At 54.9% G+C, this 57671-nt stretch carries 55 protein-coding genes and 2 tRNA genes (1 of these 57 cut by a window edge); 23 read left to right on the plus strand and 34 right to left on the minus strand.

All coding sequences use genetic code 11. The features are described 5' to 3' along the window. The first annotated feature begins 18 nt into the window (after positions 1-18). From ubiU to WFL93_RS15145, 3 genes are all read left to right on the plus strand, one after another. Positions 19-1014, plus strand: coding sequence for a ubiquinone anaerobic biosynthesis protein UbiU (ubiU, locus tag WFL93_RS15135; protein WP_180822975.1), 996 nt, complete (start codon positions 19-21; stop codon positions 1012-1014). 9 nt (positions 1015-1023) lie between these two features. Continuing rightward, the gene (locus WFL93_RS15140) at positions 1024-1908 is read left to right on the plus strand and encodes a U32 family peptidase (RefSeq protein ID WP_336778493.1); all 885 of its coding nucleotides are present in this window, start codon (positions 1024-1026) and stop codon (positions 1906-1908) included. A gap of 117 nt (positions 1909-2025) precedes the next feature. Continuing rightward, positions 2026-3036 carry a luciferase-like monooxygenase gene (locus WFL93_RS15145; RefSeq protein ID WP_336778494.1) on the plus strand — a complete coding sequence of 337 codons (1011 nt, stop codon included), beginning with the start codon at positions 2026-2028 and terminating at the stop codon, positions 3034-3036. 3 nt (positions 3037-3039) lie between these two features. Here the strand turns inward: WFL93_RS15145 and WFL93_RS15150 are convergent, their stop codons facing one another. Continuing rightward, entirely contained in the window at positions 3040-3957 is a 918-nt protein-coding gene (locus WFL93_RS15150) for an AraC family transcriptional regulator (protein WP_007886700.1), read from the minus strand. Positions 3958-4140: 183 nt separating this feature from the next. Here WFL93_RS15150 and WFL93_RS15155 point away from each other — a divergent pair, with 183 nt between their 5' ends. Continuing rightward, positions 4141-4887 (plus strand): SDR family NAD(P)-dependent oxidoreductase, encoded by a 747-nt coding sequence (locus WFL93_RS15155; RefSeq protein WP_336778495.1) that lies wholly within the window; start codon positions 4141-4143, stop codon positions 4885-4887. Positions 4888-4956: 69 nt separating this feature from the next. On the opposite strand, the gene WFL93_RS15160 is transcribed toward WFL93_RS15155, so the two are convergent. The 17 genes from WFL93_RS15160 to rlmE form a co-directional block, all read right to left on the minus strand. Further along, entirely contained in the window at positions 4957-6846 is a 1890-nt protein-coding gene (locus tag WFL93_RS15160; protein ID WP_007886698.1) for a DEAD/DEAH family ATP-dependent RNA helicase, read from the minus strand. Between the two features lie 16 nt (positions 6847-6862). Next, complete coding sequence (yrbN, locus tag WFL93_RS24315) at positions 6863-6919, minus strand: protein YrbN (RefSeq protein WP_098053093.1); 57 nt, start codon at positions 6917-6919, stop codon at positions 6863-6865. A 104-nt stretch (positions 6920-7023) separates the two neighbouring features. Further along, positions 7024-7908: a lipoprotein NlpI gene (nlpI, locus tag WFL93_RS15165; RefSeq protein WP_007886697.1), complete on the minus strand. Its 885-nt coding sequence runs from the start codon at positions 7906-7908 to the stop codon at positions 7024-7026. Between the two features lie 129 nt (positions 7909-8037). Beyond that, on the minus strand, positions 8038-10176 hold the full coding sequence (gene pnp / locus WFL93_RS15170) for a polyribonucleotide nucleotidyltransferase (protein WP_007886696.1): 2139 nt from the start codon (positions 10174-10176) through the stop codon (positions 8038-8040). Between the two features lie 310 nt (positions 10177-10486). Further along, positions 10487-10756, minus strand: coding sequence for a 30S ribosomal protein S15 (gene rpsO, locus WFL93_RS15175; RefSeq protein WP_036620269.1), 270 nt, complete (start codon positions 10754-10756; stop codon positions 10487-10489). 133 nt (positions 10757-10889) lie between these two features. Further along, positions 10890-11834 carry a tRNA pseudouridine(55) synthase TruB gene (gene truB, locus WFL93_RS15180; RefSeq protein WP_336778496.1) on the minus strand — a complete coding sequence of 315 codons (945 nt, stop codon included), beginning with the start codon at positions 11832-11834 and terminating at the stop codon, positions 10890-10892. Then, positions 11834-12241 carry a 30S ribosome-binding factor RbfA gene (gene rbfA, locus WFL93_RS15185; RefSeq protein WP_007886693.1) on the minus strand — a complete coding sequence of 136 codons (408 nt, stop codon included), beginning with the start codon at positions 12239-12241 and terminating at the stop codon, positions 11834-11836. The genes truB and rbfA overlap by 1 nt, the downstream gene beginning before the upstream one ends. Before the next feature lie 65 nt (positions 12242-12306). Further along, a complete protein-coding gene (gene infB / locus WFL93_RS15190) occupies positions 12307-14997 on the minus strand; it encodes a translation initiation factor IF-2 (protein ID WP_007886692.1) in 2691 nt (896 codons plus the stop codon). A gap of 17 nt (positions 14998-15014) precedes the next feature. Continuing rightward, positions 15015-16502, minus strand: coding sequence for a transcription termination factor NusA (nusA, locus tag WFL93_RS15195; protein WP_007886691.1), 1488 nt, complete (start codon positions 16500-16502; stop codon positions 15015-15017). Positions 16503-16526: 24 nt separating this feature from the next. Continuing rightward, on the minus strand, positions 16527-16979 hold the full coding sequence (rimP, locus tag WFL93_RS15200) for a ribosome maturation factor RimP (protein ID WP_036620302.1): 453 nt from the start codon (positions 16977-16979) through the stop codon (positions 16527-16529). Positions 16980-17191: 212 nt separating this feature from the next. Beyond that, positions 17192-17268: transfer RNA gene (locus tag WFL93_RS15205), tRNA-Met, on the minus strand. A 59-nt stretch (positions 17269-17327) separates the two neighbouring features. After that, positions 17328-17414, minus strand: a tRNA-Leu gene (locus WFL93_RS15210). 49 nt (positions 17415-17463) lie between these two features. Next, positions 17464-17799 (minus strand): preprotein translocase subunit SecG, encoded by a 336-nt coding sequence (gene secG / locus WFL93_RS15215; RefSeq protein ID WP_007886689.1) that lies wholly within the window; start codon positions 17797-17799, stop codon positions 17464-17466. A gap of 217 nt (positions 17800-18016) precedes the next feature. Beyond that, on the minus strand, positions 18017-19351 hold the full coding sequence (gene glmM, locus WFL93_RS15220; RefSeq protein ID WP_336778497.1) for a phosphoglucosamine mutase: 1335 nt from the start codon (positions 19349-19351) through the stop codon (positions 18017-18019). Between the two features lie 4 nt (positions 19352-19355). Continuing rightward, positions 19356-20189 (minus strand): dihydropteroate synthase, encoded by an 834-nt coding sequence (gene folP / locus WFL93_RS15225; protein ID WP_007886686.1) that lies wholly within the window; start codon positions 20187-20189, stop codon positions 19356-19358. Positions 20190-20319: 130 nt separating this feature from the next. Beyond that, positions 20320-22227: an ATP-dependent zinc metalloprotease FtsH gene (gene ftsH / locus WFL93_RS15230; RefSeq protein WP_036620266.1), complete on the minus strand. Its 1908-nt coding sequence runs from the start codon at positions 22225-22227 to the stop codon at positions 20320-20322. 175 nt (positions 22228-22402) lie between these two features. Further along, positions 22403-23032, minus strand: a complete 630-nt coding sequence (gene rlmE / locus WFL93_RS15235; RefSeq protein ID WP_007886684.1) for a 23S rRNA (uridine(2552)-2'-O)-methyltransferase RlmE — start codon at positions 23030-23032, stop codon at positions 22403-22405. Positions 23033-23157: 125 nt separating this feature from the next. Between rlmE and yhbY the strand changes: the two genes are divergently transcribed. After that, positions 23158-23451, plus strand: coding sequence for a ribosome assembly RNA-binding protein YhbY (yhbY, locus tag WFL93_RS15240; protein WP_007886683.1), 294 nt, complete (start codon positions 23158-23160; stop codon positions 23449-23451). 125 nt (positions 23452-23576) lie between these two features. On the opposite strand, the gene greA is transcribed toward yhbY, so the two are convergent. After that, positions 23577-24053 (minus strand): transcription elongation factor GreA, encoded by a 477-nt coding sequence (gene greA / locus WFL93_RS15245; protein WP_007886682.1) that lies wholly within the window; start codon positions 24051-24053, stop codon positions 23577-23579. A gap of 246 nt (positions 24054-24299) precedes the next feature. Between greA and dacB the strand changes: the two genes are divergently transcribed. From dacB to pmrB, 3 genes are read left to right on the plus strand one after another with little or no spacing between them, the layout of a single operon-like run. Continuing rightward, positions 24300-25733, plus strand: a complete 1434-nt coding sequence (gene dacB, locus WFL93_RS15250) for a serine-type D-Ala-D-Ala carboxypeptidase (RefSeq protein ID WP_049851549.1) — start codon at positions 24300-24302, stop codon at positions 25731-25733. Then, a complete protein-coding gene (gene pmrA / locus WFL93_RS15255; RefSeq protein WP_336778498.1) occupies positions 25733-26395 on the plus strand; it encodes a two-component system response regulator PmrA in 663 nt (220 codons plus the stop codon). The genes dacB and pmrA overlap by 1 nt, the downstream gene beginning before the upstream one ends. Then, entirely contained in the window at positions 26392-27453 is a 1062-nt protein-coding gene (gene pmrB, locus WFL93_RS15260) for a two-component system sensor histidine kinase PmrB (RefSeq protein ID WP_007886677.1), read from the plus strand. Before pmrA ends, pmrB begins: the two co-directional genes overlap by 4 nt. A 6-nt stretch (positions 27454-27459) precedes the next feature. Here pmrB and WFL93_RS15265 read toward each other — a convergent pair whose 3' ends face one another. Continuing rightward, positions 27460-29730, minus strand: coding sequence for a TonB-dependent siderophore receptor (locus tag WFL93_RS15265; protein ID WP_336778499.1), 2271 nt, complete (start codon positions 29728-29730; stop codon positions 27460-27462). Positions 29731-29987: 257 nt separating this feature from the next. Here WFL93_RS15265 and fes point away from each other — a divergent pair, with 257 nt between their 5' ends. Beyond that, on the plus strand, positions 29988-31217 hold the full coding sequence (gene fes, locus WFL93_RS15270) for an enterochelin esterase (RefSeq protein ID WP_336778500.1): 1230 nt from the start codon (positions 29988-29990) through the stop codon (positions 31215-31217). Then, the gene (locus WFL93_RS15275; RefSeq protein ID WP_336778501.1) at positions 31202-35113 is read left to right on the plus strand and encodes an enterobactin synthase subunit F; all 3912 of its coding nucleotides are present in this window, start codon (positions 31202-31204) and stop codon (positions 35111-35113) included. The genes fes and WFL93_RS15275 overlap by 16 nt, the downstream gene beginning before the upstream one ends. A 284-nt stretch (positions 35114-35397) precedes the next feature. Here the strand turns inward: WFL93_RS15275 and WFL93_RS15280 are convergent, their stop codons facing one another. From WFL93_RS15280 to fepD, 3 genes are read right to left on the minus strand one after another with little or no spacing between them, the layout of a single operon-like run. Then, positions 35398-36195 carry an ATP-binding cassette domain-containing protein gene (locus WFL93_RS15280; RefSeq protein WP_049851360.1) on the minus strand — a complete coding sequence of 266 codons (798 nt, stop codon included), beginning with the start codon at positions 36193-36195 and terminating at the stop codon, positions 35398-35400. Next, a complete protein-coding gene (fepG, locus tag WFL93_RS15285; protein ID WP_336778502.1) occupies positions 36192-37175 on the minus strand; it encodes an iron-enterobactin ABC transporter permease in 984 nt (327 codons plus the stop codon). The genes WFL93_RS15280 and fepG overlap by 4 nt, the downstream gene beginning before the upstream one ends. Further along, a complete protein-coding gene (gene fepD, locus WFL93_RS15290) occupies positions 37172-38161 on the minus strand; it encodes a Fe(3+)-siderophore ABC transporter permease (RefSeq protein WP_336778503.1) in 990 nt (329 codons plus the stop codon). The genes fepG and fepD overlap by 4 nt, the downstream gene beginning before the upstream one ends. Before the next feature lie 141 nt (positions 38162-38302). Here fepD and entS point away from each other — a divergent pair, with 141 nt between their 5' ends. Further along, the gene (entS, locus tag WFL93_RS15295) at positions 38303-39553 is read left to right on the plus strand and encodes an enterobactin transporter EntS (RefSeq protein WP_336778504.1); all 1251 of its coding nucleotides are present in this window, start codon (positions 38303-38305) and stop codon (positions 39551-39553) included. Here entS and fepB read toward each other — a convergent pair. Then, the gene (gene fepB, locus WFL93_RS15300) at positions 39548-40513 is read right to left on the minus strand and encodes a Fe2+-enterobactin ABC transporter substrate-binding protein (RefSeq protein ID WP_336778505.1); all 966 of its coding nucleotides are present in this window, start codon (positions 40511-40513) and stop codon (positions 39548-39550) included. The genes entS and fepB overlap by 6 nt on opposite strands. Before the next feature lie 176 nt (positions 40514-40689). On the opposite strand from fepB, the gene WFL93_RS15305 reads away from it, so the two are divergent. From WFL93_RS15305 to WFL93_RS15325, 5 genes are read left to right on the plus strand one after another with little or no spacing between them, the layout of a single operon-like run. Then, a complete protein-coding gene (locus WFL93_RS15305; RefSeq protein ID WP_180822960.1) occupies positions 40690-41871 on the plus strand; it encodes an isochorismate synthase in 1182 nt (393 codons plus the stop codon). A 10-nt stretch (positions 41872-41881) separates the two neighbouring features. After that, the gene (locus tag WFL93_RS15310) at positions 41882-43498 is read left to right on the plus strand and encodes a (2,3-dihydroxybenzoyl)adenylate synthase (protein WP_336778506.1); all 1617 of its coding nucleotides are present in this window, start codon (positions 41882-41884) and stop codon (positions 43496-43498) included. Positions 43499-43516: 18 nt separating this feature from the next. Continuing rightward, on the plus strand, positions 43517-44371 hold the full coding sequence (locus WFL93_RS15315) for an isochorismatase family protein (protein WP_336778507.1): 855 nt from the start codon (positions 43517-43519) through the stop codon (positions 44369-44371). After that, the gene (gene dhbA / locus WFL93_RS15320; protein ID WP_049851355.1) at positions 44368-45123 is read left to right on the plus strand and encodes a 2,3-dihydro-2,3-dihydroxybenzoate dehydrogenase; all 756 of its coding nucleotides are present in this window, start codon (positions 44368-44370) and stop codon (positions 45121-45123) included. The genes WFL93_RS15315 and dhbA overlap by 4 nt, the downstream gene beginning before the upstream one ends. 3 nt (positions 45124-45126) lie before the next feature. Then, a complete protein-coding gene (locus WFL93_RS15325) occupies positions 45127-45543 on the plus strand; it encodes a hotdog fold thioesterase (RefSeq protein WP_336778508.1) in 417 nt (138 codons plus the stop codon). Positions 45544-45585: 42 nt separating this feature from the next. On the opposite strand, the gene cgtA is transcribed toward WFL93_RS15325, so the two are convergent. The 3 genes from cgtA to rplU form a co-directional block, all read right to left on the minus strand. After that, entirely contained in the window at positions 45586-46761 is a 1176-nt protein-coding gene (cgtA, locus tag WFL93_RS15330; RefSeq protein ID WP_180822957.1) for an Obg family GTPase CgtA, read from the minus strand. Positions 46762-47008: 247 nt separating this feature from the next. Further along, positions 47009-47266, minus strand: coding sequence for a 50S ribosomal protein L27 (gene rpmA, locus WFL93_RS15335; protein ID WP_007886647.1), 258 nt, complete (start codon positions 47264-47266; stop codon positions 47009-47011). 15 nt (positions 47267-47281) lie between these two features. Continuing rightward, the gene (rplU, locus tag WFL93_RS15340; protein WP_007886644.1) at positions 47282-47593 is read right to left on the minus strand and encodes a 50S ribosomal protein L21; all 312 of its coding nucleotides are present in this window, start codon (positions 47591-47593) and stop codon (positions 47282-47284) included. Positions 47594-47845: 252 nt separating this feature from the next. Here rplU and ispB point away from each other — a divergent pair, with 252 nt between their 5' ends. Beyond that, the gene (gene ispB, locus WFL93_RS15345) at positions 47846-48817 is read left to right on the plus strand and encodes an octaprenyl diphosphate synthase (protein ID WP_007886642.1); all 972 of its coding nucleotides are present in this window, start codon (positions 47846-47848) and stop codon (positions 48815-48817) included. Between the two features lie 237 nt (positions 48818-49054). Beyond that, positions 49055-49336 carry a helix-turn-helix domain-containing protein gene (locus WFL93_RS15350; RefSeq protein WP_007886641.1) on the plus strand — a complete coding sequence of 94 codons (282 nt, stop codon included), beginning with the start codon at positions 49055-49057 and terminating at the stop codon, positions 49334-49336. A gap of 69 nt (positions 49337-49405) precedes the next feature. Here WFL93_RS15350 and murA read toward each other — a convergent pair whose 3' ends face one another. From murA to mlaF, 7 genes are all read right to left on the minus strand, one after another. Continuing rightward, on the minus strand, positions 49406-50665 hold the full coding sequence (murA, locus tag WFL93_RS15355) for a UDP-N-acetylglucosamine 1-carboxyvinyltransferase (RefSeq protein ID WP_007886638.1): 1260 nt from the start codon (positions 50663-50665) through the stop codon (positions 49406-49408). A 46-nt stretch (positions 50666-50711) separates the two neighbouring features. Then, positions 50712-50969 (minus strand): BolA family iron metabolism protein IbaG, encoded by a 258-nt coding sequence (gene ibaG, locus WFL93_RS15360; protein ID WP_007886637.1) that lies wholly within the window; start codon positions 50967-50969, stop codon positions 50712-50714. A gap of 114 nt (positions 50970-51083) precedes the next feature. Then, entirely contained in the window at positions 51084-51389 is a 306-nt protein-coding gene (gene mlaB / locus WFL93_RS15365) for a lipid asymmetry maintenance protein MlaB (protein ID WP_007886636.1), read from the minus strand. After that, a complete protein-coding gene (gene mlaC / locus WFL93_RS15370) occupies positions 51389-52021 on the minus strand; it encodes a phospholipid-binding protein MlaC (RefSeq protein ID WP_036620259.1) in 633 nt (210 codons plus the stop codon). Before mlaC ends, mlaB begins: the two co-directional genes overlap by 1 nt. An 18-nt stretch (positions 52022-52039) precedes the next feature. Continuing rightward, positions 52040-52576 (minus strand): outer membrane lipid asymmetry maintenance protein MlaD, encoded by a 537-nt coding sequence (gene mlaD / locus WFL93_RS15375; protein WP_007886634.1) that lies wholly within the window; start codon positions 52574-52576, stop codon positions 52040-52042. A 4-nt stretch (positions 52577-52580) separates the two neighbouring features. Continuing rightward, the gene (mlaE, locus tag WFL93_RS15380) at positions 52581-53363 is read right to left on the minus strand and encodes a lipid asymmetry maintenance ABC transporter permease subunit MlaE (protein WP_336778509.1); all 783 of its coding nucleotides are present in this window, start codon (positions 53361-53363) and stop codon (positions 52581-52583) included. A gap of 4 nt (positions 53364-53367) precedes the next feature. Further along, positions 53368-54183 (minus strand): phospholipid ABC transporter ATP-binding protein MlaF, encoded by an 816-nt coding sequence (gene mlaF / locus WFL93_RS15385; RefSeq protein ID WP_007886632.1) that lies wholly within the window; start codon positions 54181-54183, stop codon positions 53368-53370. Between the two features lie 228 nt (positions 54184-54411). On the opposite strand from mlaF, the gene WFL93_RS15390 reads away from it, so the two are divergent. The 5 genes in view from WFL93_RS15390 to lptA are tightly spaced (at most 13 nt apart) and all read left to right on the plus strand, a layout consistent with a single transcriptional unit that may run on beyond the window. Further along, the gene (locus WFL93_RS15390) at positions 54412-55395 is read left to right on the plus strand and encodes a calcium/sodium antiporter (protein ID WP_007886631.1); all 984 of its coding nucleotides are present in this window, start codon (positions 54412-54414) and stop codon (positions 55393-55395) included. A 12-nt stretch (positions 55396-55407) separates the two neighbouring features. Beyond that, entirely contained in the window at positions 55408-56388 is a 981-nt protein-coding gene (gene kdsD / locus WFL93_RS15395; protein ID WP_007886630.1) for an arabinose-5-phosphate isomerase KdsD, read from the plus strand. A gap of 13 nt (positions 56389-56401) precedes the next feature. Then, a complete protein-coding gene (gene kdsC / locus WFL93_RS15400) occupies positions 56402-56968 on the plus strand; it encodes a 3-deoxy-manno-octulosonate-8-phosphatase KdsC (protein WP_007886627.1) in 567 nt (188 codons plus the stop codon). Next, complete coding sequence (gene lptC, locus WFL93_RS15405; protein WP_049851351.1) at positions 56965-57543, plus strand: LPS export ABC transporter periplasmic protein LptC; 579 nt, start codon at positions 56965-56967, stop codon at positions 57541-57543. The genes kdsC and lptC overlap by 4 nt, the downstream gene beginning before the upstream one ends. Further along, positions 57512-57671: the 5' portion of a lipopolysaccharide ABC transporter substrate-binding protein LptA gene (gene lptA / locus WFL93_RS15410; protein ID WP_007886625.1), read on the plus strand. It continues 395 nt past the right edge of the window; only the first 160 of its 555 coding nucleotides appear in the window; its start codon is at positions 57512-57514; the stop codon falls past the right edge of the window. The genes lptC and lptA overlap by 32 nt, the downstream gene beginning before the upstream one ends.

A 57671-nucleotide genomic window follows, 5' to 3' on the forward strand; every position in this document is an offset into this window, starting at 1 on the left:
ATCCGGGGAGGAAAACGTATGGAACTGCTGTGTCCAGCGGGGAATTTACCTGCGCTGAAATCGGCGGTGGAGCATGGTGCTGACGCGGTGTATGTCGGCCTGAAAGATGATACCAATGCCCGCCACTTTGCTGGCCTCAATTTTACCGACAAGAAACTGGCCGAGGCCGCGCGCTATCTGCACCAGCATCGCCGTAAGCTGCATGTGGCAATCAACACCTTTGCCCATCCTGACGGTATGAATCGCTGGCAGACGGCGATTGACGTTGCCGCGCAGAACGGTGCCGATGCGCTGATTCTGGCTGACATCGCCACGCTGGCGTACGCGGCCAAACACTATCCACAGGTTGAGCGACATCTTTCGGTGCAGGCCTCTGCCACTAATTTGCAGGCCATCCATTTTTATCATCGGCATTTTCAACTTAGCCGCGTGGTACTGCCGCGCGTGCTGTCAATGCATCAGGTAAAACAGCTGGCGCGAGAGACGCCGGTACCGCTTGAAGTGTTCGCCTTTGGCAGCCTGTGCATTATGGCCGAAGGCCGCTGCTACCTCTCTTCCTGGCTGACCGGCGAATCGCCGAATAGCGCTGGAGCCTGCTCCCCGGCCAAATTTGTCCGCTGGCAGCAAACGCCAAAAGGGATGGAGTCGCGCCTGAACGAAGTGCTGATTGATCGATACGCACCCAACGAAAGCGCTGGCTATCCCACGCTGTGCAAAGGCCGATACGAAGTGGATAACCAGCTTTATCACGTGCTGGAAGAGCCCACCAGTCTGAATACGCTGTCGCTACTGCCCGAGTTGCTGCGCGCCAATATCGCCTCGGTGAAAATCGAAGGGCGTCAGCGCAGTCCGGCCTATGTGGCCCAGGTGGCAAAAGTGTGGCGTCAGGCAATTGACCGCTGTATGGCCGCGCCGGAGCACTATGCGGTGCAGGAACCGTGGATGCAGGCGCTGGGTGAACTGTCTGAAGGCAGCCAAACCACGCTTGGTGCTTATCACCGCGACTGGCAATAAGGAGATCGCATGAAATACGCCCTTGGGCCGGTGCTGTGGTACTGGCCAACTGAAACGCTGGAAAACTTTTATCAACATGCTGCCGCAAGCAGCGCCGAGATCGTCTATCTCGGCGAAGCGGTGTGCAGTAAACGTCGCGCCACCTCATTAAATCAATGGATGGAAATCGCCCGCCTGCTGGCGCAGCACGGCAAGCAAGTGGTGCTCAGTACGCTGGCATTGCTGCAGTCGCCGTCGGAAGTGAAAGAGCTGCGTCGTTATGTCGAAAACGGCGAATTCCTGCTGGAAGCCAACGATATGGGTACGGTAAATATGGCGGCGGAGCGCCGATTGCCGTTTGTCGCGGGCCCGACGCTCAATGTGTATAACGCACAGACGCTGCAACTATTATTAAAAGAGGGCATGACGCGCTGGTGCATTCCGGTGGAGATGTCGCGCGACTGGCTGATTCAACTGCTGCAACAGTGCGATGCAGCAGGCGTCCGCGATAAGTTTGAGGTGGAGGTGCTCGGTTATGGGCATCTGCCGCTGGCGCTGTCGGCGCGCTGCTTTACTGCCCGCGCTGAGAATCGTGCCAAAGATGACTGCCAAACCTGCTGTATTAACTACCCAACCGGGCGTCGTGTGTTGTCGCAGGAGGGCCAGCAGGTGTTTGTGCTAAACGGCATTCAAACCATGAGCGGCTATTGCTACAACCTCGGCAACGATCTGAGCGGCATGCATAATTGGGTCGACATTGTGCGCCTGTCACCCCAAGGCGAAAGCACGTTGGCAGAAGTCGATAGATTTCGTGCCAATGAAGCCGGCCAGGCACCGCTGATGATGGCGCGTGGCAGTGATAGTAACGGTTATTGGCGTCGCCTGGCCGGAATGGCACTGGAAGGCGGCGGATAAAGGCACATTCCGGCTATATTCCAGCTGTTATTAGCAGTTTTAATATAGGTAACGATGAGTAATACTCACAGACGCAGGTCCGATTAAACACCTGCGCCATCCTTATTTGGAGTGCCAATGTCTGAGAAAAAAACTGTTCGCCTGTCCGTGTTGGATCTGGCCCCTATTCCACAAGGTTCATCTGCGCGCGACGCGTTCCATAACTCGCTGGCGCTGGCGCGTCAGTCTGAAGCGCTTGGTTTCCACCGCTATTGGCTGGCCGAACACCACAATATGACCGGCATTGCCAGCGCTGCCACGTCGGTACTGATTGGCTATTTAGCGGCAAACACCGAAACCCTGCGTCTTGGTTCGGGTGGCATCATGTTGCCAAACCATGCGCCGCTGGTGATCGCCGAACAGTTTGGTACCCTCGAATCGCTTTATCCTGGCCGTATCGATCTGGGATTAGGCCGCGCGCCAGGTTCGGACCAACGCACCATGCTGGCGTTGCGTCGTCATCTTTCCAGCGGCCAGGCAGATAGTTTCCCGGAAGATGTCTCTGAGCTGATTCGCTGGTTTGACGCCGAAGAAGGCGAACATCCACCCGTTCAGCCGGTGCCAGGTTTAGGCCTGAAGATTCCGGTGTGGCTACTGGGATCCAGCCTGTACAGCGCACAACTAGCCGCTCAGCTTGGTTTGCCGTTTGCGTTTGCCTCGCACTTTGCGCCAGACCTGCTGTTCCAGGCACTGCATCTCTATCGTGAGAAATTCAAACCTTCCGCGCGTCTGGCGAAACCGTATGCGATGGTGTGCGTTAACGTCGTCGCGGCCGATAGCGAACGTGATGCGCGCTTCCTGTTTACCTCAATGCAGCAGCAGTTTATCAATCTGCGTCGTGGCAAGCCGGGTCCGCTACCCGCGCCGGTGGAGAACATGGATAATCTGTGGTCACCGTCTGAACAATATGGCGTGCAGCAAGCGCTGAGCATGTCGATTGTCGGCGACAGCGAAAAAGTACGTAACGGACTGGCAGCGCTGGTACGTGAAACTCAGGCGGATGAGATCATGGTTAACGGCCAGATTTACGACTCAGAGGCTCGTCTACGCTCCTTCGCACTGGCAATGGAAGCCGCGCGCTCGCTGTAACGGTTATTGCGGTGGGTTTAACCACTCCTGACCCACCGCAATGGTTCGCACATCACGCGCCGGAGACTGGCCGTGAAAACGGCTGTATTCGCGACTGAACTGCGATGCACTTTGATACCCCACCCGATAGCCCGCCGTTCCGGCATCCAGCTTCTCAATTAACATCAGGCGCCGCGCTTCATTCAGCCGCAGCTGCTTTTGATACTGCATCGGCGTCATCGCCGTCACCGCTTTGAAGTGGTGATGCAACGACGAAATGCTCATTCCTACGCTGCTCGCCAGGTGATCCATTTTTAGTGGCTGATGAAAGTTTTCACGTAGCCAACGTGCTGCGCGCGCCACTTTGTTGCCTGGTCGTTCCGTCAGCGCCATGTTGAGAATGCGCGGTCCTTCTGGTCCGGTCAGCAAACGATAGAAAATTTCCTGCTCAATTAACGGCGCCAGTGCGGCTATATCCTGTGGCTGATCCACTAATTCAACCAGACGCATCACCGCATCGACCAACGGTGGCGCAACTTTATGCACGGCAATGCCGCGTTCGCTGATGGCACTGCTACCAACATGATGATGTGGAAAATGCTCAAGGTAACGCATCAGACGCGTTTCGTTGATGGTGATGCCCACGCCGAGATTCGGTTTTTCTGGCGTCGCCATTACTACGCAGGATTGCACCGGCATATCGAGCGTCACCAGCAGCAAATCGCCCGGTCCGTAATGCATCACATCATCGCCCATGCGCAGGGCTTTCTGTCCTTGCGCTACCAGCGCGAAACTGGCCCAGGTCGCTACGTGCGTTAAGCTGGTGGGCTTGGAACTGCGGCCAAATGAGAGAAAATCGATCGGGCTATTATGGCGACCATCTTCCGGCGCATGACGGGCGATAATCGCCACTAACTGCTGCCATTGCTGCTGATGAATCATGCGATATGCGCTCCGCGATAAGAAATCACTAAGCTGATATTCTCGCTTGTCGCAGGAATTACGCCTAGTCCTTGCACAGCAGATTTGCAGGATTGTGCAAAAAGCTTGCAGGATTGCGCTACCACAAAATTGTACGGGCAGCGCATGCTTTATCTTCCCCGAAATCTCAGGTGGAGAGACACGATGAAAACACTTGAAGGCAAAATTGCGCTGGTGACGGGCGCTTCGAAAGGCATTGGTGCTGCCATCGCCATGACTTTCGCGGCGGCCGGTGCTCGTGTGGTGGTCAACTATCTTCAGGATGAAGTGGGCGCCGCGGATGTGGTCACTGACATTCAGGCGCTGGGTAGTGACGCCATCGCTGTACAGGCAGATATCTCGCGCGAGGCCGATGTGCAGCGCCTGTTCGCTAGCAGCATTGAGCAGTTTGGCGCACCCGACATTGTGGTGAACAATGCCGGTATTTTTCACCACGGCGACTTCAGCGATCTCAGCATCAGCGAGATGCAACAGCAGCTGAATGTGAATCTGCTTGGCACTTTGCTGGTTTGTCAGTTGGCGGCAAAATATTTCCCGGCTCGTGGCGGTTCAATCATTAACCTCAGCGCCCTTAACAGCCAACGCAGCACGCCCGGTTCAGTGCTTTGGGCGGCAACTAAAGGCGCAATTGATACGCTGACCCAGGGTCTCGCACGGGAATTGGGGCCGCGTAATATTCGCGTCAATGCGTTAGCGCCTGGCATCATTTTGACCGAAGGCTTGCTGGCAGCGAAGAAGATGCATCCGGAATTAAAAGCACAGCTGATTGCGGCAACGCCATTAGGACGCTTTGGCCTGCCAGAAGATGTGGCGCAGGTGGCGCTGTTCCTGGCTTCAGAAGAGTCAGCTTACGTTAGCGGCGAGCGCGTGCTGATTGCCGGTGGCGTGTAAAATTTAGTTTCCACCAGCATAAAAAAAGGGACGCATCAGCGTCCCTTTTTACTCTTTAGCGTTTATCGCTTATGCGTCACGACGACGTGGTGCAGCAGCTGCACCCTCTTCACGACGTGGGCCACGACCACCTTCACGGCTGAAGCGTCCGCCTTCGCGGCCACCTTCACGACGTTCGGAGAAGCGACGTGGAGCGCCTTCGCCACGTGGTGCGCCATCACGCGGAGCACCGCTACCACGGCGTTCGCTACGCTCATGCACTGGTGCATCACCCATCAACTGCATATTCATCGGTTTATTCAGAATACGCGTGCGAGTGAAATGCTGCAGAACTTCGCCCGGCATGCCTTTCGGCAGCTCGATAGTTGAGTGCGTGCCAAACAGCTTGATGTTACCGATATAGCGGCTGCTGATATCGCCTTCGTTAGCGATCGCGCCAACGATGTGACGAACTTCAACACCATCATCACGGCCAACTTCAATGCGGTACAGCTGCATTTCACCAACATCACGACGTTCACGACGTGGGCGATCGCCATCACGGCTGTCACGGCTTTCGCGTGGGCCGCGAGAATCACGTGAATCACGACGTTCACTACGCTCAGGACGATCGCTGAATTCACGACGCGCTGGACGCGGTGCTTCTGGTGGCAGAATCAGTGGACGTTCGCCCTGAGCCATTTTCAGCAGTGCTGCGGCCAGAGTTTCGATATCCAGATCTTCGCCCGGCTGCATTTTGCTCAGCAGTGCGCGATATTGGTCCAGATCGCTGCTTTCCAGCTGCTGCTGTACTTTAGCCGCGAACTTGGCCAGACGACGCTCACCCAGCAGTTCTGCATTAGGCAGCTCAACTTCTGGAATGGTCAGCTTCATAGTACGTTCAATGTTGCGCAGCAGACGACGCTCGCGGTTCTCAACGAACAGCAATGCACGACCTGCACGACCTGCACGGCCAGTACGACCGATACGGTGAACGTAAGACTCTGCATCCATTGGGATATCAAAGTTTACAACCAGGCTGATACGCTCAACGTCCAGGCCACGTGCGGCAACGTCGGTAGCGATCAGGATGTCGAGACGACCATCTTTCAAGCGCTCCAGCGTCTGCTCACGCAGTGCCTGGTTCATGTCACCGTTCAATGCTGCACTGTTATAACCGCTACGCTCCAGCGCTTCGGCCACTTCCAGCGTGGCATTTTTGGTACGCACGAAGATAATAGCTGCATCGAAATCTTCAGCTTCCAGGAAGCGAACCAGCGCATCAGTTTTACGGCCGTAAGCGGTCCAGTAAGACTGAGAAATGTCTGGGCGCGTAGTCAGGCTTGACTGGATGCGCACTTCCTGCGGATCTTTCATGAAGCGTTTAGTAATACGACGAATCGCTTCTGGCATGGTGGCTGAGAACAGCGCGGTCTGATGACCGTCTGGAATCTGCGCCATGATGGTTTCAACGTCTTCGATGAAGCCCATACGCAGCATTTCATCAGCTTCGTCCAGTACCAGACCGCGCAGGTTAGAAAGATCTAACGTGCCGCGTTTCAGGTGATCCAGCAGACGACCAGGCGTACCCACAACGACTTGTGGTCCCTGACGCAGTGCGCGCAGCTGCACGTCATAACGTTGGCCGCCGTACAGGGCTACAACGTTAATGCCACGCATGTGTTTAGAGAATTCTGTGACGGCTTCTGCAACCTGCACCGCTAATTCACGGGTAGGTGCCAGCACCAAAATTTGCGGTGCTTTAACAGTAGGATCAATGTTGTTTAGCAGCGGCAACGAGAATGCCGCGGTTTTACCACTACCGGTCTGCGCCATACCCAACACATCACGGCCAGCCAGCAGGTGAGGAATACACTCAGCCTGGATTGGAGAAGGCTTAACGTAGCCCATACCGTTCAGTGATTCGAGGATGTCGGCGTTCAGGCCAAGGTCAGCAAAAGTGGTTTGAATATCAGTCATGTAGTACACGTGCCTCTTAGATTGCGGCGGCCAGTCTACATAACTCGTCGTGAAAACTTTCAGTCATTTTCATCAAAAAGTGTGAACCGGCTCAAATTAGAAGTTTTGACGAACAGAAAAGCCCTCATCTCTGAAGATGATGACTTTACAGGTATTCAGGCAATAAAAGTTCGTCAGCTATTGCTGGTCAGATTCTGATAAATCGTCTTGTGTCTGGCCGAGTTGCGCCAGTTCCAACAATGCGTATCGGTGTTCAACAAAGTTGTTTACGTTGTTGGCCACCGCCAGTTTGAACAACGCTTTCGCGTCGTCCTTCTCCCCCAGACTTAGGTAGTACTTACCTAAATAGAAGTTGGTTTCACTGAGATGTTCAGCGAGCGAGGTGTTATCCGTTGCGTCCGCCTTGAGACGTTCCATCAATGTTTTTTCACTGATGTCGCCAAGGTAGAACTCGACAATATTCCATCCCCATTGGTCCCGGACCGCTTTGTCATGACGCTGTCTCAGCGTAACTTTTGCCTTGTCGGCGTCCATTTCGCTTTCAACGAGATAGAGCCAAAGGCTGCGGAAAGGATCGTTAGGATCGTCTTGATAAAACGCCAGCAGATCATCTTGCGCTAACTTGTATCGACCGCCGTAATAGAGGGCGATACCACGGTTTAAATGCGCATAGTTGTAAGTTGGATCAAGCTCAAGTACAGAATCAAACGCTTCATAGGCAGCATCAAAGTTGCCTGCCTGCGTTAAGTATATACCGAGATAATTAAATACCTCAGGCATATCTGGTCTTATAGACAGCGCTTGCGAAAAATCGTTCCGCGCTAATGCCCTCAGACCCAAACTATCATACAACACTCCGCGCTCATATAATAGCTGTGCGCGTTCATCATCGGTCAGGGCACGACTGGCAAGAATTTGTTCCATGCGTGCCAGGATTACCTCTTGCTGCAGTGTGGGCTGCAAAGGTACTGCCAGAACTTCGTTCTTACGCCAATTGGAGTTGCTGCATCCTGCCAGCGTGATAGCTGTCGCAACAAAACACCAGCGCAAAAAAGGCTTCATTTCCCACTCCCGAATACAAACATTGGGACAACCATCCTGTCATCCTCCTGCTGTGCACAAGGATTCCCGCCCTCGCGATGATCTAAATACCTCTCCCCACAGAGCAGGGAGAGGCCAATCGGTAAACGCTTACTCGGCGTCAGATGCATCAGTTGCAGCGGTAGCAACTTCTTCCGCTGGTTTCTGCTCTGTCGCTTCTTTGATGCTCAGGCGTACACGGCCCTGACGGTCCACTTCCATCACTTTAACTGGAACTTCCTGGCCCATCTGCAGATAGTCGGTCACTTTCTCTACGCGCTTGTCAGCGATCTGAGAGATGTGAACCAAACCTTCTTTACCGCCGCCGATTGCCACGAAGGCACCAAAATCAACGATACGTGTCACTTTGCCTGAGTAAACGCGGCCCACTTCGATCTCAGCAGTAATCTCTTCAATGCGACGAATGGCTTCTTTAGCTTTCAGGCTATCAGTTGCAGCGATCTTCACGGTGCCATCATCTTCGATTTCGATGGTGGTGCCGGTTTCTTCGGTCAGCGCACGGATTACCGAGCCGCCTTTACCGATGACATCTTTGATCTTGTCTGAACTGATTTTGATGGTGTAAATACGCGGCGCGAATTCAGAAATTTCCTGACGCGGCGTGCTGATTGCCTGTTCCATCACGCTCAGGATATGCAGACGTGCACCCTTAGCTTGATTCAGGGCAACCTGCATGATTTCACGGGTGATACCTTCGATTTTGATATCCATCTGCAGTGCAGTGATACCGTCGCGGCTACCTGCAACTTTGAAGTCCATGTCGCCGAGGTGATCTTCGTCACCCAGAATGTCTGACAGAACAACAAAATTGTCCGCTTCTTTAACCAGACCCATCGCAATACCGGCAACGGCTGCTTTGATCGGTACGCCTGCATCCATCAGTGCCAGAGAAGCACCACACACGGAAGCCATTGAAGAAGAACCGTTAGATTCGGTGATTTCTGACACCACACGTACGGTGTATGGGAAATCAGCTTGCTTAGGCATCACTGCCAGCACGCCACGCTTAGCCAAACGACCGTGACCAATCTCACGACGCTTTGGAGAGCCAACCATGCCGGTTTCGCCCACGCAGTATGGAGGGAAGTTGTAGTGGAACAGGAAGCTATCGGTACGCTCGCCCATCAACTCATCCAGGTTTTGCGCGTCACGTGCGGTACCTAAGGTCGCGGTAACCAGCGCCTGCGTTTCACCACGGGTGAACAGTGAAGAACCGTGCGTGCGTGGCAGTACGCCAGTGCGCACGTCGAGGCCACGAATCATATCTTTTTCACGACCATCGATACGCGGTTCGCCACGGATAATACGGCTACGAACAACGCTCTTCTCGAGGTCATGCACGATGTCAGCGATATCGCCAGCATCCAAAGTTTCATCTTCAGCCTGCAGAGCGGCGATAGTGGCATCTTTAACGGCGCCAACCTGCGTGTAACGCTCTTGCTTATCAGTGATGCGATACGCATCGCTGATGCCCGCTTCCGCCAAGGCAGTAACGCGTGCAATCAGTGCATCGTTAGTTGGCAGTGGCTGCCAATCCCAGCGTGGTTTACCCGCTTCGGCAACCAGCGCATTGATGTTTTCGATAACGATCTGCTGCTGCTCGTGGCCAAATACTACGGCGCCCAGCATCTGCTCTTCGGTCAGAATGTCAGCTTCAGATTCAACCATCAGCACCGCGTTCTGAGTACCAGCAACCACCAGGTTCAGACGAGATTCGTTAATTTCATCTGCAGTTGGGTTCAGTACGTATTGGTCATTGATATAACCTACGCGCGCTGCGCCAATTGGACCATTGAACGGCAGGCCAGACAAAGCCAGCGCTGCAGATGCACCGATCATTGCAACGATGTCCGGGTTAACTTGTGGGTTAACAGACACAACGGTCGCAATTACCTGAACTTCGTTAATGAAGCCTTCCGGGAACAGCGGACGTACTGGACGGTCAATCAGACGTGAGATCAGGGTTTCGCCTTCGCTTGGACGGCCTTCACGACGGAAGAAGCTACCCGGGATACGACCAGCAGCGTAAGTACGCTCCTGATAGTTAACCGTCAGCGGGAAGAAGTCCTGACCTGGTTTAGTTTTTTTCTGGCCAACAACAGTCACGAATACAGCAGTGTCATCCATGCTCACCATAACTGCCGCGGTGGCCTGGCGCGCCATCATACCGGTTTCCAGCGTGACGGTATGCTGACCATATTGGAATTTGCGTACGATCGGGTTCAGCAAAATTTAAGTCCTTAAATTCGAGGGGCGCAGCCCATTCTGGCGCGCCGGGGATTACCGATCTTCAGTTGCATCCTCGCGACTAATGACAATCTTAACCACCCATGCGGTCAAGCCTCTCATTAGCCGCGCGAACCTCTGCAATCAAAGATCACTCTCTGCAACAATACATGAGTTTGGTCCGGATTGCTGCGGATTGCTCGAAAAAAGGGGCCATAAAGGCCCCCTTTTCGCGAAACTCGCACAAATCTGATCGTCAGATGCGTTTTTTTGCATAGTGCATGCGCTACACCCTTGATCAGATTCTTCAGACTTAGCGACGCAGACCCAGGCTTTCGATCAGACCGGTGTAACGTGCAACATCTTTACGCTTCAGGTAGTCCAGCAGCTTACGACGCTGAGATACCATGCGCAGCAGACCGCGACGGCTGTGGTGATCTTTCTTGTGCTCAGAGAAGTGACCCTGCAGGTGGTTAATCTGAGCAGTCAGCAGAGCAACCTGAACTTCAGTTGAACCGCTGTCGTTGGTACCACGACCGTATTTAGCAACGATCTCTGCTTTAGCTTCTACGCTTAGAGACATAATAAACTCCAGTAATAAATGAATGTATGGGTGCCGATCTCTAATTCAGCAGCCCGCTTTTAAAGCCGCGCCATTCTACTCTTCGCCTGATAGCAACGCAAATGCGCCGTTACGTCAGATGTGAGTCGCTTGATTATGCAGGAAATTCTACCACCAGACGACGCGGCGCCACGCGCCCGTCATCAGCGATTTCGGCCATACCAATGAATTTGTGCTCATCACCTTCGGTCACACGCACCAATCCCTGTTCCGGCGCATCGGCCACCTGAACCGGCATACCTTGTTTGAAATAAGCCGCCACGGCAGGCAGTAAATTCACGATAGGGAACTCTTCTGCCGGGCTATCCATCGGTAACAATAACGCATCAAGCGCGCTGTAATCCGGTGTTTCCGCCATATTGACGGTGGCCGCCACTTCCTGAAGCTGCTCCAGCGTCACCATTTTTTCGATTGGATAACGTGCCACCTGCAGACGACGCAGCATGATAACGTGCGCGCCACAGCCCAGCCGCTCACCGAGATCGTCGATGATAGTGCGAATGTAAGTGCCTTTGGAGACGTGAATCTCTAGCTCCAGCTCATCCCCTTCCCAGCGAATAAACTGCAGTTCGAACACTTTAATCGGACGCGCTTCTCGCGGCACGGTAATGCCTTCACGCGCGTACTCATACAGCTTACGCCCCTGATACTTCAGCGCGGAGAACATGGTCGGCACCTGCATGGTGTCACCACGAAAGTACTCCAGCGCCGCATCCAGCTCAGCCTGATTGAAAGTAATCTCACGCGTTTCAACAATATTGCCATCGGCATCTGACGTATCGGTGCGTTCACCAAGACGAGCTATCACGCGATAACGTTTGTCAGAATCCAGCAGATATTGCGAAAACTTAGTGGCTTCGCCGAGGCACACCGGCAGCATGCCGGTTGCTAGCGGATCGAGTGCGCCGGTGTGGCCCGCTTTATTCGCATTGAACAGACGTTTTACTTTCTGCAGCACATCATTGGAGGATGCGCCTTGATGCTTATCCAGCAGAAACACACCGTGGACGTCGCGACCGCTACGACGAGGACGACTCATTAGTCCTCCTTGTCATCTTCCGCCGGGCTATCGCCACGACGCTCAACATCGCTCTTGATAACGTTGCTGACCAGATTCGACATACGCATACCTTCGATCAGCGAATTGTCGTAGAAGAAGGTCAGTTCCGGCACGATACGTAAGCGCATCGCTTTACCTACCAGCGTGCGGATATAGCCAGAGGCTTCTTTCAGCGCCTTCAGGCCGTTTTGCACCGCTTCTTCATCTTTGTCATTCAGAAAGGTCACAAACACCTTGGCATAAGCCAGATCGCGGGACACTTCTACGCCCGAAACCGTCACCATCATACCGAGACGCGGATCTTTAATTTCGCGCTGCAGGATGATTGCAATCTCTTTCTGCAACTCCTGGGAAACGCGCTGTGGGCGGCCAAATTCTTTTGCCATTATTCTTTCTCCCAAATAATTCGGGAGGCCAGAGGCCTCCCAAATTGCAACACATCAAATGATGATCAATCGATGGTGCGTTTAATTTCAATCACTTCGAAGACTTCGATCATATCGCCAACGCGAACGTCGTTGTAGTTCTTCACGCCGATACCACATTCCATGCCGTTACGAACTTCGTTAACGTCATCTTTGAAGCGACGCAGAGATTCCAGCTCGCCTTCATAGATAACCACGTTGTCACGCAGTACACGGATTGGGTTGTGACGTTTGATGTTACCTTCGGTAACCATACAGCCCGCGATAGCACCAAACTTCGGTGATTTGAACACGTCACGCACCGCAGCCAGACCGATAATCTGCTGTTTGAACTCAGGCGCCAGCATACCGCTCATTGCTGCTTTCACTTCGTCGATCAGATTATAGATGACAGAGTAGTAACGCAGGTCAACGTTTTCAGAATCAATGACGCGGCGAGCTGATGCATCAGCACGTACGTTGAAGCCGAGGATGATCGCGTTGGAAGCTGCAGCCAGCGTTGCGTCGGTTTCGGTAATTCCACCTACACCCGAACCGATAATCCGCACTTTCACTTCGTCGGTAGAGAGTTTCAGCAGGGAATCGGAGATCGCTTCCACAGAACCCTGTACGTCGGATTTCAGCACGATGTTCAGCTCAGACACTTCACCTTCGGTCATGTTGGCGAACATATTCTCCAACTTAGACTTCTGCTGACGCGCCAGCTTAACTTCACGGAATTTGCCCTGACGATACAGTGCAACTTCACGTGCTTTCTTCTCGTCACGTACCACGGTCGCTTCATCACCCGCTGCCGGCACACCGGACAGACCGAGGATTTCCACTGGAATGGATGGACCCGCTTCAAACACTTCGCGACCCAATTCATCACGCATCGCACGAACACGGCCATATTCGAAGCCGCACAGCACGATATCGCCTTTATTGAGCGTACCTTCACGTACCAGCACGGTAGCAACCGGACCACGACCTTTGTCGAGGAACGATTCAATCACCACGCCGCTCGCCATACCTTCACGGATTGCAGACAGTTCCAGGACTTCAGCTTGCAGTAGAATCGCATTCAGCAGGTCGTCGATACCGGTACCGGCTTTCGCAGAGACGTTAACGAACATGTTCTCACCGCCCCACTCTTCCGGCAGGATGCCGTATTGGGTCAGTTCATTCTTAACGCGATCTGGATCTGCATCAGGCTTATCAACTTTGTTGACTGCAACAACCACTGGCACACCGGCTGCTTTCGCATGCTGGATAGCTTCGACGGTCTGAGGCATCACGCCGTCATCAGCCGCAACCACAAGGATAACGATATCCGTTGCCTGCGCACCACGTGCACGCATTGCGGTAAACGCGGCGTGGCCCGGGGTGTCGAGGAAGGTGATCATACCGTTGTCAGTTTCAACGTGGTATGCACCGATATGCTGTGTAATACCGCCTGCTTCGCCTGAAGCCACTTTCGTAGAACGAATGTAGTCAAGCAGAGAGGTTTTACCGTGGTCAACGTGGCCCATGATGGTCACGACTGGCGCGCGGCTTTCCTGCGCAGCATCGGTATCACGATCGTCCATTACCGCTTCTTCCAGCTCATTCTCGCGGCGCAGGATCACTTTGTGGCCCATCTCTTCCGCGACCATCTGAGCGGTTTCTTGGTCGATAACCTGGTTGATGGTCGCCATTGCGCCCATCTTCATCATCGCCTTAACGACCAGAGAACCTTTGATTGCCATTTTATTGGCCAGTTCAGCAACGGTGATGGTTTCACCGATGACAACATCACGGTTCACAGCCTGAGCTGGCTTGTTGAAGCCTTGCTGCAGGGTGCTTGGCTTACGATGCTTACCGCCTTTGCCGCCACGTACCTGAGCACGAGCTTCTTCACGATCGGTTTTGGCTTCAGAGTGCTTGTTGCCTTTCTTCACCGGGCGAGCAGCTTTGGTGGTGCGAGCACGTGCACGGCCAGCTTCAACCTGGCGATCGTTCTCGTCTTCTGCCTGACGGGCATGAGTAGAGGTAGTGACGTGATAGTCGCCTTTATCCTCTTCTTCAGGTTTTGCCCATTCAGCGCCTTTTTCTTCAGCCAGGCGGCGGGCTTCTTCGGCCACGCGGCGCGCATCTTCTTCCAGCTTACGGCGAGCTTCTTCTTCTGCTTTACGTTTCAGTTCGGCAGCTTCTGCTTCACGACGGGCTTTATCAGACTGCGCAGCCTTGGCTACTACGTCGGTAGGTTGATTAGTCAATTTCTCTTTTTCCGCTGCTTCACGTTTGGCCTTGTCAGCGGCTTCGCGCTTGGCTTTATCTTCGGCTTCACGTTGCGCTTTCTGTTCAGCTTCGCGACGGGCTTGTTCTTCCGCCTCGCGACGCGCCTGCTCTTCCGCTTCACGCTGCGCCTCGGCTTCCGCTTCTGCCTGAGCTTGCTCAGACTCTGCGTCGCCTTTCACGTATGTGCGCTTTTTGCGGACTTCGATTTGTACCGACTTACTTTTACCCCCGGTGACGGGAATATTCAAGGTGCTGCGCGTCTTGCGCTGCAAAGTCAGCTTGCTTGAACCGGTCTGACCGTGCTCACGATTCAGGTGAGACAGTAAGGTTTCTTTCTCTTGCTGGGACACCGCATCATTTTCAGACTTACGGATCCCTGCATCAGCAAATTGCTGTACCAGGCGATCGACCGGGGTCTGAATTTCGGCGGCCAGCGATTTTACGGTTACATCTGTCATGCTGTTCCTTCCTGTTATTACGCGTCATCGCCGAACCAGCAGATATTACGTGCAGCCATAATCAGCGCACCGGCCTTCTCATCATCCAGCCCTTCAATATCTGTCAGATCGTCAACACCTTGCTCAGCGAGATCTTCCAGCGTGCAAACGCCTTTCGACGCCAGGCGATACGCCAGCGCACGATCCAAGCCCTCAAGATTCAGAAGATCCTCAGCGGGCTCCTGATTACCAAGGCTCTCTTCTTTCGCTAATGCCAGGGTAGTTAACGCATTTTTTGCTCGTTCACGCAGGGCTTCAATGGTCTCTTCATCGAGGCCGTCGATTTCCAGCAGCTCGTTGATTGGCACATAAGCCAATTCTTCCAGCGAAGAGAAGCCCTCTTCCACCAGAATGGTGGCGAACTCTTCGTCGATGTCGAGATGTTTGGTGAACATATCGATTGCTGCATGGGCTTCAGCTTGGTGCTTAGCCTGCAGATCATCGACGGTCATCACGTTCAGTTCCCAACCGCTCAGTTGGGAAGCCAGACGCACGTTTTGGCCGTTACGACCGATCGCCTGAGCCAGATTGCCGGCTTCAACAGCGATATCCATGGTGTGATTGTCTTCGTCCACCACAATTGACGCCACATCAGCAGGCGCCATAGCGTTGATAACGAACTGCGCCGGGTTGTCGTCCCACAGCACAATATCGATACGCTCGCCACCCAGCTCGCTTGAAACCGCCTGCACACGCGCACCGCGCATACCGACGCAAGCGCCTACTGGATCAATACGTTTATCGTTGGTTTTCACTGCGATTTTGGCGCGTGAACCCGGATCGCGCGCTGCCGCTTTGATCTCGATAACTTCTTCGCCAATTTCTGGCACCTCAATGCGGAACAACTCAATCAGCATTTCCGGCTTAGAACGCGTGACGAACAGCTGTGCGCCACGTGCTTCAGGGCGAACGGCGTACAGCACGCCGCGGATGCGGTCGCCTGGACGGAAGTTTTCACGCGGCAGCATGTCTTCACGTCCAATCACCGCTTCAGCATTGCTACCGAGGTCCAGTGAAATGTTGTCGCGGTTCACTTTCTTCACCACGCCAGTGATGATTTCGCCTTCGTGTTGACGGAACTGATCAACCACCATTGCGCGCTCAGCTTCACGTACTTTTTGTACGATAACCTGCTTAGCAGTTTGGGTGGTGATACGGTCGAAGGTGACAGATTCAATCTGATCTTCGACAAATTCGCCCAGATTGAACGCTTCGTCTTCATAACGGGCTGCATCCAGCGTGATCTCGCGAGTCGGCTGCGTGACTTCTTCAACAATCTGCCAGCGACGGAAGGTGTCGAAATCGCCGCTGCGACGGTCAATGCTGACTCGCACTTCGATCTCTTGCTCATACTTCTTTTTGGTCGCAGTGGCCAAAGCGCTCTCCAGCGCTTCGAAGATTTTCTCACGCGGCAGGGCTTTTTCGTTAGAAACGGCTTCTACTACAGCTAAGATCTCTTTGTTCATCCTGGTTAGCCTCAATCCGGACTTTTAAAAGTGGGGGACCAGGTTCGCTTTCTGAATGTTGCTCAGCGCGAACACTTCATCGTTACCCTCAACGGTCACCGTGATCATCTCACCTTCTACAGACTTGATGATACCCTGCCATTTACGGCGGTTTTGTACGGCCATGCGTAGTACCAGGCTCACCTCGTCACCGGCAAAACGTGCATAGTGTTCAGCAGTGAAAAGAGGACGTTCGAGACCCGGCGAGGAAACTTCAAGGTTGTAAGCCACGGTAATTGGATCTTCCACATCCATTACTGCGCTGACCTGGTGGCTAACATCGGCGCAATCATCAACATTGATACCCTCTTCACTATCAATATAGATGCGCAATGTTGATGTGCGACCACGAATAAACTCGATACCGACTAATTCGTAGCCAAGCGCTTCTACTGGAGCAGAGATCAACTCTGTCAATTTTTGCTCTAATGTGGACAAGCCCACCCCCAAGACATAAAAAAAGGGCCTATAGCCCAGTGTGTCGATTTCCTGATAACAAAAAACCCCGAATATTCGGGGCTTTTTGTGACTGGACCCTGTACGCCGCATAGCGGCTTCGGAGCACAATCCAAAAGAATTTTTTTCAAAATCACTGATGAGTGCGTCCGTCGATGCATACAGTATATTTGAAAAAGAACTCTAAGGGAAAGTGGTTGCGGGGGCCGGATTTGAACCGACGACCTTCGGGTTATGAGCCCGACGAGCTACCAGGCTGCTCCACCCCGCGTCCGAAAACGTGGCGAATAATACGCCGGCCTTGCAAAAAATGCAAGTTTTACTGAGATTTGGTACCGAGGACGGGACTTGAACCCGTAAGCCCTTTCGAGCACTACCACCTCAAGGTAGCGTGTCTACCAATTTCACCACCTCGGTACATCACTAGACTGCGACGCTAATTTGTCGCACTACAGCGTTGACGATCTTACTGCGGGATATCATTGCCCGGCGTTGCCGGTTTAGCTGGCTGAGTCTGCTGTTCAGACTGCGCCGGCGCAGTGAGGTTATCCCACTCACTTCCTTTGGCTGTTTTATTACTGTTCAGATTACCCAGAACCAGGCTGATGATGAAGAACAGCGTAGCCAGTACCGCGGTCATACGAGTCATAAAGTTGCCTGACCCATTAGAACCGAACAGCGTACCAGAAGCGCCTGCACCGAATGAGGCTCCCATATCAGCGCCTTTGCCTTGCTGCAGCATGATCAAACCTACGAGGCCAATCGCTACAATAAGGAAAACAACTAACAGAGCTTCGTACATAATCAACCTGTTTCCTTGCGCGTTATCTGCACAGTTAAAGCTTCAACCAATATCGATGGGGAGTCTCGTCATCACCCATCAGAAGCGGGTGTGAATACTAACCAATGGCACATACCTCTGCAAGTGCAATTTTCACCATCGCTTTCGATTGCGGAAAAAAGCACCATCCCGGTGATTTTGCAGGCGGAAAGTGCAAAATTTCTCCGCCTGAATTCAATTACACCGCTTTTACTGCATCTGCAATTTTATGCGCCAGCGCGCTAACCTGCGCCTCATCTTCACCTTCCACCATTACACGGATAAGCGGTTCGGTGCCGGATTTACGCAGCAACACGCGACCACGTCCCGCCAGCGTTTTTTCCACTTCTGCGGTCACTGCTTTCACGCTCTCGCTTTCCAGCGGATCGTGCTCGCCAGCAAAGCGCACGTTAACCAAAATCTGCGGCAGCATTTTCATACCGCTGCACAAATCGTGTAACGTCATATGATTTCGTACAACAGCAGTGAGCACTTGCAAACTTGCCACAATGCCGTCGCCGGTGGTGGTTTTATCCAGCAAAATGACGTGACCGGAGTTTTCCGCCCCTAAACGCCATCCCTTTTCCTGCATTTTTTCCAGCACATAGCGGTCGCCCACTTTTGCACGGGTGAACGGAATACCCAGCTGCTTCAGTGCCAGTTCCAGCCCCATGTTACTCATCAGCGTGCCCACCACGCCGCCGCGCAGCTGGCCCTGACGCAGCCCTTCGCGCGCAATGATATAAAGAATCTGGTCACCATCAACTTTATGGCCCAGATGGTCAACCATCATGATGCGGTCGCCGTCACCATCGTAAGCCAATCCGAGATCTGCCTTCTCTTCTAACACGCGATGTTGCAGCAGACGCAAATCGGTCGCGCCGCAATCTTTATTGATGTTCATACCATCCGGCTGTATGCCGATAGCAATCACGGTTGCGCCGAGTTCACGCAGCACGTTGGGAGCAATGTGGTAAGTCGCACCGTTTGCGCAATCGACCACAATTTTAAGCCCATTGAGACTCAGCTCGCTCGGGAAGGTACCTTTACAGAATTCGATATAACGGCCTGCAGCATCAACAATGCGGCTAGCGCGGCCCAGTTCAGCGGACTCGACGCAGGTGATAGGTTTCTCCATCTCCAGCTCAATGGCTTCTTCAACTTCATCCGGCAGCTTGGTGCCTTCAGCAGAAAAGAATTTAATGCCGTTGTCGTCAAACGGATTATGCGATGCCGAAATCACAATGCCCGCTTCCGCACGGAAGGTGCGCGTTAGATAGGCGATAGCCGGCGTCGGCATTGGTCCCGTAAAGGCCGCAGACAATCCCGCTGCCGCCAGTCCCGCTTCCAGCGCCGATTCCAGCATATAACCTGAAATACGCGTATCTTTACCAATCAATACTTTGCGAGAGCCCTGGCGCGCCAGCACTTTACCTGCTGCCCAGCCCAGCTTGAGGACAAAATCAGGGGTAATCGGCGCTTCACCGACTTTGCCGCGAATACCATCTGTACCGAAATATTTACGATTACTCATGCCTTTATCCTTTTGCTCTTCGTGTCGCTTCGACGACGCGCATCGCTTCGACCGTCTCTTTCACATCATGTACGCGAATAATTTGTGCCCCTTGCATAGCGGCGATCACCGCACAGCTTAGGCTGCCGGTCAGGCGCTGCGCCGGACCAACATTTAATAGCTGTCCAACCATCGATTTACGCGACATTCCCACTAATAGCGGTAAACCGTAATGGTGGAAATGGCTCAAATGCGCCAGCAGTTCATAGTTGTGGCTGAGATTCTTACCGAATCCAAAGCCAGGATCGAGCAGCAGATTCTCTTTTTTTATTCCGGCCGCTTCACAGCGCGCAATCTGAGCAGCGAAGTAAGCGTCCACTTCGCTAACAATATTGTGATATTCCGGTGCCTGCTGCATGGTGCGCGGTTCGCCTTGCATATGCATCAAACATACCGGCAGACCGGTTTCCGCAGCAGCCACCAGCGCACCGGGTTCGGATAGTGAGCGAATATCATTAATGATGTGAGCGCCCACTCGCGCGGCCTCGCGGATCACTTCTGGCTTGGAGGTATCGACTGAAATCCACACCTCAAAACGCTGTGCAATGGCTTCTACTACGGGAATGACACGTTCCAGCTCTTCTTCCACACTGACTTCATCAGCCCCGGGACGCGTAGACTCACCGCCAACATCAATGATGGTGGCACCCGCGTTCACCATCTCATTGGTGTGCGTCAGCGCATCGACCAAGGTGTTGTGGGTTCCGCCATCTGAGAAGGAGTCCGGCGTGACATTCAAAATACCCATCACATGGGGAAAAGAGAGATCGAGATGGGAATCACGTGCGAACAACTTCATGGCGAAAATCTCCTTGAGGGACCACTAAATCGCGAAATAAAAAAAACCCCGGACCGGCCGGGGTTTGCATTATAACAAGCAGTGTGGGCTGTAAATCTAGCGGTAGAGTTATCGTCCCGCCAGATTGCCATCACATAATCTTATCAGAACCCGGTGTTTTCGGGTCATCTACAGGGCGAGGAGCCTGAGTTGAGTCGCCGTTACCAACAGCAACCTTAGCCTCTTCCCAACCTGCAGGTGGACGTACTTCGCGACGTGCCATCAAATCGCTGATTTGTGGTGCATCGATGGTCTCATACTTCATCAGCGCGTCTTTCATCGCGTGAAGGATGTCCATGTTTTCGTTCAGGATGCGGCGAGCACGTTGGTAGTTAGTATCGATAAGGTGTTTAACTTCCTGATCGATAATGCGCGCCGTTTCATCTGACATATGTTTCGCTTTCGCCACTGAACGTCCAAGGAACACTTCACCCTCTTCTTCAGCGTAAAGCAACGGACCCAGCTTCTCGGAGAAGCCCCACTGCGTAACCATGTTGCGCGCTACGCTGGTCGCCATTTTAATGTCAGATGAAGCACCGGTAGAAACATAGTCCGGACCATAAATGATCTCTTCCGCCAGACGCCCGCCGTAAGCCACTGAAATACGGCTTTCCAGCTTCTGACGATTGGCGCTGATCTCATCGCCCACTGGCAAGAAGAAGGCAACACCTAAAGCGCGACCACGCGGGATGATGGTGACTTTGTGCACCGGATCGTAACCCGGAACCAGAGTACCCACGATTGCGTGACCCGCTTCATGGTACGCCGTCGATTCTTTCTGCTCTTCGGTCATCACCATGGAGCGACGTTCTGCACCCATCATGATTTTGTCTTTGGCTTTTTCAAACTCAACCATTGAAACCACACGCTTATTGCCGCGAGCAGCGAACAGCGCAGCTTCGTTGACCAGGTTAGCCAAATCCGCACCGGAGAAGCCCGGCGTACCGCGTGCAATAACAGAGGGATCCATATCGGTAGCCAACGGCACACGACGCATATGCACTTTCAGAATCTGCTCACGACCGCGGACGTCTGGCAAGCCAACCACAACCTGGCGGTCGAAGCGACCTGGACGCAGCAGCGCCGGGTCAAGCACGTCTGGACGGTTAGTTGCCGCGATCACGATGATGCCTTCATTACCTTCAAAGCCATCCATCTCAACCAGCATCTGGTTCAGCGTTTGTTCACGTTCATCGTGACCACCGCCTAAACCGGCGCCACGTTGACGGCCAACCGCATCGATTTCATCGATAAAGATGATGCACGGCGCGGCTTTCTTCGCTTGTTCAAACATGTCACGCACACGTGATGCACCGACACCTACGAACATTTCAACGAAGTCAGAACCGGAAATGGTAAAGAACGGTACTTTCGCTTCGCCTGCAATGGCTTTCGCCAGCAGCGTTTTACCGGTACCCGGAGGGCCGACCATCAGGACGCCTTTCGGGATTTTACCGCCCAGTTTCTGGAAACGGCTCGGCTCACGCAAATACTCAACCAGCTCACCAACTTCTTCTTTGGCCTCATCACAACCGGCCACATCAGCAAAGGTGGTTTTGATCTGATCTTCGGTCAACATGCGGGCTTTGCTCTTGCCGAAGGACATCGCGCCCTTACCGCCGCCGCCCTGCATCTGCCGCATAAAGAAGATCCACACGCCAATCAGCAGCAGCATTGGGAACCATGAGATGAAGATTGAAGCCAGCAGGCTTGGTTCTTCAGGCGGTTCGCCAACTACTTTGACGTTTTTGGTCAACAGGTTATCGAGTAACTTAGGATCGTTGACGGGGATATAGGTGGTGTATTTATTGCTGTCTTTTTTGACAACGTTAATCTCACGCCCGTTAATTCGTGCCTCGCGGACCTGATCTTGGTTCACTTCCGATAGGAAAGTTGAATAATCAACCCTACGGCCATTCGACTCGCTGGGCCCAAAGCTCTGGAATACAGACATCAGCACGACCGCGATGACTAACCAGAGAATCAGGTTTTTCGCCATGTCACTCAAGGGATTAACCTCATATTACAACGATGTTAACAGACAGCGTAGGGTACTATAGATCCTTCATACCTGGAATCGCAGTGCGGATGATTTTGCTTGTTTACCTTGAAACTCAGAATTAGACATCAGAGTAAACGCATTGGTCGTCTTGCTTTGATTCCGGCAATTCAGGCTAAAGTTTGCGCCCCGTCGCCACAATGTACACTTCGCGCGAACGTAATCGCGAAGCGTCCGGCTTACGAATTTTCACTTTCGTAAACAGGGAGCGAATTTCCCGCAGGTATTCATCGAAGCCATCTCCCTGAAACACTTTCACGACAAAACTGCCGCCTGGGGCCAGGATATCCCGACACATTTCCAGCGCCAATTCTACCAAATACATCGAACGTGGAATATCAACCGCAGGTGTCCCGCTCATGTTGGGTGCCATATCTGACATCACCACCTGCACCTTTTGGTCGCCAACGCGCTCCAGTAAGGCGTTAAGCACCGCTTCATCACGAAAATCGCCTTGCAGGAAATCAACGCCGACAATGGGATCCATTGGTAACAGATCGCAGGCAATGATACGACCACTTGATCCGATAAGCTGTACCACATATTGCGACCAACCGCCGGGTGCAGCGCCCAGATCAACCACCGTCATGCCGGGTTTGAAAATCTTGTCACCCTGCTGTATTTCCTCAAGTTTAAACCAGGCACGCGAACGCAACCCTTTTTTCTGTGCCTGCAGCACATATTTATCGCTAAAGTGTTCCTGTAGCCAGCGACTGGAACTGGCCGAACGCTTTTTACCCGTCATAATTTTTCCAATTAAATCGTCATCGTAGCGATAAATCAGCACGCAATGGTCGCGTTGATTTGGCGATATACCCGAGATGGCGGTAGAATGAACCGTTTTCAATCCCTGAGTAAGCAAAAAATACGATGAATCTGAGTACCAAACAAAAACAGCACCTGAAAGGCCTTGCCCATCCGCTTAAGCCGGTTGTCATGCTGGGCGGTAATGGCCTAACTGAAGGCGTGCTCGCCGAAATCGAACTGGCGCTCGAGCATCACGAATTGATCAAGGTAAAAATTGCCTCGGAAGATCGTGAAACCAAGCAGCTGATCGTTGACGCTATCGTGCGTGAAACTAAAGCAGGCAACGTACAGGTCATCGGCAACACGCTGGTGCTATATCGCCCTGCCAAAGAGCGTAAAATCACTCTTCCGCGTTAATCATGCCCTAAAGGCGGCGACGGGCAAAGAAAGTGCCACGCTCCTGCATGTGATAAAAGGCCGCAATGCGGCCTTTTTCCTTTCTTTACAAAATGCAGCGACATATTGCAAAGCGTAGCAATATCTTAAAGGTATTCCACCTTCAGCACTTCATATTCCACATCCCCACCCGGGGTTTTGACAATCGCGACATCATCCGCTGATTTTCCCACCAATCCACGCGCCATCGGCGAATTCACGGAGATCAGGTTCTGTTTGAAGTCAGCTTCATCGTCACCCACGATGCGGTAGGTGAACTCTTCATCCGTTTCCACATTCAGAATGGTCACGGTTGCGCCAAAAATAACGCGACCGGTTTTCGGCATTGCAGTGATATCAATCACCTGCGCATTGGAGAGCTTAGCTTCGATCTCCTGAATACGACCCTCGCAAAAACCTTGTTCTTCGCGAGCCGCATGATATTCGGCATTCTCTTTTAAATCGCCGTGCTCACGGGCTGTGGCGATGGAGGCGATAATGCGCGGACGCTTTACGGATTTCAGTTCGTTCAGCTCTTCGCGCAGCTTCTCAGCGCCTTTCAACGTCATCGGAATCTGATTCATTTTGGCTCCTCGTCATCTATCCTGGTTAACGGCGTCATCCTGACCGGTGACAGCAGAAAACAGCTTCTGCGGCGCGTTACCTCTTTTCACAAGCAAAAGAAGCCTGACCCGGAAAGCTTTCCGGGTCAGGTTCGGTTTTGCATTTTGATACGTATTTTACCCCAGAGTTCCCTGTGGGTCATCGTTTACTTTGCACCGTCCGGGGACGTAGTATTGACGCCTTCACCCGTCAGTTACCGCGAGATTATGCGATTTTCACGACTTGTTACCGGATTAACCTGTGCGTTTATGCTGCAGGCACAAGCAGCTCCCGTTGAAGAATACATGCAGTATTTGCCAGACGGCGCAAACCTGGCGCTGATGGTACAAAAAGTGGGCGCATCAACCCCGATAATCGATTATCACGGCAAACAGATGGCATTACCGGCCAGCACCATGAAAGTGGTGACGGCGCTGGCGGCCCTGCTGGAACTCGGTCCTGACTTCCGTTTCCAGACCACCATGGAGACCAAAGGCGCGGTCAATGATGGCACTCTGAACGGCGATCTGGTCGCGCGTTTCGGCGGCGATCCAACGTTGAGCCGTCAGGATCTGCGCAATATGGTGGCCGCGCTGAAAAAACAGGGCATCACGCATATTAAAGGCAATCTGGTGGTCGACACCTCGGTGTTCGCCAGCCACGATATGGCGCCCGGCTGGCCGTGGAACGATTTGACGCAGTGCTTTAGTGCACCGCCAGGTGCTGCGATTGTCGATAAAAACTGTTTCTCAGTATCGCTGTATAGCGCCAATACGCCGGGCGAAAATGCCTTCGTGCGCATTGCCTCCTATTACCCGGCACATATGTTCAGCCAGGTGCGCACTATCGGGCGTAACAGTGGTGATGGGCAATATTGCGAGCTGGATGTGGTGCCGGGCGAGCTCAATCGCTACACCTTAACCGGCTGTATGCGTCAACGCGCTGAGCCGCTGCCGCTGGCATTTGCCGTGCAGGACGGTGCCGCGTGGGCCGGTGAGATCCTTAAAGCCGAACTGCGTGCCGCCGATATCGATTACAGCGGCCATCTGGTGCGTCAGGCGCAAGTGACCTCGCCGGGCACCGTGCTGGCTTCAACGCAATCTGCGCCGCTGCACACGCTGCTGCATACCATGCTGAAAAAATCGGACAACATGATTGCCGATACCGTGTTCCGCACCATCGGCCATCACTACTTCAACGTGCCGGGCACTTTCCGCGCGGGTTCGGATGCGGTACGCCGCATTCTGCGTGAAAAAGCCGGTGTCGATATGGGCAACAGCATTCAGGTGGATGGCTCAGGACTGTCGCGTCATGATTTGATTGCACCAGATACCATGATGCAAGTGCTGCAATTCATTGCGAAAAACGACTCGACGCTGAATTATATTTCGATGCTGCCGCTGGCCGGTTACGACGGCACGCTGCAATATCGTGGCGGTCTGCATGAAGCAGGCCTCGACGGCAAAGTCTCGGCGAAAACCGGTTCACTGCAGGGCGTCTATAATCTGGCTGGATTCATCACCACCTCCAGCGGTGCGCGCGTGGCCTTTGTGCAGTTCCTGTCCGGCTATGCTGTGCCGCCGGAAGATCAGAAAACGCGCCGCATTCCATTGGTACGTTTTGAGAGCCGCCTCTACACGGATATCAATAAAAACAACTGATGAAACTGCTAATTGTCGAAGATGATGCGCTGTTGCAATCGGGTCTGGCGCAAGCGCTCAGCGCACAAGGTTACGCTATCGACTGCGCCAGCACCGCCGCCGAGAGTAACGCCATGTTGCGCAGCGGTCAGTACAGCCTGATCGTGCTCGATCTGGGTTTGCCGGATCGCGATGGCGCTTCATTGCTACGACAGTGGCGCCGCGACGGCATTGCCGTACCGGTGTTGATCCTCACCGCGCGCGATGCGCTGGAGGATCGCGTTGATGGCCTGGATGCCGGCGCCGATGATTATCTGGTGAAGCCGTTTGCGCTGGTCGAGCTGCAGGCCCGCGTGCGGGCGCTGATCCGCCGTTATCAGGGCCACAGCGATAATCTGCTGCAACAGGGCGATCTGACGCTCAACCTCAGTTCACAACAGGTGCTACTGGAAGCTCATCCGCTGGAGATCACGCCGAAAGAGTTCGCACTGCTCACCCGTTTGCTGATGCGCATTGGGCAAAACGTTCATCGTGAAACGTTGCAGCAGGATCTCTACAGCTGGAATGACGATCCTGGATCCAACACTCTCGAAGTTCACATCCACAATCTGCGTCGTAAGCTGGGAAAAGATCGTATCAAAACTGTGCGTGGCGTCGGTTATCGTCTGGAACTCCGCGAATGAACAGCATGCGTCAGCGGTTACTGATTATGCTGGCGCTGATTCTCCTCACCTGCCAGGTGATGAGCGCCATCTGGCTGTGGCATGAGAGCCGCGAGCAGATCAGTTTTTTAGTCAATGAAACGCTTTCCGCTCAGGCGCGTAACGATCGTGTCGAAAATGAGATTCGCGAAGCGATCGCCTCACTGCTTCTGCCCTCCTTAGTGATGGTCGCCCTCACCTTGCTGCTGTCGTTTTGGGCGATCACCTGGATCATCCGCCCGCTGAAATCGCTGCAAGACAGCCTTGCACACCGTTCAGCGGATAACCTGACGCCGTTGCCGGTCTATTCCGAGATGGATGAGATCGTGGCGGTCACCACCGCGATCAACCAGCTATTTTCACGCCTCGATCACACGCTACAGCAGGAGCGATTATTCACCGCCGACGCGGCGCACGAGCTGCGCACGCCGCTGGCGGGATTGCGCCTGCATCTGGAGCTGCTGCACCAGCAGAACGTGCCGCAAAGCGGAATGCTGATCGAACGCATCGACCAGCTGATGCACACCGTTGAACAGTTGCTGATGCTGTCGCGCGCCGGTCAGGCGCTTGCTGGCGGTCACTATCAGCAGTTGCTGTGGCAGAAAGACATCATGCAGCCGCTGGAACCGGAAATGGCGGAGCTGTTGCAACAGCGCCAGCAAACACTGCACTGGCCGCAGGTCAACGATGTGCCGCAGCAAGGCGAAGCGGTGCTGCTACGTTTGATGCTGCGCAATCTGCTGGAGAACGCTTCACGCTACAGCCCGGAGGGCAGCGAGGTCGCGGTGAAAATGCAGCAGGACAAGCAGCAGGTGATTATTGAAGTGTGGGATCAGGGACCGGGCATTGATGCCGCCGCCGCGGAAGAGCTGACGCAGGCATTCCGTCGACGCGATCAGCGTTACGGCGGTAGCGGGCTGGGTCTGAATATCGTGCTGCGCATCGTGCAGATGCATCGCGGCAGGCTGGAACTGGTCAATCGTGAGGATAGCAGCGGACTGATTGCCCGCTGCTATTTACCGCATCAACTTATTGGCTAACTCGCCTTAGAAATGGGTATTCAGGCTCATAAAGTAAGTACGACCTGATTCGTTATAGGTATTGGCACCCGCACCATACAGATAAGAGTTGGTGTTGGCGTTGCCGGTGGTTTGCGCATTGCCCTCACGATAGTGACGCTTATCGAACAGATTATCGATACCCACCGTGACGCTGGCGTACTTGTTGATATCGTAGGTGCCGCTCATGCCGATAATCGAATAAGGACTGACTTTATCGGTCGCGCTGCCGGTTGAAGCATTACCTTTGTAATCATACTTCTTCGGCGTTTGTGTGCCGTACCAGGTCAGCGTGGTTTGCAGCGACAAATCCTGCGTTGCCTGCCAGCTCAGCGTCGAGTTCAGCGTGTACTCCGGAATCACCGATAAGCGATCGCCGGTCTCTTTGTTCTTACTCTGCAGCATATAGGTGAAGTTGTTGTTCCACGTCACGCTGTCGGAGAACGGCACGTTAACCGTACCTTCCAGCCCTTCCACCACTGCTTTCGGTACGTTTTCCCACTTATAAATATCGGTGGTGCCGTTAGAGGCTTTGCCCGCTGGCGAGTAACCGGCTTCGATCTTGTTGCGATAATCGTTGCGGAACCAAGTTAAACCGGCCTGATAACCTTCGTGTTTCCACTCCAGTCCCACCTCTTTGTTAATGCTGTTTTCGGCTTTCAGATCGCTGTTACCTTGCAGATAACAGGCGCCGGTGCTGGCAGCGCAACCCTGGCCATTGCTGTACAGCAGATAGTTTGGGTTGGTTTGATACAGGCTCGGCGCTTTATAAGCGCGCCCGATGCCCATCTTCAGCGTGAAGTCATCGCCCAGACCTTGCGACAAATTGAGCGACGGACTCCAGTTATTGCCCACAATTGAGTGGTGATCGAAACGCAGGCTTGGCGTCAGCATGGTGCTGTCGGTCAGCTCCATGTTGTCTTCAGCGAACAGTGAGAAAATCTCCGCCTGGGAATAGGGGCTGCGGCCAGTGTTGTCGATGCCCGGCACCGCACCGTAGTTCGCCGCCTGGGCGTTGGATGAACCATCTTTCATGCGCTGCTGGTTCCATTCGGTACCCAGCGTCGCGGTTTGATTAAACAGCAGTTCAAACGGAATACTGACTTCGCTGTGCAGCAGCACATCATCCAGCTGAATGGTGTTAAAACCGCTGTTGGAGAAGATACCTTCGGTGCCGCCCGCCAAACCTTCGTTGATGCGCGAATTGCGGGTTTTCTCATAACGCGCGTAGGTATTGGTACTGACGCCGTTATCCCACGCGCCGGTCCACTTCAGTGAGACGTTTTGACGATACAGGCGGTTGGTTTCATCACCGTACAGGCTTTTCACCAGCGCGCTGGTGTTAGTGTTCTGCGTATCGCCGGAATAAAGGTTGCCCTGACGGCTGAAGCCGGCCTGTAGCTCCAGCGTTTGCATCGGCGCAAATGCCCAGCTCAGTAATGCATTAATATCTTTATTCACCGAGCCTTCCCGGCCCGATGGATAACTGCCGGTATAGCTACCGGTACGCGCCGCCGCATGACCTTCATTGATGTCATAGGCATCGGCCTGCGTTTTGGCTAAACCGCCGTACAAACGGAAGTTGAAATCATCGCCCAGCGGTCCTTCCAGGCTGAAGTTGGTGCGTTTAGTGGCGCCTTCGGCTTTGTGTTCTGGCACGTTGTAATAGGTGTTCCATGAACCGTGCCACTGCTGATCGGTCTGTTTTTTGGTGATGATATTCACCACGCCGCCCGCTGCGCCGTTACCGTAACGTACCGCTGCAGGTCCACGAATCACGTCGATATGGTCGATCATCTCCGGCGGCACCCAGTTAGTATCACCGCGCGTATCACGCTCGCCACGCCAGCCAAGGCGCACCGAGTTGCGGCTGGTGATCGGCATGCCATCCACCATGATCAGGGTATTTTCTGGGCCCATGCCACGAATATCTATCTGGCGATTGTTGCCGCGCTGGCCGCTGGTGGAGTTACCGGTCAGGTTCACGCCTGGCATGGTACGGATAATTTCTGATACATCGCGCGCGGGCGGATGCTTTTTGATTTCGTCGGCGGTGATGGTTGAGACGCCCGGCGCCTGCAGGTTCTGCTGCTGCGCGGTAACCATTAAGGTGCCGCCGTCCATCGATTGTGCGTCAGTGGTGCTCGCTGAGGTTTTGCTGGAGGAAGTCTCTGCCGCCCAGGCGCCGCTGGAGAGCAGTGAGGCGCTGAGCCCCAATTCAAGAAGAATAGCTAATGATAACCGCGAGTAACTTTTCATTTTATACGTTCCTGGATGGCCAGCAAAAGCCGTTGCATGCTGACTGGCGAGCCGGTGAGAAGATCCCTGTTCCTATCGCGCCCAGTTCCAGACCCTTCAAACCATCCGTAGCGCAACCTTACCGAACGGTAAGCATCAGACGGAACGAGCGTGCTCATTTTTGAGCGCAGTCACCCTATTGCAAATGCAAATTATTATCAATAGTATTATTCATCAAGCTTATGTAAATCTCCGCGTAAACACCGACTGGCAGCCCTATGACCTGGCGAAATGATGTAACCGGCAGTGCAGCCTGGTGGCAGGCGCAACAATCCCAGGGGATTCCCCGTATTGAGTTAGCAGACGATGGCCAATGTCAGGTCACCTTCTTCTGGCGCGACCCGCAAGGTGATGAAACACAATCGTCGACCCAGCGCGTATGGATCAACATTACCGGCGTCACCGATCACCACCAGCGCCGCCCACCACAGTCGCTGATGCGCGTGACGGGCACTAACGTCTGGTACTGGCAGACTTCGCTACCGGCTAACTGGCGCGGCAGCTACTGTTTAATGCCCGATGAACAGGCCACCGACTTTTCTGGTGAAGCCGACATGTCTTCGCTGCGCAACTGGTGGCGCGATAAATTTCCCACTGCACAGGCCGATCCGCTGAATGATTTACGCGGCTGGTCTGGCGGACGTGGCATGAGTGTCTCACCGCTGCATCTGCCGCAGGCCCCGAATCAGCAGGTATGGCAAGCGGTAGATAAGGGCACGGCGTCAGCCGTGGAGCTGCAGCAGCAGCAATGGCACAGCGCAATATTGGGCAACAGCCGCAAGGTGTGGATTTACACCACCGGCGACGCCAATCCCGCGCAGCGTCCGCTGGCGATCCTGCTGGATGGGCAGTTCTGGGCGCACAACATGCCGATTGCCGGGCCGCTGCAGCAGCTTACCGATGCCGGCACCTTGCCGCCTGCGGTATATCTGTTTATCGATATCATCGACCGCGACCACCGCAGCCACGAGCTGCCGTGCAATGCGCAGTTTTGGCAAGCTCTCCAGCAAGAACTCCTACCGCAGATTGCCCAATCAGTGCCCTATCGCCAGCAGGCCGATAGCACCATCGTCGCCGGGCAAAGTTTTGGCGGCCTCGCCTCGGTTTATGCCGCGCTGCACTGGCCGGAAACCTTTGGCAATGCGCTCAGCCTCTCCGGCTCCTTCTGGTGGCCGGAACGCGGCAATCCGCACGGTTGGCTGCTACAGGCGCTGGAGAGTGGCCTTGCACCACGCCAGCCGCTGCGCTTCTGGCTGGAAGCGGGCCAGCGCGAAGGCTTAATTTTGCAAGCTAATCAACAGTTACAGCAGCAACTGCACGCTGCCGGTTATCAGGTGCATTACCAGCCGGTGGAAGGCGGGCACGACGCGCTCTGTTGGCGCGGTGGCCTGCTGAGTGGCTTACAAGCCCTGTTGAACCAACCGGAGCATCCATGTCCGAATCCCTGATGAATAAATCTATGATTGACCAACAAACCCTGCCGTTAGTCGCGGCACAGCCCGGTATCTGGATTGCCGATCAGCTGTCCCCGCACCGCAACGCTTACGCGGTAGCGCACTTTGTCGAGCTGCGCGGTGACATTGATAGCGCCTTACTCGCCCAGTCAATTGTCGCGGGCATGCAGGAAGCCGATACGCTAAACATGGCCTTCGGCGAAGTGGAAGGCGAAGCGTTGCAGTGGCTCCAGCCACAACAATTTAGTCCGCCGCAGATTATCGATCTGCGCGGCGAGGCCGATGCCGTCGCCACAGCACGCGTGCTGATGCGCGAAGATATGAACAGCGATCTGCGCGTGCTGAGCGGCGCAAAACTGTGGCATCACTGCCTGTTCCGCCTCGGCGAGCAGCATTGGTTCTGGTATCAGCGCTATCACCATTTGGTGGTGGATGGCTTCAGCTTTACCGCACTGACGCGCCGCATCGCTAACCTCTATAGCGCCGCAGTGCACCAGCAGTCGGCCGAACCGACGCCGTTTATCCCGTTTAGCGAGGTGGTTGAAGAGTATCAGCGCTATCGCGAATCCTCCTCGTTCACGCGTGACAGCCAGTTCTGGCGCGAAAAAGGGGCGGCGCTGCCGTCACCGGCGTCGCTCTCGCCGCTACCGCTTGCCGGACAAACCGCCAGCACCGATCTACTTCGCCACAGCGTGACGCTGGATCGCAGCACCTTTCAAACGCTGGTGCAGCAGCACCCGCAATCCAGCGCCGCCGATCTTGCCTTCGCCCTTGTTGCGCTGTGGCTGGCACGTCTCAGCGGCCAAAACGACTTTGCCGCCGGCTTCATCTTTATGCGTCGTATCGGTTCCGCCGCCTTGTGCGCTACCGGTCCAGTGATCAACGTATTGCCGATGGCGGTGCATTACGATCCCACGCAGCCACTGAGCGCCCTCGCCGCGCAGCTGGCGGGTGAAGTGAAAAAGATGCGTCGTCATCAGCGCTATGACGCCGAACAGGTGCAGCGCGATCTCGGTCGTCTTGGCGATGGCGATCCGCTGTACGGTCCGGTGATCAACCTGAAGATGTTTGATTACCAGCTCGATTTCGCCGGCGTTGAGGGCATCACCCATCAACTGGCTTCCGGACCGGTACGCGACCTGGAAATCGCTATCTATATCAGTGAGCAAGGTGAATTAACCCTTGAGCTGCTGGCCAATGCCGAGCGCTACAGCGAACAGACCTTGCAGCGTCATGCCAGCCGCTTTGCCTTGCTGCTGAATCAGTTGGCAGAGCAACCGCAGCGCCCGTGTGGCGAACTCGATCTGCTCACTGCTGAGGAACACGCGCAGATTACCGCGATTAACCAAACCGCTTATCCGCTGCCGGCAGAAACGCTGGCCTCGCTGTTGGCCCAGCAGGCGGCACGTACGCCGGATGCCCCGGCGCTCGCCGATGCGCAGCACCAGCTGAACTATCACCAAATGCAACAGCAGGTATTTGCGCTGGCGGCGGATTTGACTGCCGCAGGCGTGCAGCGCGGCGATATTGTCGCGGTAGCGCTGCCGCGCTCAGTGCAGCTGTCGCTGGCATTGCAGGCCATTGTTTCGCTTGGCGCCGCGTATTTACCACTCGATACCGGCTATCCCGACGATCGCCTGCAGCTGATGCTGGAAGATGCCGCACCGAAAACGCTGATCACCTGCGCGGCACTCAGCGCGCGCTTTTGCGCCATCGCGTCGGTCAATCAGCTGCATTTTGATGCGCTGTATAGCACGCCAACTGCGCCACAACCGTCCAGCGCGCCGACGCCGCAGGATGGTGCTTACATCATTTACACCTCAGGTTCTACCGGCCGTCCTAAAGGGGTGCTGGTGGGCCATGAAGCCATCGTCAATCGCCTGTTGTGGATGCAGGATCGCTACCCGCTGCAAGCCGATGATGTGGTTTTACAAAAAACGCCGAGCAGCTTCGATGTTTCAGTATGGGAATTCTTCTGGCCGCTGCTGGTCGGCGCGCAGTTGGTGATGGCGCCGCCCGAGGCGCATCGCGATCCTGAAGCGCTGCAGCAACTGTTTGCCCGCTACAAAGTCACCACTACGCATTTCGTACCCTCGATGCTGGCGGCCTTTGTCGCGGCCCTTGATGATCAACAGGCGATTGCCTGCTGTGCCAGCCTGCGCAACGTGTTCTGCAGCGGTGAAGCGCTGCCGACCGACTTGTCTCGCGAGTGGGAAACTCTGACGCGAGTGCCGTTGCACAATCTGTATGGTCCAACCGAAGCCGCGGTGGATGTCAGCTGGTATCCGGCGTTTGGTGATGCATTGGCTGCCGTCGAAGGGGCCAGCGTGCCGATTGGTTTCCCGGTGTGGAACACCGGGCTGCGCATCCTCGATGCCCGCATGCAGCCGGTACCGCCGGGCGTCGCGGGCGATCTCTATTTAACCGGCGTACAGCTGGCGCATGGCTATCTTGGTCGTCCCGATCTTACTGCCAGCCGCTTTATTGCCGATCCCTTCAGCCCCGGCGAGCGCATGTACCTCACCGGCGACGTGGCGCGCTGGCTGGATAACGGTGCGGTGGAATATCTCGGCCGCAGCGACGATCAGCTAAAGATTCGCGGTCAGCGTATCGAGCTGAATGAAATTGATCATGTGCTCAGCGCCCAGCCGGGTATTGAGCAAGCGGTAACGCACGCCGTGGTGCTGGGCGGCGCGGCGGCACAGGGTGATGCACGCCAGCTGGTGGGTTACGTGCTAGCCGCACAGCCGGTTGATGGCGAAGCATTACGTCAGGCGCTGGCGCAACGCTTGCCCGCGCATATGGTGCCCGTTGCCATTGTGCAGCTTGATGCTTTCCCGCTCAGCAGCAATGGCAAGCTGGATCGCAAAGCGCTGCCGTTGCCAGAGTCCGCCAGTGCCAGCGCGGGACGTGCCCCCTACGCTGGTCTGGAAACCACGCTGGCAAATGCCTTCTGCCAGCTGCTGGCACGCGATGCCATCAGCGCGCAGGATGACTTTTTCGCCCTTGGCGGTCATTCGCTGCTGGCGATGCGCTTAGCGGCGCAGCTGCGTCGCGAGCTGCAACAGCCGGTTTCAGTGGGGCAGATTATGGTGGCCTCGACGGTTGAGAAACTGGCGACACTGCTCAGTGATGCACAATCACATCAGCAGGCTGGCTTCGAAGCGGTGCTGCCGCTGCGTCAGAGCAACGGCCCAACGCTATTCTGCTTCCATCCGGCGTCAGGTTTTGCCTGGCAGTTCAGCATCTTGCAACGCTATCTCGATCCGAGCTGGTCGCTGATCGGCATTCAGTCGCCGGATATCAACAGCCCGCTGAACCAGAGCACGCATCTGGATGAGGTGTGCGAGGCGCATCTGCACACCCTGCGCGAGGTGCAGCCGCACGGGCCTTACTATTTCCTCGGCTATTCACTCGGCGGCACGCTGGCACAAGGCATTGCAGCACGGCTGGAAGCGGCGGGCGAAGAGGTCGCATTCCTTGGCTTGCTGGATACCTGGCCGCCAGAAACGCAAAACTGGGATGAGAAGCGCGGCGAGAACGAGCTGGATCCTGCGGTGCTGGAAGAGGTGAATCGCGAACGCGAGCAGTTTATCGCTGCACAGCGCCATCAGGCCGGTGAAGAGATGCGCGTGATGTTTGATACCATCGAGGCTAACTACGCCAGTTCAGTGCGCCTGCTGGCTACCGCGCGCAGTGCGCGTTTTAACGGTCGCGCCACGCTGTTCCTCGCCGAGCAGACGCAGCAGCCGGGACAAGATGCACGTCGTGCCTGGGCACCCTATGTGGATGAGCTAGAGGTGTGGCCGATGGATTGCGCCCACGTGGAGATCATTTCACCGCAAATGTTTGAGCAGATTGGGCCACTGTTGCAGCGGTTGCTGAAGTAGCGCTGTTTCCCTCACCCTAGCCCTCTCCCGCAAGCGGGAGAGGGAACCGATCGCAGATCGGGGTGAGATACGCACACTACGTTGAAATCGCTCGAGCACTTAATTTTGCTTCGCTCGGGCGGCTCCCTCGCCCGCTTGCGGGAGAGGGAACCGATCGCAGATCGGGGTGAGATACGCACACTACTTTGAAATCGCTCGAGCACTTAATTTTGCTTCGCTCGGGCGGCTCCCTCGCCCGCTTGCGGGAGAGGGTTGGGGTGAGGGACAGCGTGCACCTTACTTAACTACCGCCCGCGCCCCAGCGGCACAATCATCGGCGTATGCGCCACCGGATCTTCCACAATCACGCAGCGCAATCCATACACCTGCTCGATCAACGCTGGCGTCACGATCTCCGCCGGTTTCCCCTCGGCGACAATCTTGCCGTAACGCATCGCAATCAAGTGCGTGGCATAGCGGCAGGCGTGATTGAGATCGTGCAGCACCACCACCAGCGTACGACCATGCTGCTGATTCAGCTCCTGCATCAGCTCCAGCAACTCAATTTGATGCGTAATGTCCAGCCAGGTGGTTGGCTCATCCAGCAGCAGCAGCGGCGTTTCCTGCGCCAGTACCATGGCGATCCACACGCGCTGACGCTGCCCGCCCGATAAGGTATCCACCGACTGCTGCGCTAAATCGCTCACGCCCGTGGCGCGCATCGCTTGTTGCACCGCAGCTTCATCTTCCGCGCGCCAGCGACCAAACAGCGCCTGATGCGGATAACGCCCGCGCGCCACCAGCTCCGTGACGCTAATGCCGGCAGGCGCATTCGAACTCTGTGGCAGCAGGCCAAGGCGGCGCGCCACCTCTTTGGTCGGATAGCGCGCAATCGCTTCGCCATCCAGCAAGACTTCCCCTTTCAGCGGGGTATGCAGACGGCTGAGCGTACGTAATAGCGTCGATTTTCCGCAGGCGTTGGGGCCGATAATTACCGTCAGCTCCCCTTCGGGAATCGCTACCGATAAATTCTCTGCCACCACTTTTTTGTCGTAGCCCAGCGTCAAACCTTCGCCACGCAGACGTGAAGGGATATCGATCATTGGCGTCGCGCCTCCCGCACCAGTAAAGCCATCAGATAAAGTCCACCGAGGATGACGGTAATTACGCCAACCGGTAATTGATAAGGCAGGAACAGATGCTGTGCGGCGAAGTCAGCGGCAATCAGCAACAACGCGCCACACAGCGCTGCCAGCGGCAATGCACCTTTAATACCGCCGCCCAGACGCCGTGCAATTTGTGGCGCCAGCAGCGCGACAAACGAAATCGGTCCCACCAGCGCCGTTGATGCTGCCGTTAACACCACGCCAATCAGCATCAGCCACATCCGGCTGCGCTCCACCGGCACGCCAAGCGCATTGGCGGTATCGTCACCCATCTCCAGCAGGCGCATACGCCGCGCCAGCAGCGCCATCAGCACTAATGCCAGCAGCAGCACGGCAATCACCGGCGGCGTTTTCGCCCAGGTAATCCCGTTAAGCGATCCAGCGCTCCACAAACCGGCACTCAGCGCCGACTCCAGCGAGGCGCTGATAATCAGCCATGAGTTCAACGCCATTAGCAGCGCGCGCACGCTGATGCCGACGATAATCAGCCGGAAGGTTTCCACCCCGTTGCGCCAGGCAAACAGGTACACCAGCGCCGCCGTGGCGATGCCGCCAATCAGTGCCGCGCCGGTCATCGCCGTTACACTTTGATTGAACAGCACCAGCGCCACCAGCACGCCGCTGTATGCGCCGGTGTTAAAGCCGAGAATATCCGGACTGCCGAGCGGATTGCGCAGCAGCGACTGAAAAATCGCTCCGCTGATACCTAATGCGGCACCAATCAGCAGCGCCATCAGCACGCGCGGCAAGCGCCACTCCAGCACGATCAGTTTGACGTTACCGGCGCTCTGACCGAGCAGCAGTTGCCCGATTTGTTCGCCGCTAATCTGCAATGCCCCGCGCGTCATCGCCAGATACGCCAGCACTGCGCAGCAAAGCAGCAGCCATAGCGCGTGTAACCAGGTTCGACGCGTCATAGCGCACCCCGGCCCAGTTTGCGGCGCACCAGTACAATCAGCATCGGCGCTCCGAGCATTGCCGTGACGATGGAAACCCGCAGCTCCCCCGCCACCAGCAGGCGGCCAAGAATATCGGCGGCGAGTAACAGAATCGGCGTGATAAGCGCCGTCGCCGGCAGCATCCAGCGATGATCGTTGCCCACCAGCCAGCGGGCAAAGTGCGGCGTCATCAGACCGACAAAGGCAATTGGCCCCACCGCCGCCGTCGCTGCACCGCACAGCAGTGCAATCGCCAGCAGGCCAAGCAGCTGGGTCCGCCCCACGCGTGTACCGAGTGCGGTGGCCATATCGCCGCCCATGCTGAGGCTGTTGAGCGCCTGCGACAGACAAATCGCTGCCACGCTGCCCACCAGCACCGCCGGAAACAGTGTGCGCAGCACGGTAAAGTTACGGATATCCAGCGAGCCGCTGTGCCAGAAGCGCAGGTGATCATAGATGTCAGGATTGAGTAGTGACAGGCCAGACGTCAGCCCATCCAGCACTGCGCCCAGCGCGACGCCCGCCAGCGTAAGACGTACCGGATTGACGCGGCCACCGCCAATCGCACCGGTCAATGCCACCAGCAACGAAGAGAGCAGTGCGCCCGCAAAAGCGAAGCCGAGCCAATCTACTGGCGAATCTGCACCAAACAGCGCAATGCCAATCACCACTGCGAAACCAGCACCGGCATTGACGCCGAGAATGCCGGGATCGGCCAGCGGGTTGCGCGTCAGGCTCTGCATCAAGGCACCGGCCAGCCCGAGCGCCACGCCCGCCAGCAAACCAGCCAGGGTGCGCGGCAAGCGCGCGTCACGCACAATCACACACTCCGCGCTATTACAGCTGGCGGTAAGCGAATGATAAACATCGGGAAGCGGTATTGATTTTGCTCCCAGCATTAAGCTGAGCGCGATGAGGAGCAAGAGCAGAATCCCTGAGCCTGCCAATGCACGGATCTGGCGCATAGCGTTCTAAACCTTCACTGTTCAACGTCGTCGCATGCGCGATGCAACTTGATAATGGTTATCGTTATTACTCGCGTTTAGCTATGTTACCATGACTCGCCTCGCGGACGATGAGGAAAATTGGTGCAAAAAGGCGAACCTATGAACAAATCATCCCACTTTATCGATCTCTCACTGCTGAAAACCCATCCGGCTTTTCGCGCGGTATTTATTGCGCGCTTTATCTCGATTGTCGCGCTCGGCATGCTTGCCGTCGCGGTGCCGGTACAGATCCAGCACATGACAAATTCACCGCTGCTGGTGGGATTGGCGGTGACGCTGGCCGCTGCGGGCATGTTTATTGGTCTGCTGACCGGCGGCGTTTTGGCGGATCGCCATGAGCGTAAGAAGCTGATTCTTTTCGCCCGTTCAACCTGCGGACTGGGCTTTATCGCGCTGGCGATCAATGCGGCGCTGCCGGAACCTTCGTTAATCGCCGTTTATCTGCTGGGCTTCTGGGATGGTTTCTTCGGGGCGATTGGCGTCACTGCACTGTTAGCCGCCACGCCCGCGCTGGTGGGGCGGGAAAATATTATGCAGGCCGGTGCTATCACCATGTTAACGGTGCGCTTTGGCTCGATTTTGTCACCTGCGATTGCCGGTCTGGTGATTGCCCACGGCGGCGTGACCTGGAACTACGGACTCGCCGCGTTCGGCACGCTGCTTACGGTGCTAACCCTGTTAAAATTACCGAACTTGCCTCCTCCGCCGCAGCCGCGCGAACATCCGCTCAAATCCCTCGCTGCTGGCGTGCAGTTTCTCTTTGCCAGCCCGATTGTCGGCATGGTGGCGCTGATTGGTGCGCTGGTGACCTTAGCCAGCGCGGTGCGGGTGCTCTATCCCGCACTCGCGCCCCATTGGTCAGTGAGTGCTGACCAGCTGGGTTTGCTCTACGCCGCAGTGCCGCTCGGTGCGGCGGTGGGCGCCTTCACCAGCGGTAAACTCAAGCACGCTGCACGTCCAGGACAGCTGGTGCTCGGCAGCGCGATTGCGGCGTTTATCGCCCTTGGCTTGTTTAGCCTGATGCCGAATCTGCCGCTGGCGTTAGCTTGTCTGGTCGCCTTCGGCTATTTCAGCGCCATCAATAGCCTGGTGCAGTACGCAATGATTCAGGCGCTAACGCCCGATCATTTGCTAGGCCGCATCAACGGGTTGTGGACGGCACAGAACGTCACCGGCGACGCGATAGGTGCGGCAGTGATTGGTGCGATGGGTTCCTGGCTGCTGCCACCGCAGGCCGCCGCCGTGTTTGGCTTTGCGGCGGCGCTGCTGGGCATCGGGATGTGGTTGATGATGGGGCGTTTACGTCGTTACCATCCGCCAGCACCGGAGCTGGCGGAACAGGCATCATGATTTAACGAACAGTTTTTCCAGACGCGCCAGCAGATTGCTGGCGCTGTAGTAATCGAGACGGAACGAATCAACACCCAGCGCGTAAACCTGCTTGCCTTGTACTGCGGCGTTCTGTGCAAGGAACGGGTTGCCCAGCACCGACTGCGTGGTTTTATCGTCGGCGGCAAATAGCAGGAAGGTTTTACCCGTTAGGCCGCTGGCGACGTTTTCACCCGATAGCTGAATGATATCTTTACGCTGCCCCATGCTGTGGCTCTGCGCCACATTTGCCGGCGGCATCGCCAGGGTGAAACCCAGTTGTTCCAGCAGCTTGCCCTGCGCTGAGGCGGCGGTCCACAGGTTGACCGCGCGTCCTCCGCCGTTCCACACCATGGCGGAGACCGGCTGTGGTGGCAGCGTGATGGCTTTCTTCAGCGCCGCTTCGCGATCGTCAAAGGCTTTAACACGCTGTGCAGCCTGCGCGTCGTGGCCGGTGGCTTGGCCTAGCAGCGTAACCACATCCTGCCAGCTTTTGTCGTCATAGTTGACCACCAGCGTCGGTGCAATGGCAGAGAACTGGTCGGCGAGTTTGATGGCGGAATCATTGCCGGTGGCGCTGACGATAATCAGATCCGGCGCTTCTGCTGCCACTGCTTCGGCACTTGGCTCGCCGATGTACAGGCGTTTGAGCTGGTGCTGTTTGGCAACGTCGCTCCACTGGCGGAAGAAACCCTGATCGTCGGCCAGGCGACTATTGGGGGCCGTGGCGCCCGAGGCGATGACCGGCGCATCAATCGCCAACAGCGATCCGGTCAGTGTCACGCTGGTGGAGACAATGCGCTGCGGCGCTTTGCTTAAGGTGAGCGGTCCGTTAGCGCCCTGAACGGTGCGCGGCCAGGCTTGTTCGGCGTGCGCGACGCTGGCGAACGTCTGGAAAACACACAATAGGGCTGCAATACCCCAAAAACCGCATTTATTCATAAGTTTTGGTCCACTTTTTAGCATATTGCCCTGATTGGCTTCCGCACCTGATTACGGTTAAACGCAGCTGAAATCCCGCGAATGGATTGACACTTTTGCCCAATCGACGTAGGTTACAGGCCCATAATAAAAATGATAATCATTCTTAATAATCTTATCATTTATAGGTGAAAATTATGGTGGAATCTTCCACGTTTGAAAATGCCTGGCTGAAGGATTATTCCGCGCTAAGCCGTGGTTTCCTGTTTACCTCGCCGTGGCGCAGTTTGGCAACGCAAGGATGCTATACCACTATTACCACGCCGGTACATGACGCCGCGTCGCTGCAGGGTGATTTCCAACAACAGCTGCGTCAGCACTTTGACGCCGCGAAAAAACAGGGCATCGCCAATCCCATTTTGGTCGGCGCGATTCCCTTCGATGTCAGCCAACCTGCGGCTTTGTTTATTCCCGAGTCTTATCAGACCTTTAATCGTGACGACCTGCAAAACGCACTGCCGCAAGGCATCAGCGATCTGCCTGAGGTGCGTCGCCGCACGCCGGTGCCGGACCACGATGTCTTTATCGATATGGTGGCTGATGCGGTAGCGGCCACGCAGCGCGGCGATCTCGATAAAGTGGTGCTGTCGCGCCTGATGGATATCGTCACTGAGCAGCCGGTGGATACTGGGGCGCTGATGCAGCGCGTGATTGCGCAGAACCCGAATAGCTACCATTTCCATCTGCCGCTGCCGCAAGGCGGTGCGCTGATCGGTGCCAGCCCGGAACTGATGCTGCGTAAGCAGGGGCGCGATTTCAGCTCCTGCCCACTGGCGGGCTCTGCGCGGCGCAATCATGGCGATGCGCAGCAGGATCGCGCGGCCGGTAACACGCTGATGAATTCCAGCAAAGATCGCCATGAACACAAACTGGTGACCGACGCGATGCGTACCACGCTGCAGCCGCGCAGCCGTTTGCTCTCGGTACCGTCCACGCCTTCGCTGATCACCACCGCTACGCTGTGGCATCTGGCGACGCAAATCGACGGCGAAGTTCAGGACGAGCGCGAAAACGCCCTGTCGCTGGCCTGCTTGCTGCATCCAACGCCGGCGCTGAGCGGCTTTCCGCATCAACGTGCCCAACAGTTGATTCAGCAGCTGGAACCCTTTGATCGCCAACTGTTTGGCGGCATCGTCGGCTGGTGCGATAGCGAAGGCAATGGCGAATGGGTCGTCACCATCCGCTGCGGTACCGTGCATGGCACGCGTGTACGGCTGTTTGCCGGCGCGGGCATTGTGGCCGACTCCCAACCCGAATCAGAATGGCGCGAAACCGGTGTGAAGCTGGATACCATGTTGCGCGCCTTTGGACTGCAATAAAGGAAAGAGCATGAGCATTCCCTATACTCGCTGGCCGGACGATCTGGCCGCGCGCTACCGCGAAAAAGGCTACTGGCTGGATGTGCCGATGACCGATATTTTGGCGCGTCATCAGCACAACGATGCCATTGCGGTGATTGATGGCGATCGTCAAATCAGCTATCGCGACATGGATGTGCTAAGCAGCAATCTGGCCGCCGCGCTGCAGCGTCGCGGCCTGCAGAATGGCGATACCGCGCTGGTGCAGCTCGGCAATGTGGCTGATTTTTATGTCACGGTATTCGCACTGTTTAAGCTCGGCGTGGCCTCAGTTTTCGCCCTGTTCAGCCATCAGCGTACCGAACTCAGCGCCTATGCCACGCAGATCGAACCTAAGCTGCTGATTGCCGATCGCACCCATGCACTGTTTGCTGACGACACCTTTATCAGCGCCCTGTGCGCCGCGCAGCCTTCGCTGCAGCAGGTGATTCTGCGTAATGACAACCAGCCGGAAAACACGCTGGAAGCGCTGATGGCGGAAGCCGCGGGTGATTTCGTCGCCACGCCAACCGCCGCCGATGAAGTCGCGTTTTTCCAGCTCTCCGGCGGCAGCACCGGTACACCGAAGCTGATTCCGCGCACCCACAACGACTATTACTACAGCATCCGCGCCAGTGATGAGATCTGTGAGGTAACCGCCGATACGCGCTATCTCATCGCCCTGCCCGCCCCGCATAACTTTGCGATGAGTTCACCCGGTTCACTCGGCGTATTTTACGCGGGTGGACAGGTGATTCTGGCCGCCGATCCCAGCGCTACGTTGTGTTTCCCGCTGATTGAAAAGCATCAGGTGACGGATACCGGTTTGGTGCCGCCGGCAGTGAGCCTGTGGTTACAAGCGATTCAGGAATGGGGCAGCAATCAACAGCTGGCCTCGCTGCAACGCATTCAGGTGGGCGGCGCCAAGCTGGGTGAAACCCTGGCGGCACGCATTCAGCGTGAGATTGGCTGTCAGCTGCAGCAGGTGTTCGGTATGGCCGAAGGTTTGGTGAACTACACCCGCTTTGGCGACGATGAGAACACCATTCTCACCACGCAAGGCCGCCCAATCTCTGCGGACGATGAAGTGTGGGTAGCGGATGAGCATGGCAATGCGCTGCCAACCGGCACCATCGGTCGCCTGATGACGCGCGGACCTTACACCTTCCGTGGCTACTACAAGAGCCCAGAACACAATGCCGCCAGCTTCGACGCCAATGGCTTTTACTGCTCCGGCGATCTGATTGAGATCAACGCGCAGGGTTATATCACCGTGCAAGGGCGTGAAAAGGATCAGATCAATCGCGGTGGCGAGAAGATCGCAGCTGAAGAGATCGAAAATCTGCTGCAGCGCCATCCGGATGTGATCCACGCCGCGCTGGTGTCGATGAACGATGAATTGATGGGTGAAAAGAGCTGCGCCTTTATCGTCGCCAGCCAGCCGATTAAAGCGGTGGCGCTGCGCCGTCATCTGCGTGAACTGGGCGTCGCCGAGTTCAAATTACCTGACCGTATTACCTGCGTAGATGCCCTGCCGCTGACGCCAGTCGGCAAGGTGGATAAAAAACGTTTACGCCAACAGCTTGCCGATCAACAAGCGCAAGCGTGACCTGTTCCGGAGAATGTAATGGCTATTCCAAAACTCAATTCCTATGCGCTGCCTGCAGCGACAGAACTGCCAACCAACAAAGTGAAGTGGGCACTGGAACCGCAGCGTGCCGCGCTGTTGATTCACGATATGCAGGCGTACTTCCTCAATTTCTGGGGAGAAAACAGCCCGCTGGTGGATCAGGTAGTCGAAAACATCGCGCGCCTGCGCGCCTACTGCAAGGCGCAGGGCATTCCGGTGTTTTATACCGCACAGCCAAATGAGCAGAGCGATGCCGATCGCGCGCTGCTTAACGACATGTGGGGACCGGGCCTGAACAAGCATCCGGATCAGCAGAAGATCGTTGATGCGCTGGCACCGAAGCAGGACGACCAGGTGCTGACCAAATGGCGCTACAGCGCATTTGTGCGCTCGCCGCTTGAGTCGATCCTGCAAGAAATGGGGCGCGACCAGCTGATCATCACCGGCGTTTACGCGCACATTGGCTGCCTGACCACCGCGACAGACGCCTTTATGCGTAACATTCAGCCGTTTATGGTGGCCGATGCGCTGGCCGACTTTACGCGTGAAGAGCACATGATGGCGCTGACTTACACCGCTGGCCGCAGTGGGAAAGTGGTAATGACCGCCGATCTAATGCCGCTGCCGCTGAGCAAAGACGATCTGCGCGCGCTGATTTTACCGCTGCTGGAAGATGACGATGTGCCTGAGGATGACGAGAACCTGATCGATTACGGTCTGGATTCAGTACGCGTCATGGCGCTGGCGGCGCGCTGGCGCCAGGTGCACAGCGATATCGATTTCGTCAGCCTGGCTAAAAATCCAACCATTGATGGCTGGTGGGCGCTGCTGTCACGGGTGCCAGCCAAATGAATACCTTTGATTTCAGTGGAAAAATCGTCTGGGTCACCGGCGCGGGCAAAGGCATTGGTTATCACACGGCGCTGAGCTTCCATCAGGCGGGTGCACAGGTGATCGGCTTCGATCTGCGTTTCGATCAGGCTGACTATCCGTTTACTACCCAGGTGCTGGATGTGGCGAATGCGCTTGAAGTCAAAGCGGTTTGCCAGCGTTTGCTGGCGGATCAGCCCCGTCTGGATGTGCTGGTAAACGGTGCCGGCATCCTGCGCATTGGCAGCACTGATGAGCTGACGTTCGAGGATTGGCAAGCCTGTTTGGCGGTAAATGCCGGTGGCGCGTTCAATATGTTCCAGCAAACCTTGCCGGTGTTTCGCCAGCAACGCGCGGGCGCGATTGTCACTATCGCCTCGAACGCCGCGCACGCACCACGCATCGGCATGTCCGCCTATGGCGCATCCAAGGCGGCGCTGCGCAGCCTGTGCCTGACCGTTGGGCTGGAGATGGCACCTTTCGGCGTGCGCTGCAATATCGTGTCACCGGGTTCGACCGATACCGATATGCAGCGCAGCCTGTGGCATACGCCTGAAGCGGAACAGGAGATGATCAATGGCTTCCCGGATCAGTACAAGCTGGGGATCCCGCTGCGTAAGATCGCTAAGCCGCAGGAGATCGTGGCTAACGTGATGTTCCTCGCTTCGGATCTTGCCAGCCACGTGGTACTGCAGGATATTGTGGTCGACGGTGGCGCAACGCTGGGATCCTAACAGATGGCAATTTGGAAACGATCGGTCGATCTTGAGGCGCTAAATAAGCTGGGTGAAAACTCGCTGGTGGCACACGTGGGCATTGTGTTCACCGCCATCGGTGAAGATTACCTTGAGGCCACCATGCCGGTGGATGTCCGGACGCAGCAGCCGTTTGGCCTGCTGCACGGCGGCGCCTCAGTGGTGCTGGCGGAGTCGATGGGATCGATCGCCAGTTACCTCAGTATTGAGGAAGGCAAAAGTGTGGTGGGGATTGAAGTCAGCGCTAGCCACCACCGCGCAGTGAGCAGCGGTGAAGTGCGCGGAATTTGCCGTCCGCTGCACCTTGGTGCGCGTAATCAGAGTTGGCAGATTGAGATCCGCAACGCCCGCGATCAGCTGTGCTGTACGTCGCGTTTAACAGTGGCGGTGCTGGGTTAAGACATAAAAAAAGCGGCCATCTGGCCGCTTTCTCTGTTGCGATTAACGCTGGTAAATGATTTCGACACCTTCGTCGTCTTCTTCGTCCCAGTCATCATCCCAATCGTCGTCTTCTTCAACTTCCTGTGCAGTTTCCATGGCTTCACGGTGATAGTCATCCCACATGAAGGCCACTTTCTCCGGCTGTTTCTCTTCCAGCTCGGCTTCTTTAGGATTCTCGATGATAAAGCTCATCACATCCCAGCACAGGTCGGTCACGCCATCGCGGCTTGCGGCAGAGATCAGGTAGTATTTATCTTCCCAGCCTAACGCTTCTGCAATCGCCTTAGCACGGCTTTCCGCTTCTTCACGGCTCAGCAGGTCAGTCTTGTTGAAGACTAACCAGCGTGGTTTCTGGAACAGCTTATCGCTGTATTTTTCCAGTTCGCCAAGAATGATGCGGGCATTTTCAACCGGATCAGATTCGTCGATTGGTGCAATGTCGATGAGGTGTAACAGAACACGACAACGCTCAAGGTGTTTCAGGAAGCGAATACCCAGACCCGCGCCATCCGCTGCACCTTCAATCAGACCAGGAATATCGGCGACAACAAAGCTCTTTTCGCTATCCATACGGACTACGCCAAGGCTTGGCACCAGAGTGGTAAACGGATAATCCGCCACTTTGGGTTTGGCTGCAGAAACCGAACGAATAAAGGTCGATTTACCGGCATTCGGCAGACCCAGCATACCGACGTCAGCCAGCAACATCAGTTCCAGTTGCAAATCACGCTTTTCGCCCGGTGTGCCCATGGTTTTCTGACGCGGTGAACGGTTAACCGATGATTTAAAGCGGGTGTTACCCAGTCCATGCCAGCCGCCCTTCGCCACCATCAGCTTCTGCTCATGGCGCGTCATGTCGCCCAGCGTTTCGCCCGTACCTTGATCAATTACGCGGGTACCGACTGGCACTTTAACAATAATGTCTTTACCACGTTTACCGGTGCAATCACGGCTCTGGCCATTCTGGCCACGTTCGGCACGGAAAGACTTTTCAAAGCGATAATCGATCAGGGTGTTGAGGTTTTCATCCGCCAACAGATATACGTCGCCGCCATCGCCGCCGTCGCCGCCATCCGGGCCGCCTCTTGGAATATATTTTTCACGGCGGAAGCTTACGCAACCGTTGCCGCCATCACCCGCGACCGCAAGGATCGTCGCTTCATCTACAAACTTCATTTTATTTCTCCGTCACGCTGTCGTTTACGGCAGCTTGCAGGCCGCAAACGGGTCCGCCAGGGTCTTCTGCGCTGACCGACGGCGGATAATACAAAACTGGCAAAGCCAGGAGTACATAAATTGTACAACAACTGTGCTGCAACGTCGCTGTTATCCAGCAAGCTTCAGCAGAATGTAAAAAGCCCCGCAAAGCTGCGGGGCCTTTCATTCGTGTATTCAGACGGTAAACGTCTGCAGCACGACAACCTTACTCAGCAACGATGCTGATATATTTACGGTTGTTCGGGCCTTTAATCTCGAATTTAACTTTGCCGTCTGCGGTGGCAAACAGGGTGTGGTCACGACCACAACCTACGTTGCTACCTGCGTGGAATTTGGTGCCACGCTGACGAACGATGATGCTACCTGCCAAAACAGATTCACCACCGAAACGTTTTACACCCAGACGTTTTGCATTGGAGTCGCGACCGTTACGGGTCGAGCCACCAGCCTTCTTATGTGCCATTTGTCAGATCTCCTCTTACGCGCCGATCACAGTGATTTTCACATCTGTGAACCACTGACGGTGACCAGCTTGCTTACGGTAGTGTTTACGACGACGAAACTTAACGATTTTAATTTTCTCGCCACGACCGTGAGCAACAACTTCTGCCTTGATCACACCGCCTGAAACCAGTGGCGCGCCGATTTTCACGTCTTCGCCATTTGCGATCATCAGAACCTGGTCAAACTCAATGGTTTCACCGGTTGCGATGTCCAGCTTTTCCAGGCGAACGGTCTGACCTTCGCTTACTCGGTGTTGTTTACCACCACTTTGGAAAACCGCGTACATATAAAACTCCGCTTCTGCGCGTGCCTTTCTGTTCATCAGGCGGCGCGATAAATATTCACAATAGGGCGCGAATTCTACGCAATACTCCAGCAGAAGACAAGAGCACTTTGCACTCTCTTGCAGAAAAAAAGCGCAAGGCGAATGCAAACGTTTCGCAACCCGATTTTTCAAGTACAATCAGTAACAGATTACCTGAACTCACGCTGTGTAAAGCGCTTACCATGCAAAAAACGAGTAAAGCTGAAAAGACGAATGAACTTAGAACAGATTAATGAATTAACCGCGCAGGATATGGCGGCCGTCAACCAGACCATCCTCGAGCAGCTGAATTCAGAAGTCTCACTGATTAACCAGTTGGGCTATTACATCATCAGCGGCGGAGGAAAACGCATCCGTCCGATGATCGCTGTGCTGTCTGCACGCGCGCTGAATTATCAGGGATCGTTGCATATCACCAATGCGGCGCTGATTGAATTTATCCATACGGCCACGCTGCTGCACGATGATGTCGTGGATGAATCCGATATGCGCCGTGGCAAAGCAACGGCCAACGCGGCATTTGGTAATGCGGCTAGCGTGCTGGTAGGGGATTTTATTTATACCCGCTCATTCCAGATGATGACCAGTATGGGATCCTTAAAGATCCTTGCGCTGATGTCTGAAGCGGTCAACGTGATCGCGGAAGGGGAAGTGCTGCAATTAATGAACTGCAACGATCCGGATATCACTGAAGAGAGCTACATGCGGGTGATCTACAGCAAAACCGCGCGCCTTTTTGAAGCAGCTTCACAGGCTTCTGCGATTTTAGCCGATGCGACGCCAGCGCAGGAAAAGGCGTTGCAGGATTATGGTCGCTACCTTGGCACGGCTTTCCAGCTTATTGATGATTTGCTGGATTACAGCGCGGATGGTGAAACGCTGGGTAAAAATACCGGTGATGACCTGAGCGAAGGTAAGCCGACGCTGCCGTTGCTGCATGCAATGCACAATGGAACGCCAGAACAGACGCAGATGATTCGTAAAGCCATTGAAGAAGGCAACGGTCGCCATCTGCTGGAACCGGTACTGGCGGCGATGCAACAAACGGGGTCGCTGGAATGGACCCGCAAACGCGCTGAGGAAGAGGCTGATAAAGCCATCTCGGCGCTGCAGGTATTACCAGAAAGCCCGTGGCGTAGCGCGCTGGAAGCGCTGGCGCACATGTCAGTACAGCGCGACTTCTGATTTCAATGGGGCCAGCATTGGCCCCGTTTCCTCTCCTCCCCTTCTCCTCTTTAACTTACATCCCTTGCATTGCTTTTGCGAAAAGCGACGCAGTTTCGTGTGCTGGTCAAACAATTACTGGAAATTTATGGGAAACATTTGCTATAAAATTCCGGATATTTTTCCAAATAGCTCTGCGATGGGAGAGATATTTTGCAGCAGAGATGAAGCAACAACACGGACACGGAGAAGAAAGTTATGTACGCAAGGAAAGAGGATTGGCACCCGGCAGATATCATTGCTGCACTACGCAAGAAAGGCACATCACTGGCAGCATTATCACGGCAATCAGGGCTGAGCTCTTCAACGCTTGCCAATGCGCTGTCGCGACCCTGGCCAAAAGGAGAGTGGCTGATTGCCAATGCGATCAAGGTTCATCCTGCAGAGATCTGGCCAAGTCGTTACTTTGATCCTGCCAGTGGCATGCTGCTGGATCGTAAGCAACGCATACGATCGCCTAAGGATCGTAAAAAGATCTGACATTCATACAGCCGAAAAAAAACCAGCCGCATTATCGTGACTGGTTTTTTTAATCCACGCTGGAAACAATTATTCGCCGCTAACGCGCTCGATATTTGCACCCATCGCTTTCAATTTGTCTTCGATATGCTCATAGCCACGGTCAATGTGATAAATACGATCCACAATGGTGGTGCCTTCAGCAATACAACCCGCCAATACCAGACTCGCAGATGCACGAAGATCGGTTGCCATGACCTGAGCACCCGACAGCGTTTCAACACCGTGACAAATCGCCGTGTTGCTTTCGATTTCCGCATGCGCACCCATACGAATCAGCTCAGGGATATGCATAAAGCGGTTTTCGAAGATGGTTTCGGTGATCACACCGGTTCCTTCGGCCACCAGGTTTAACAGCGTAAACTGCGCCTGCATGTCAGTTGGGAAGCCCGGATGCGGCGCCGTGCGGATGTTAACCGCTTTTGGACGCTTACCGTGCATATCAAGGCTAATCCAATCTGCGCCAACTTCAATGTCGGCGCCTGCATCACGCAGTTTCGCCAACACCGCATCCAGCGTATCCGGCTGGGTGTTACGGCACAGCACTTTACCGCGTGAAATCGCAGCCGCGACCAGGAAAGTCCCGGTTTCGATGCGGTCTGGCAGCACGCGATAAACGCCGCCGCCCAGACGCTCAACGCCTTCAATGGTGATTTTGTCTGTGCCCGCACCGCTAATTTTCGCGCCCAGCGTGTTGAGGAAGTTTGCCGTATCGACAATCTCCGGCTCACGCGCGGCGTTTTCAATGATGGTGATGCCGGTTGCCAGCGTCGCAGCGCTCATGATGGTAACGGTAGCGCCGACAGACACTTTATCCATTACGATGTGCGCGCCTTTCAGGCGGCCATTTACCGAAGCTTTAACGTAGCCTTCTTCCAGCTTAATTTCTGCACCCAGCTGTTCAAGGCCAGTAATGTGCAGGTCAACCGGACGTGCACCAATGGCACAGCCGCCTGGCAGAGAAACCTGTCCCTGACCAAAACGCGCCACTAATGGACCTAGCGCCCAGATTGATGCGCGCATGGTTTTTACCAAATCATAGGGCGCACTGAAGACATTAACTTCGCGAGCATCAACGTGGACCGAACCATTGCGCTCAACGCGCGCACCCAGCAAATTCAACAGCTTCATGGTGGTATCGATATCACGCAGCTTCGGCACGTTCTGAATCTCTACCGGCTCTTCAGCCAGCAGCGCAGCAAACAGAATCGGCAACGCAGCATTCTTCGCCCCGGAAATGGTCACTTCACCACTTAAACGGGTGGGGCCTTGCACACGAAATTTGTCCATTAACACGGCTCTCAATTATCTATCAACAAAACAACCGACAGGACGCTTAGAAACCGTTGAGTTTACGGTCGCGCGCCCACTCGGCTGGGGTATAAGTTTTGATGGAAACCGCATGAATACGGTTATCCGCAATGTATTCCATCAGCGGCGCGTACACAGCCTGCTGCTTCTTCACGCGACTCAGTTCACCGAACATTTCGCCCACCGCGATGACTTGAAAATGACTGCCATCGTTGCTGAGTACGTGCACTTCTTCTAATGGTAGCGCCTGCATCAGCACGGCCTGAACTTCACTATTTTCCATCGCTCGTTACTTCACTTAATAATAATAAGGGAGACATCTTAGAGGAAAGCGCCTGACTCTTAAATACGCAAAAGCCCCTGAATAAATCAGGGGCTTAGCATGGATGTGCGGAAATCAGGCGATTTTTTCTGCAGAAACAATAATCTGCTGCAGGTTATACAGCGTAATTAATGACTGGAGTTTATCGGAGATCCCGCTGAAAAGCGGCGCGCTGCCTTGTGCCCGCGCGATTTCACGCAAATGCACCAGCAGCGCCAGACCAGCTGAATCCACTCTTTCCAGCCCCGAGACATCAATAGTAGCGATATCTGCTACCGCGGTGTCACGTTCCTGCCATAACGTCAGCAATGTATCACGATCTAATTTGCCGCTCAGGGCCAGCGTGCTGGCAGTGCGCTGCCAGCGTAACGGTTCACTCATTATTGCTTTTTATCCAGGGTGATCGGCTGTGCTGCATAGGTTTTCAGCTGAGCCGTCAGGCCATCAATACCTTTGGTACGCAGCAGATCGCCCCACTCATTTTGTTTGGTGGTAATCATGCTGATGCCCTCGGCGACCATGTCATAAGCCTGCCAGTTGCCCGTTTGGCTGTTCTTACGCCACTGGAAATCAAGGCGCACCGGTGGGCGGCCATTTGGATCAATAATCGTAACGCGAATCGCCACGATCTTGGCATCACCAATCGGCTGCTCCGGCTGAATCTGGTAAGTTTGGCCGTTATACAGCGCCAGCGCCTGGCCATAAGCCTGCGCCAGATAATCGCCGAACGCAGCGAAGTAGGCATCGCGCTGAGCGGGCGTCGCATCACGATAATAGCGGCCGAGGACTAGCGCACCGGCATACTTCACCTGCACGTATGGCATCAATTCCTGGCGCACTACTTCACGCAAATAGTTGGGATCCTGCTTAATCTTCGGCTGTTCATTCTTCAGGCGTGTGAAGGTTTTGTCCGCCGCTTCATTCATCAACTTATAAGGATTGCTCTGGTCCGCAGCCGTCGCAGCCAGCGGTACAATTGCCAACATGGCAATCATCAGGAAACGTTTAAACATCATGTTTTACCTCGTAGGTTATTCCGTTGTTGCAGGTGTTGCTGGTGCGCTCTCCGCACCCTGGGATTTATCGTCGGGCTTGTTGTCACCGCTCTTATAGAGGAATTGACCAATTAGATCTTCCAGTACTAATGCCGACTTGGTATCACGCAGAGTACCGCCATCTTTCAACATGGCCGAACCCAGTTCGGGATCGTCAAAACCTAAATTAAGCGCCAGGAACTGCTCGCCGAGCAGGCCTTGAGTACGAATCGCTAATGAGCTGGTGTCCGGAATTTTATTGGCATATTTATCGCTGATATCCATGGTCACACGCGGCGAAAGCGTCTTCTCATCCAATGAAATATCCGCTACCCGACCAATGAGCACACCGCCAATTTTTACCGGCGAGCTAACTTTTAATCCGCCGATATTATCGAAGGTGGCATACATCTTCCACGTCGGCTCGGTGCCGATGGTTTTGAGGTCGGCAACGCGCAGACCGAGGAATAACAGCGCTAACAGCGCAGCCAGCATGAAGACGCCTACCCAGATTTCGCTTTTCTTGCTTTGCATTGCATCAATTCCCAAACATCAGTGCTGTCAGCACAAAATCCAAACCGAGTACCGCCAGTGAAGCATGCACTACAGTACGCGTCGTCGCCCGACTAATCCCTTCCGAGGTCGGGATGGCATCATAGCCATTAAACAGCGCAATCCAGGTTACCGTGACGGCAAAGACCGCGCTTTTGATCATGCAGTTAACGACATCCGTGCGGAAATCCACTGCGTTTTGCATCGCCGACCAGAAGAAGCCGGGATCAATACCTTTCCAGCTCACCCCAACCAGCGCACCACCCGCAATACCCACCGCGGTAAAAATCAGCGCCAGCAACGGCATGCTGATGAAGCCAGCCCAGAAACGTGGAGAGACAACGCGACGCAGCGGATCCACCGCCATCATCTCCATACTGGAGAGCTGCTCAGTCGCTTTCATTAACCCAATTTCCGCCGTCAATGCGGAACCCGCACGGCCCGCGAACAGCAACGCCGTCACCACGGGCCCCAGTTCACGCAGCAGCGAAAGCGCCACTAACATGCCAAGGCTGGTTTCCGCATTGTAGGTGGTGAGCACCAGATAGCCCTGTAGGCCCAGCACCATGCCAATAAATAGCCCGGATACCACGATGATCAGCAACGATAACACGCCCACGCTATATAGCTGTTTTACCAGCAGCGGCGCATGTCGACGAAACGCCGGCTTACCCACCAGCGCATGAAATAGCATGAGGCCTGCGCGGCCAAAAGCGGCACAGGTATTAATCCCCTGACGTCCAAATGACACTAGCGCCTGTAACAACATCAGTCTACGTTCTCCCTGAGCGGGTCAAGTCGCTGAGATAATCGCCAGCGGCAAAGCGGAACGGCACCGGACCATCCGCATGACCCTCGATAAACTGGCGCACGCGCGGATCAGGATTTTCCCGCAGTTCCGGCGCACTGCCCTGGGCAATGATTTTTTGTCCGGCAACAATATAGGCATGATCGGCAATGCTCAAGACCTCAGGCACATCGTGTGAAACCACAATGCATGTCAAACCTAATGCATGATTAAGCTCATCAATTAACTTAACCAGCACGCCCATGGTGATCGGATCCTGCCCCACAAAGGGTTCATCGAACATAATCAGTTCCGGCTCCAGCGCAATTGCGCGCGCCAGAGCGGCACGGCGCGCCATGCCGCCAGAAAGTTCTGCAGGCATCAGTTTAGCTGCCCCACGCAAACCCACCGCTTCCAGCTTCATTAGCACGGTGCTATGCAATAATTCCGGCGGTAACCGCGTATGTTCACGCAAAGGCCAGGCCACGTTTTCATACACGTTGAGATCGGTAAAAAGTGCACCTGACTGAAAAAGCATGCTCATTTTTTTGCGTGCTTCATACAATTTGGTGCGTGATAGCGTCGGGATGTTCTGATCGCGGAACCAAATCTCACCTTTATCAGGCTGCAATTGTCCACCAATCAGACGCAACAGCGTGGTTTTACCAATACCTGACGGACCCATAATTGCCGTAACTTTACCGGCGGGTACGGTTAAAGAGATGTCGTCGAAGATGGTACGATCTCCGCGCGTGAAACTGACGCCACGAACCTCAACCAGATTCGTTTGCTGCTGGATCATCTTTACCTCTTTTATGCGGATCGGGCGTTATCAAAGCTGTGGATGTTAGCCTGTTAACCTCGAATGCACGATAGTTTTACAGAAACTTACCCACTTGGTGTGGCGAAAACGGCCTTAAAATTTACTTTTGCCTCTCAGACAGTCAAAATCAGCGCCTATTACCGCACGCAGCATCTATTTACCTGTCGGACAAGGTTCGCCGACACCTCCATCCATCAAGGATTTTTAATGTTCGTAGCCTCTGCCTTGCTGTTTATCGGATTGATTTTACTGGTTTACGGTGCTGACCGTCTGGTATTCAGTGCCGCGATCCTTTGTCGATCCTTTGGCATCCCACCGCTAATTATTGGCATGACAGTGGTGAGCATTGGCACATCATTACCGGAATTGATTATTTCGTTTTCGGCCGCACAGCACGGACAGATGGATTTAGCGGTTGGCACCGCGCTGGGTTCCAACATCACCAATATACTTTTAATTCTGGGTGGCGCGGCGCTGCTGCACCCATTGACAGTACACTCCAATCTGATTCGGCGCGAACTGCCATTAATGCTGCTCGTCTCGCTGCTCAGCGGCATCATGCTGTTTGATAATCATCTCAGTCGTCTCGACGGCGTCGCGCTGCTGCTGATTGCGCTGGGTTATCTTTTGGTGGTGATCCGCATCGCCCGCCGTGCTGAACGTGATAATAACGACACTCTCACCCGCGAACAGCTGGCCGAACTGCCGCGCGATGAAGCTGGCAATACCGTGGCTTTTCTTTGGCTGGCGGTCGCACTGATTATTCTGCCGATGTCGACACGCATGGTAATCGACAACGCCACCGTCTTTGCCGACTACTTCGGTGTGAGCGAACTGGTGATGGGCCTGACGTTGATTGCCGTTGGCACCAGCTTGCCTGAATTGGCGACCGTCGTGGCTGGCGCGCTGAAAGGTGAAGACGATATCGCCATCGGCAACCTGATCGGCGCCAATATCTTCAATCTGGCGATTGTGCTCGGCCTGCCGGCACTGATTCATCCCGGCAGCATTGATGCGCATGCCTTTGCGCGTGATTACTGGGTGATGCTGGCAGTTAGCGTGCTGTTCGCCCTGCTCTGTCTGCTGCGCAAGCGCCGCATTGGTCGTATCGCAGGCACGCTATTATTAGGTGGATTTGTCGCGTGGGTGCTGTGGTTGTGGTTCAGCCCCATGCTTATCACAAGCTATTAAGGACGGACTGGCATGTCATATCAGCAACCGGATTTCGATTTTCAGCGAGCGGGAAAAGCGGTGCTGCGCATCGAACGCGAAGGGCTGGAGCAGCTTGATCAATATATCAATGATGATTTCGACCGCGCCTGCGCGATGATCTTTGCCTGCCGCGGCAAAGTGGTGGTGATGGGCATGGGTAAATCCGGGCATATCGGTAAAAAAATGGCCGCGACCTTTGCCAGTACCGGTACGCCTTCATTTTTTGTTCATCCCGGCGAAGCCAGCCATGGCGATCTCGGCATGGTGAGCACTAACGATGTGGTCATTGCGATTTCCAACAGCGGTGAATCCGGTGAAATTCTGGCGCTGATACCGGTATTAAAGCGCCAGAAGGTGCAACTTATTTGCGTTACTGGACGCCCGGATAGCGCAATGGGCCGCGCTGCAGATGTGCATCTGTGCGTAAAAGTGCCGCAGGAAGCTTGTCCACTTGGCCTGGCGCCGACCACCAGCACGACGGCAACGCTGGTGATGGGCGATGCGCTGGCCGTGGCGCTGCTGGAAGCACGCGGATTTACCCAGGAAGACTTTGCGCTCTCGCATCCTGGCGGTGCGCTGGGCCGCAAACTGCTGCTGCACGTCAGCGATATTATGCACAGCGGCGATGAGATCCCGCACGTAAGCCGGGATGCGTCCATGCGCGATGCCCTGCTGGAAATTACGCGTAAGAATCTCGGCCTGACGGTGATTGTTGATGACCTGATGAAAATCGAAGGCATTTTTACCGATGGTGACTTACGTCGCGTGTTCGATATGGGCATCAATTTCCAGACGGCCAGCATTAAGGATGTCATGACCAGCGGCGGCATTCGCGTACGCCCTAATATGCTAGCGGTCGACGCCCTTAATCTGATGCAAAACAAAAACATCACCGCCCTGCTGGTGGCCGATGACGATCGCCTGCTCGGTGTGGTACATATGCATGACATGCTGCGCGCTGGCGTGGTCTGAACAGGAAGAGATAATGAGTGCTGAAACGGCGATGGTTGAGACCTGCTACGGTCCGGTGAGCGCAGAGGTGATGGCGCGTGCCGCGCAGATTCGCCTGCTGATTTGTGATGTCGATGGCGTCATGTCCGATGGTGTGATTTATATGGGTAACAGCGGTGAAGAGCTGAAAGCGTTTAACGTGCGCGATGGTTATGGCGTGCGTTGCCTGCTGACCTCCGGCGTTGAAGTGGCTATTATTACCGGCCGCAAAGCAAAACTGCTAGAAGATCGCTGCAAGACGCTCGGCATTACGCATCTTTACCAGGGACAATCAGATAAGCTTTTGGCCTGGCGTGAACTCCTGGATAAACTGTCATTAACGGCTGAGCAGGTGGCGTACATTGGCGATGACCTGATCGACTGGCCGGTAATGGCGCAGGCGGGGTTAAGTGTTGCCGTTGCCGATGCTCACCCGGTTTTACTGCCGCGCGCGCATTATGTTACCCGCATTGCCGGCGGACGCGGTGCAGTACGTGAGTTGTGCGATCTGATTTTGATCGCGCAGAACAAATTTGAGGATGCCAAAGGGCAATCAATATGAGTAAGAGCAGGCGTTGGATGACGCTGATTTTAGCCTTGATCGCCTTGGTGCTGATCGGCTGGAATCTCACCAACCAGGATGACGACAAAACGCCGGTGGCGACCAACGATCAAGAGCCAACTTACACCAGCGAGAAATCCAATACGGTGGTGTATAACCCTACGGGTGCGCTGGGCTATAAGCTTGTCTCGGATAAAGTGACCTACTTTTCAGCCGATGAAGTAAGTTGGTTTGATCATCCGGTGATGACCACGTATGACGAAAATAAAGTGCCGACGTGGTCGGTGCGTGCCGATAAGGCAAAGCTGACTAAAGATCGTATGCTTTATCTGTATGGCAACGTTGTCGTCAATACGTTGACTCAGGATTCACAGCTTGAGCGCATCCTTACCGATAATGCTCAGGTAAATTTGGTCACCCAGGACGTGACGTCTGACGATCAAGTCACCCTTTTTGGCCGCAGTTTTAATTCCACTGGCATGAAAATGCGCGGCAATTTACGGACGAAACATGCTGAGCTGCTTGAAAAGGTCAAAACTTCCTATGAAATTCAAAATGAACAAAAACAGCCTTAAGTTATTGCTGGTGAGTACCCTGCTGGCAACCAGTTTGCCCGCGCTGGCGTTAACTGGCGACTCAGACAAACCCGTTAATATTGACTCGGTCAATCAGGCGCTGGACCTGCAAGGCAACGTCGCGACCT

Source organism: Pantoea sp. USHLN256 (assembly GCF_037149875.1).
Taxonomy (GTDB): Bacteria; Pseudomonadota; Gammaproteobacteria; order Enterobacterales; family Enterobacteriaceae; genus Pantoea; species Pantoea nemavictus.

Bases quoted from the DNA above. Each gene is read 5' to 3' on its own strand.
- rplU (WP_007886644.1), bottom strand. From the start codon at position 47,593: ATGTACGCGGTTTTCCAAAGTGGTGGTAAACAACACCGAGTAAGCGAA.
- yhbY (WP_007886683.1), top strand. From the start codon at position 23,158: ATGAATCTGAGTACCAAACAAAAACAGCACCTGAAAGGCCTTGCCCAT.
- entS (WP_336778504.1), top strand. From the start codon at position 38,303: ATGAACAAATCATCCCACTTTATCGATCTCTCACTGCTGAAAACCCAT.
- pmrA (WP_336778498.1), top strand. From the start codon at position 25,733: ATGAAACTGCTAATTGTCGAAGATGATGCGCTGTTGCAATCGGGTCTG.
- ftsH (WP_036620266.1), bottom strand. From the start codon at position 22,227: ATGGCGAAAAACCTGATTCTCTGGTTAGTCATCGCGGTCGTGCTGATG.
- WFL93_RS15160 (WP_007886698.1), bottom strand. From the start codon at position 6,846: ATGACTGATATTCAAACCACTTTTGCTGACCTTGGCCTGAACGCCGAC.
- WFL93_RS15140 (WP_336778493.1), top strand. From the start codon at position 1,024: ATGAAATACGCCCTTGGGCCGGTGCTGTGGTACTGGCCAACTGAAACG.
- fepD (WP_336778503.1), bottom strand. From the start codon at position 38,161: ATGCGCCAGATCCGTGCATTGGCAGGCTCAGGGATTCTGCTCTTGCTC.
- mlaB (WP_007886636.1), bottom strand. From the start codon at position 51,389: ATGAGTGAACCGTTACGCTGGCAGCGCACTGCCAGCACGCTGGCCCTG.
- WFL93_RS15275 (WP_336778501.1), top strand. From the start codon at position 31,202: ATGTCCGAATCCCTGATGAATAAATCTATGATTGACCAACAAACCCTG.
- mlaE (WP_336778509.1), bottom strand. From the start codon at position 53,363: ATGTTGTTACAGGCGCTAGTGTCATTTGGACGTCAGGGGATTAATACC.
- WFL93_RS15265 (WP_336778499.1), bottom strand. From the start codon at position 29,730: ATGAAAAGTTACTCGCGGTTATCATTAGCTATTCTTCTTGAATTGGGG.
- cgtA (WP_180822957.1), bottom strand. From the start codon at position 46,761: ATGAAGTTTGTAGATGAAGCGACGATCCTTGCGGTCGCGGGTGATGGC.
- WFL93_RS15315 (WP_336778507.1), top strand. From the start codon at position 43,517: ATGGCTATTCCAAAACTCAATTCCTATGCGCTGCCTGCAGCGACAGAA.
- WFL93_RS15305 (WP_180822960.1), top strand. From the start codon at position 40,690: ATGGTGGAATCTTCCACGTTTGAAAATGCCTGGCTGAAGGATTATTCC.
- nusA (WP_007886691.1), bottom strand. From the start codon at position 16,502: ATGAACAAAGAGATCTTAGCTGTAGTAGAAGCCGTTTCTAACGAAAAA.
- pmrB (WP_007886677.1), top strand. From the start codon at position 26,392: ATGAACAGCATGCGTCAGCGGTTACTGATTATGCTGGCGCTGATTCTC.
- WFL93_RS15390 (WP_007886631.1), top strand. From the start codon at position 54,412: ATGTTCGTAGCCTCTGCCTTGCTGTTTATCGGATTGATTTTACTGGTT.
- fepB (WP_336778505.1), bottom strand. From the start codon at position 40,513: ATGAATAAATGCGGTTTTTGGGGTATTGCAGCCCTATTGTGTGTTTTC.
- ibaG (WP_007886637.1), bottom strand. From the start codon at position 50,969: ATGGAAAATAGTGAAGTTCAGGCCGTGCTGATGCAGGCGCTACCATTA.
- mlaF (WP_007886632.1), bottom strand. From the start codon at position 54,183: ATGATCCAGCAGCAAACGAATCTGGTTGAGGTTCGTGGCGTCAGTTTC.
- WFL93_RS15310 (WP_336778506.1), top strand. From the start codon at position 41,882: ATGAGCATTCCCTATACTCGCTGGCCGGACGATCTGGCCGCGCGCTAC.
- nlpI (WP_007886697.1), bottom strand. From the start codon at position 7,908: ATGAAGCCTTTTTTGCGCTGGTGTTTTGTTGCGACAGCTATCACGCTG.
- folP (WP_007886686.1), bottom strand. From the start codon at position 20,189: ATGAAGTTGTTCGCACGTGATTCCCATCTCGATCTCTCTTTTCCCCAT.
- glmM (WP_336778497.1), bottom strand. From the start codon at position 19,351: ATGAGTAATCGTAAATATTTCGGTACAGATGGTATTCGCGGCAAAGTC.
- rpmA (WP_007886647.1), bottom strand. From the start codon at position 47,266: ATGGCACATAAGAAGGCTGGTGGCTCGACCCGTAACGGTCGCGACTCC.
- fepG (WP_336778502.1), bottom strand. From the start codon at position 37,175: ATGACGCGTCGAACCTGGTTACACGCGCTATGGCTGCTGCTTTGCTGC.
- WFL93_RS15155 (WP_336778495.1), top strand. From the start codon at position 4,141: ATGAAAACACTTGAAGGCAAAATTGCGCTGGTGACGGGCGCTTCGAAA.
- murA (WP_007886638.1), bottom strand. From the start codon at position 50,665: ATGGACAAATTTCGTGTGCAAGGCCCCACCCGTTTAAGTGGTGAAGTG.
- mlaD (WP_007886634.1), bottom strand. From the start codon at position 52,576: ATGCAAAGCAAGAAAAGCGAAATCTGGGTAGGCGTCTTCATGCTGGCT.
- lptC (WP_049851351.1), top strand. From the start codon at position 56,965: ATGAGTAAGAGCAGGCGTTGGATGACGCTGATTTTAGCCTTGATCGCC.
- WFL93_RS15150 (WP_007886700.1), bottom strand. From the start codon at position 3,957: ATGATTCATCAGCAGCAATGGCAGCAGTTAGTGGCGATTATCGCCCGT.
- rbfA (WP_007886693.1), bottom strand. From the start codon at position 12,241: ATGGCAAAAGAATTTGGCCGCCCACAGCGCGTTTCCCAGGAGTTGCAG.
- kdsD (WP_007886630.1), top strand. From the start codon at position 55,408: ATGTCATATCAGCAACCGGATTTCGATTTTCAGCGAGCGGGAAAAGCG.
- ubiU (WP_180822975.1), top strand. From the start codon at position 19: ATGGAACTGCTGTGTCCAGCGGGGAATTTACCTGCGCTGAAATCGGCG.
- truB (WP_336778496.1), bottom strand. From the start codon at position 11,834: ATGAGTCGTCCTCGTCGTAGCGGTCGCGACGTCCACGGTGTGTTTCTG.
- greA (WP_007886682.1), bottom strand. From the start codon at position 24,053: ATGAATCAGATTCCGATGACGTTGAAAGGCGCTGAGAAGCTGCGCGAA.
- kdsC (WP_007886627.1), top strand. From the start codon at position 56,402: ATGAGTGCTGAAACGGCGATGGTTGAGACCTGCTACGGTCCGGTGAGC.
- dacB (WP_049851549.1), top strand. From the start codon at position 24,300: ATGCGATTTTCACGACTTGTTACCGGATTAACCTGTGCGTTTATGCTG.
- WFL93_RS15350 (WP_007886641.1), top strand. From the start codon at position 49,055: ATGTACGCAAGGAAAGAGGATTGGCACCCGGCAGATATCATTGCTGCA.
- WFL93_RS15145 (WP_336778494.1), top strand. From the start codon at position 2,026: ATGTCTGAGAAAAAAACTGTTCGCCTGTCCGTGTTGGATCTGGCCCCT.
- dhbA (WP_049851355.1), top strand. From the start codon at position 44,368: ATGAATACCTTTGATTTCAGTGGAAAAATCGTCTGGGTCACCGGCGCG.
- rlmE (WP_007886684.1), bottom strand. From the start codon at position 23,032: ATGACGGGTAAAAAGCGTTCGGCCAGTTCCAGTCGCTGGCTACAGGAA.
- fes (WP_336778500.1), top strand. From the start codon at position 29,988: ATGACCTGGCGAAATGATGTAACCGGCAGTGCAGCCTGGTGGCAGGCG.
- WFL93_RS15280 (WP_049851360.1), bottom strand. From the start codon at position 36,195: ATGATCGATATCCCTTCACGTCTGCGTGGCGAAGGTTTGACGCTGGGC.
- rpsO (WP_036620269.1), bottom strand. From the start codon at position 10,756: ATGTCTCTAAGCGTAGAAGCTAAAGCAGAGATCGTTGCTAAATACGGT.
- ispB (WP_007886642.1), top strand. From the start codon at position 47,846: ATGAACTTAGAACAGATTAATGAATTAACCGCGCAGGATATGGCGGCC.
- infB (WP_007886692.1), bottom strand. From the start codon at position 14,997: ATGACAGATGTAACCGTAAAATCGCTGGCCGCCGAAATTCAGACCCCG.
- mlaC (WP_036620259.1), bottom strand. From the start codon at position 52,021: ATGTTTAAACGTTTCCTGATGATTGCCATGTTGGCAATTGTACCGCTG.
- WFL93_RS15325 (WP_336778508.1), top strand. From the start codon at position 45,127: ATGGCAATTTGGAAACGATCGGTCGATCTTGAGGCGCTAAATAAGCTG.
- secG (WP_007886689.1), bottom strand. From the start codon at position 17,799: ATGTACGAAGCTCTGTTAGTTGTTTTCCTTATTGTAGCGATTGGCCTC.